General features: G+C 44.6%; 46 protein-coding genes and 1 pseudogene (1 of these 47 running past the window's edge). 25 read left to right on the top strand and 22 right to left on the bottom strand.

The features are described from left to right. Nucleotides 1–60, top strand: partial view of an iron-containing redox enzyme family protein gene (locus tag LEP1GSC050_RS05640; protein WP_010570273.1) — the 3' end only. It extends 621 nt beyond the left edge of the window; the window shows 60 of its 681 coding nt (coding positions 622–681); the start codon falls outside the window, past its left edge; it ends in the stop codon at nucleotides 58–60. A gap of 40 nt (nucleotides 61–100) precedes the next feature. On the opposite strand, the gene LEP1GSC050_RS05635 is transcribed toward LEP1GSC050_RS05640, so the two are convergent. The 5 genes from LEP1GSC050_RS05635 to bfr all read right to left on the bottom strand — a co-directional run bounded on the left by LEP1GSC050_RS05635 (nucleotide 101) and on the right by bfr (nucleotide 4657). Next, nucleotides 101–457 (bottom strand): DCC1-like thiol-disulfide oxidoreductase family protein, encoded by a 357-nt coding sequence (locus LEP1GSC050_RS05635; RefSeq protein ID WP_010570272.1) that lies wholly within the window; start codon nucleotides 455–457, stop codon nucleotides 101–103. Between the two features lie 10 nt (nucleotides 458–467). Continuing rightward, on the bottom strand, nucleotides 468–1652 hold the full coding sequence (locus tag LEP1GSC050_RS05630; protein WP_010570271.1) for a hypothetical protein: 1185 nt from the start codon (nucleotides 1650–1652) through the stop codon (nucleotides 468–470). Between the two features lie 17 nt (nucleotides 1653–1669). Further along, complete coding sequence (locus tag LEP1GSC050_RS05625; protein ID WP_040911436.1) at nucleotides 1670–2779, bottom strand: THUMP domain-containing class I SAM-dependent RNA methyltransferase; 1110 nt, start codon at nucleotides 2777–2779, stop codon at nucleotides 1670–1672. A 23-nt stretch (nucleotides 2780–2802) separates the two neighbouring features. Further along, entirely contained in the window at nucleotides 2803–3972 is a 1170-nt protein-coding gene (locus tag LEP1GSC050_RS05620; protein WP_020987489.1) for a hypothetical protein, read from the bottom strand. Nucleotides 3973–4189: 217 nt separating this feature from the next. After that, complete coding sequence (gene bfr, locus LEP1GSC050_RS05615) at nucleotides 4190–4657, bottom strand: bacterioferritin (RefSeq protein ID WP_010570268.1); 468 nt, start codon at nucleotides 4655–4657, stop codon at nucleotides 4190–4192. Between the two features lie 132 nt (nucleotides 4658–4789). Here bfr and LEP1GSC050_RS05610 point away from each other — a divergent pair, with 132 nt between their 5' ends. The 4 genes from LEP1GSC050_RS05610 to LEP1GSC050_RS05595 all read left to right on the top strand — a co-directional run bounded on the left by LEP1GSC050_RS05610 (nucleotide 4790) and on the right by LEP1GSC050_RS05595 (nucleotide 8986). Continuing rightward, a complete protein-coding gene (locus LEP1GSC050_RS05610; RefSeq protein ID WP_020987220.1) occupies nucleotides 4790–5914 on the top strand; it encodes a thiolase family protein in 1125 nt (374 codons plus the stop codon). 72 nt (nucleotides 5915–5986) lie between these two features. Then, complete coding sequence (gene waaF / locus LEP1GSC050_RS05605; protein ID WP_010570267.1) at nucleotides 5987–7009, top strand: lipopolysaccharide heptosyltransferase II; 1023 nt, start codon at nucleotides 5987–5989, stop codon at nucleotides 7007–7009. Between the two features lie 3 nt (nucleotides 7010–7012). Further along, entirely contained in the window at nucleotides 7013–8302 is a 1290-nt protein-coding gene (locus tag LEP1GSC050_RS05600; protein WP_010570266.1) for an aminopeptidase P N-terminal domain-containing protein, read from the top strand. Nucleotides 8303–8536: 234 nt separating this feature from the next. Then, nucleotides 8537–8986 carry a hypothetical protein gene (locus tag LEP1GSC050_RS05595; protein ID WP_010570265.1) on the top strand — a complete coding sequence of 150 codons (450 nt, stop codon included), beginning with the start codon at nucleotides 8537–8539 and terminating at the stop codon, nucleotides 8984–8986. Here LEP1GSC050_RS05595 and LEP1GSC050_RS05590 read toward each other — a convergent pair. Continuing rightward, the gene (locus LEP1GSC050_RS05590; RefSeq protein ID WP_040911433.1) at nucleotides 8983–10161 is read right to left on the bottom strand and encodes a M20 metallopeptidase family protein; all 1179 of its coding nucleotides are present in this window, start codon (nucleotides 10159–10161) and stop codon (nucleotides 8983–8985) included. The genes LEP1GSC050_RS05595 and LEP1GSC050_RS05590 overlap by 4 nt on opposite strands. A 103-nt stretch (nucleotides 10162–10264) precedes the next feature. On the opposite strand from LEP1GSC050_RS05590, the gene LEP1GSC050_RS05585 reads away from it, so the two are divergent. Then, nucleotides 10265–10489 carry a hypothetical protein gene (locus tag LEP1GSC050_RS05585; RefSeq protein ID WP_010570263.1) on the top strand — a complete coding sequence of 75 codons (225 nt, stop codon included), beginning with the start codon at nucleotides 10265–10267 and terminating at the stop codon, nucleotides 10487–10489. 26 nt (nucleotides 10490–10515) lie between these two features. Here LEP1GSC050_RS05585 and LEP1GSC050_RS05580 read toward each other — a convergent pair whose 3' ends face one another. From LEP1GSC050_RS05580 to LEP1GSC050_RS05560, 5 genes are all read right to left on the bottom strand, one after another. Beyond that, nucleotides 10516–12090, bottom strand: a complete 1575-nt coding sequence (locus tag LEP1GSC050_RS05580; protein WP_010570262.1) for an FAD-dependent thymidylate synthase — start codon at nucleotides 12088–12090, stop codon at nucleotides 10516–10518. A 176-nt stretch (nucleotides 12091–12266) separates the two neighbouring features. Then, a complete protein-coding gene (locus LEP1GSC050_RS05575; RefSeq protein ID WP_010570261.1) occupies nucleotides 12267–15554 on the bottom strand; it encodes an efflux RND transporter permease subunit in 3288 nt (1095 codons plus the stop codon). 97 nt (nucleotides 15555–15651) lie between these two features. Continuing rightward, a complete protein-coding gene (locus LEP1GSC050_RS05570; RefSeq protein WP_020987204.1) occupies nucleotides 15652–16380 on the bottom strand; it encodes a class I SAM-dependent methyltransferase in 729 nt (242 codons plus the stop codon). An 81-nt stretch (nucleotides 16381–16461) separates the two neighbouring features. After that, a complete protein-coding gene (locus tag LEP1GSC050_RS05565) occupies nucleotides 16462–17766 on the bottom strand; it encodes an adenylate/guanylate cyclase domain-containing protein (protein WP_010570259.1) in 1305 nt (434 codons plus the stop codon). Between the two features lie 38 nt (nucleotides 17767–17804). Then, a complete protein-coding gene (locus LEP1GSC050_RS05560) occupies nucleotides 17805–18965 on the bottom strand; it encodes a glycosyltransferase 87 family protein (protein WP_232225661.1) in 1161 nt (386 codons plus the stop codon). A gap of 321 nt (nucleotides 18966–19286) precedes the next feature. Here LEP1GSC050_RS05560 and LEP1GSC050_RS05555 point away from each other — a divergent pair, with 321 nt between their 5' ends. The 9 genes from LEP1GSC050_RS05555 to LEP1GSC050_RS05520 all read left to right on the top strand — a co-directional run bounded on the left by LEP1GSC050_RS05555 (nucleotide 19287) and on the right by LEP1GSC050_RS05520 (nucleotide 29923). Further along, the gene (locus LEP1GSC050_RS05555) at nucleotides 19287–19772 is read left to right on the top strand and encodes a DUF4395 domain-containing protein (protein ID WP_010570257.1); all 486 of its coding nucleotides are present in this window, start codon (nucleotides 19287–19289) and stop codon (nucleotides 19770–19772) included. Between the two features lie 178 nt (nucleotides 19773–19950). Next, entirely contained in the window at nucleotides 19951–20292 is a 342-nt protein-coding gene (locus tag LEP1GSC050_RS05550; protein ID WP_010570256.1) for an arsenosugar biosynthesis-associated peroxidase-like protein, read from the top strand. A gap of 6 nt (nucleotides 20293–20298) precedes the next feature. Next, entirely contained in the window at nucleotides 20299–21342 is a 1044-nt protein-coding gene (arsS, locus tag LEP1GSC050_RS05545; protein WP_010570255.1) for an arsenosugar biosynthesis radical SAM (seleno)protein ArsS, read from the top strand. Between the two features lie 741 nt (nucleotides 21343–22083). Beyond that, the gene (gene kdpF / locus LEP1GSC050_RS21295; RefSeq protein ID WP_020987725.1) at nucleotides 22084–22167 is read left to right on the top strand and encodes a K(+)-transporting ATPase subunit F; all 84 of its coding nucleotides are present in this window, start codon (nucleotides 22084–22086) and stop codon (nucleotides 22165–22167) included. A 9-nt stretch (nucleotides 22168–22176) separates the two neighbouring features. Beyond that, nucleotides 22177–23865, top strand: coding sequence for a potassium-transporting ATPase subunit KdpA (gene kdpA / locus LEP1GSC050_RS05540; RefSeq protein WP_010570254.1), 1689 nt, complete (start codon nucleotides 22177–22179; stop codon nucleotides 23863–23865). A gap of 3 nt (nucleotides 23866–23868) precedes the next feature. Further along, nucleotides 23869–25962, top strand: a complete 2094-nt coding sequence (gene kdpB / locus LEP1GSC050_RS05535; protein ID WP_010570253.1) for a potassium-transporting ATPase subunit KdpB — start codon at nucleotides 23869–23871, stop codon at nucleotides 25960–25962. Beyond that, on the top strand, nucleotides 25959–26552 hold the full coding sequence (kdpC, locus tag LEP1GSC050_RS05530; protein ID WP_010570252.1) for a potassium-transporting ATPase subunit KdpC: 594 nt from the start codon (nucleotides 25959–25961) through the stop codon (nucleotides 26550–26552). Before kdpB ends, kdpC begins: the two co-directional genes overlap by 4 nt. Nucleotides 26553–26562: 10 nt before the next feature. Further along, entirely contained in the window at nucleotides 26563–29226 is a 2664-nt protein-coding gene (locus LEP1GSC050_RS05525) for a sensor histidine kinase (protein ID WP_010570251.1), read from the top strand. Then, nucleotides 29219–29923, top strand: a complete 705-nt coding sequence (locus tag LEP1GSC050_RS05520; protein ID WP_010570250.1) for a response regulator — start codon at nucleotides 29219–29221, stop codon at nucleotides 29921–29923. The genes LEP1GSC050_RS05525 and LEP1GSC050_RS05520 overlap by 8 nt, the downstream gene beginning before the upstream one ends. Here LEP1GSC050_RS05520 and LEP1GSC050_RS05515 read toward each other — a convergent pair. From LEP1GSC050_RS05515 to LEP1GSC050_RS05505, 3 genes are all read right to left on the bottom strand, one after another. Next, entirely contained in the window at nucleotides 29920–32103 is a 2184-nt protein-coding gene (locus LEP1GSC050_RS05515; protein WP_010570249.1) for a cation:proton antiporter, read from the bottom strand. The two genes, LEP1GSC050_RS05520 and LEP1GSC050_RS05515, sit on opposite strands and share 4 nt — an antisense overlap. 148 nt (nucleotides 32104–32251) lie before the next feature. Then, complete coding sequence (locus LEP1GSC050_RS05510) at nucleotides 32252–33106, bottom strand: penicillin-binding transpeptidase domain-containing protein (RefSeq protein WP_010570248.1); 855 nt, start codon at nucleotides 33104–33106, stop codon at nucleotides 32252–32254. Continuing rightward, on the bottom strand, nucleotides 33103–33615 hold the full coding sequence (locus LEP1GSC050_RS05505; protein WP_040911430.1) for a hypothetical protein: 513 nt from the start codon (nucleotides 33613–33615) through the stop codon (nucleotides 33103–33105). Before LEP1GSC050_RS05505 ends, LEP1GSC050_RS05510 begins: the two co-directional genes overlap by 4 nt. Before the next feature lie 207 nt (nucleotides 33616–33822). Here LEP1GSC050_RS05505 and LEP1GSC050_RS05500 point away from each other — a divergent pair, with 207 nt between their 5' ends. From LEP1GSC050_RS05500 to LEP1GSC050_RS05475, 6 genes are all read left to right on the top strand, one after another. Beyond that, nucleotides 33823–34974, top strand: a complete 1152-nt coding sequence (locus tag LEP1GSC050_RS05500) for a DNA methyltransferase (protein WP_010570246.1) — start codon at nucleotides 33823–33825, stop codon at nucleotides 34972–34974. Nucleotides 34975–35812: 838 nt separating this feature from the next. Next, nucleotides 35813–36610 carry a flagellar basal-body rod protein FlgG gene (gene flgG, locus LEP1GSC050_RS05495; RefSeq protein ID WP_010570244.1) on the top strand — a complete coding sequence of 266 codons (798 nt, stop codon included), beginning with the start codon at nucleotides 35813–35815 and terminating at the stop codon, nucleotides 36608–36610. Between the two features lie 5 nt (nucleotides 36611–36615). Next, the gene (gene flgA / locus LEP1GSC050_RS05490; RefSeq protein WP_010570243.1) at nucleotides 36616–37524 is read left to right on the top strand and encodes a flagellar basal body P-ring formation chaperone FlgA; all 909 of its coding nucleotides are present in this window, start codon (nucleotides 36616–36618) and stop codon (nucleotides 37522–37524) included. A gap of 1 nt (nucleotide 37525) precedes the next feature. Continuing rightward, the gene (locus tag LEP1GSC050_RS05485) at nucleotides 37526–38197 is read left to right on the top strand and encodes a flagellar basal body L-ring protein FlgH (protein WP_010570242.1); all 672 of its coding nucleotides are present in this window, start codon (nucleotides 37526–37528) and stop codon (nucleotides 38195–38197) included. After that, nucleotides 38194–39267 (top strand): flagellar basal body P-ring protein FlgI, encoded by a 1074-nt coding sequence (locus LEP1GSC050_RS05480; protein WP_010570241.1) that lies wholly within the window; start codon nucleotides 38194–38196, stop codon nucleotides 39265–39267. The genes LEP1GSC050_RS05485 and LEP1GSC050_RS05480 overlap by 4 nt, the downstream gene beginning before the upstream one ends. Nucleotides 39268–39270: 3 nt before the next feature. Next, on the top strand, nucleotides 39271–39741 hold the full coding sequence (locus tag LEP1GSC050_RS05475) for a rod-binding protein (RefSeq protein ID WP_010570240.1): 471 nt from the start codon (nucleotides 39271–39273) through the stop codon (nucleotides 39739–39741). Between the two features lie 24 nt (nucleotides 39742–39765). Here the strand turns inward: LEP1GSC050_RS05475 and LEP1GSC050_RS05470 are convergent, their stop codons facing one another. Genes LEP1GSC050_RS05470 through LEP1GSC050_RS05455 form a run of 4 tightly spaced genes read right to left on the bottom strand, consistent with a single transcriptional unit; the run spans nucleotide 39766 to nucleotide 44804 of the window. After that, entirely contained in the window at nucleotides 39766–42018 is a 2253-nt protein-coding gene (locus LEP1GSC050_RS05470; protein WP_010570239.1) for a YhjD/YihY/BrkB family envelope integrity protein, read from the bottom strand. Continuing rightward, nucleotides 42015–42902 (bottom strand): class I SAM-dependent methyltransferase, encoded by an 888-nt coding sequence (locus tag LEP1GSC050_RS05465; protein WP_010570238.1) that lies wholly within the window; start codon nucleotides 42900–42902, stop codon nucleotides 42015–42017. Before LEP1GSC050_RS05465 ends, LEP1GSC050_RS05470 begins: the two co-directional genes overlap by 4 nt. After that, a complete protein-coding gene (locus LEP1GSC050_RS05460) occupies nucleotides 42878–43513 on the bottom strand; it encodes a class I SAM-dependent methyltransferase (RefSeq protein WP_040911170.1) in 636 nt (211 codons plus the stop codon). The genes LEP1GSC050_RS05465 and LEP1GSC050_RS05460 overlap by 25 nt, the downstream gene beginning before the upstream one ends. Then, entirely contained in the window at nucleotides 43500–44804 is a 1305-nt protein-coding gene (locus LEP1GSC050_RS05455) for an ATP-grasp domain-containing protein (RefSeq protein ID WP_010570236.1), read from the bottom strand. The genes LEP1GSC050_RS05460 and LEP1GSC050_RS05455 overlap by 14 nt, the downstream gene beginning before the upstream one ends. A gap of 96 nt (nucleotides 44805–44900) precedes the next feature. Here LEP1GSC050_RS05455 and LEP1GSC050_RS05450 point away from each other — a divergent pair, with 96 nt between their 5' ends. Beyond that, nucleotides 44901–45764: a flagellar hook-basal body protein gene (locus LEP1GSC050_RS05450; RefSeq protein ID WP_010570235.1), complete on the top strand. Its 864-nt coding sequence runs from the start codon at nucleotides 44901–44903 to the stop codon at nucleotides 45762–45764. A gap of 239 nt (nucleotides 45765–46003) precedes the next feature. Here the strand turns inward: LEP1GSC050_RS05450 and LEP1GSC050_RS05445 are convergent, their stop codons facing one another. The 3 genes and pseudogenes from LEP1GSC050_RS05445 to LEP1GSC050_RS05435 all read right to left on the bottom strand — a co-directional run bounded on the left by LEP1GSC050_RS05445 (nucleotide 46004) and on the right by LEP1GSC050_RS05435 (nucleotide 48544). Next, nucleotides 46004–47059, bottom strand: a complete 1056-nt coding sequence (locus tag LEP1GSC050_RS05445; RefSeq protein WP_232225660.1) for a transposase — start codon at nucleotides 47057–47059, stop codon at nucleotides 46004–46006. Between the two features lie 163 nt (nucleotides 47060–47222). Further along, nucleotides 47223–47503 (bottom strand): annotated as a pseudogene (locus LEP1GSC050_RS21245) (transposase); the annotation flags it as partial. A gap of 384 nt (nucleotides 47504–47887) precedes the next feature. After that, a complete protein-coding gene (locus tag LEP1GSC050_RS05435) occupies nucleotides 47888–48544 on the bottom strand; it encodes a hypothetical protein (protein ID WP_010570230.1) in 657 nt (218 codons plus the stop codon). 143 nt (nucleotides 48545–48687) lie between these two features. Between LEP1GSC050_RS05435 and LEP1GSC050_RS05430 the strand changes: the two genes are divergently transcribed. Beyond that, on the top strand, nucleotides 48688–49305 hold the full coding sequence (locus LEP1GSC050_RS05430; RefSeq protein WP_010570229.1) for a tetratricopeptide repeat protein: 618 nt from the start codon (nucleotides 48688–48690) through the stop codon (nucleotides 49303–49305). A gap of 79 nt (nucleotides 49306–49384) precedes the next feature. Here LEP1GSC050_RS05430 and LEP1GSC050_RS05425 read toward each other — a convergent pair whose 3' ends face one another. Then, nucleotides 49385–50890, bottom strand: a complete 1506-nt coding sequence (locus LEP1GSC050_RS05425; protein ID WP_020987273.1) for a membrane protein — start codon at nucleotides 50888–50890, stop codon at nucleotides 49385–49387. A gap of 461 nt (nucleotides 50891–51351) precedes the next feature. On the opposite strand from LEP1GSC050_RS05425, the gene LEP1GSC050_RS05420 reads away from it, so the two are divergent. Further along, the gene (locus LEP1GSC050_RS05420; protein WP_010570226.1) at nucleotides 51352–56703 is read left to right on the top strand and encodes a TIGR04388 family protein; all 5352 of its coding nucleotides are present in this window, start codon (nucleotides 51352–51354) and stop codon (nucleotides 56701–56703) included. Continuing rightward, complete coding sequence (locus LEP1GSC050_RS05410; RefSeq protein WP_010570225.1) at nucleotides 56681–57109, top strand: hypothetical protein; 429 nt, start codon at nucleotides 56681–56683, stop codon at nucleotides 57107–57109. The genes LEP1GSC050_RS05420 and LEP1GSC050_RS05410 overlap by 23 nt, the downstream gene beginning before the upstream one ends. Nucleotides 57110–57671: the final 562 nt, after the last annotated feature.

Below are 57671 nucleotides of genomic sequence, written 5' to 3'. Positions count from 1 at the left end.
GCACGCCTGGTCTTTTACGACGGCCTACAGCGAATCGCAGAGCCGATCTCGAAAAAATAATCGTTTCAATCTTACTTTGCCGGCCGGAAAGATATGCAAATTAGGAATTATTTCCTTTTTTTCTAAATGCCTTTAGCAGATTCATGAATAGAATTCCGAGGATCGGCACAAAGGGGAAGTATAGAAGCGGTGCAGCCCAGCGCCACCCAGACAAGGAATGGGAAAGTCTTCGAACCGCAAAAAATCCGGGATACCGAGTGTTTCCTTCTACGAACTGCACATTTCCGGCCGCCACATCGATTGTCAATGACGGATGAATTTTTTGTAATTCATCTTTCTTTAATGTTCGGAACGATTGAAAATGAACGCTACTATCCAAACATTTGTCTTTCAGGGACCCGGCTAAATCGGCACAAAACTCGCATTCGCCGTCATAAAGGAAAATTTTTTCGTTCATGCAATTTTAATTAAGGAAATGACTCCGATTTCTCCTTTGGTTCCAGGTCGACCGGCAGATTGCGTAAGAAGGAACAGACTTCAGGAATGGCTTTATCTTCCAGGCCGATCCAAAAATAAATCCAAACTCCTTCTTTTTGCATCCCGCTGCATTCCTTTGTATACCACTTTGAGATCGTATTTTCCAATCTAGCTCTCCAGAAAATTTTGGGATACTTGGAAAGCATCGCGTCCCAGATATCCCTACCGACTCCTTCGCCTCTTGCGATTTCGTTTACCGCGAATTTGGATAGGAATGTTCCCCAGGGAGTATTCTGTAGGATTGCACAACCTTTGTATGCGGATTCCAAAAGAATTCCCGCAAAATTCTTATTCCAAAAGCCTTCCTTTAACCTTTTGCCAAAGGCTTCCTCCACGAGACCGTTCAGCCTTTCCGGATCCAGAGTGGAGAGTGTTTCGTGGAATTCGATCCGATTTTTTTTCCGGATTAAAGTTCCACTTCCTTTAATGGTGAAAAGTTCTTTCAAAAGACTCGGCGCCGACGTGACAGCAATATGAAAGTTGGCGTCGCTTACTGCCGAAAAAACCTGATTGGCTTCCGACAAAAGATGTCGATGTTCTTCCGCGATCTCGTCCCTCGAATCAAAATCCAAGATGGAGATTTTTTTCCCGTCCGGCGCATACAGCCCGCCATGGGTTTTTAATAGAATCAGCTTTTTTGTTTTTAGCTCTTTGCAGAGATTTGATAGGTATGGAAATACGTCCGAACCGCCGAGATCCGTTACGAAAACCGGAATTTTTCTTTCCTTTAGAGAAGAGTGAACGGATTCGAGAGCATTGCTCGGATTACGAAACCATTTAGCCGGAAGATTATGAGAGCCGGGCAAACTAGTTTCGAAAGTTCCGTCTTTAAATTCGTCTAACGTTGTTTTTGGAAGGTTAGGGGCACGATAAAAGAGATTCGCATATGAAACTCCGTCCTTTTCCAAAACAACGACAGGGAAGAGTTCCAACTTTTGAAGAAGCTTTAAATTGTATAAAAGCGCTTCCGCCGATTCCGTCAATGCTTCGGAATCGGCATGAATTACGGCAAACTTCTCCGGCTCCAAGGAGCGGAAAAGTTTCAGGAACTGGAAGCTATCCTTGGAGTTCTCGGTAACTTCCAGAAGTTTAAGGAGGATTTCCTGGTGGTTCATCTCTCCTCGGATTCTCCTTAGTCGATGCGATAGGCAACCAATTTTCCCTTTAACTTAGCAATCGTAACCGATTGTTCTCTCGAAGCTTTTAACTTCAGATTGCCTAGTAGGGAAGGATCCCCCGCGACGAGGGCTACATCGGTTTCCTTAAATCTTTCCTTGAGTGTCGTTCCCCATTCCGCGTATAGCTCCGCAACGGTTTCTTTGTCGCCGATTCTTACGCCGTAAGGAGGATTCGTTACGATCTTTCCGTTTTTGAACGGGAAATCTTCGGGAGGGGATTGAGCGGGGAATACATCCCACCGAATTAAATCGGAAACTCCGGCTTCCTTCGCGTTTTCTTTAGCTAGCTCGATTGCTTCTTCCGATACGTCGGATCCGAATAAAATCGGACCGGCTTCTTTCGAAGTTTGCTCACTCGGTTTAAAGGAGCCGAATAGTCGGGAAAAGATGGAGGATCGGGAAAGGCTTCGGTAATTCACCCAGCCGCCGTTGCGAACTCTAAGAGCTGCTTCGATTAATAATGTTCCGGATCCGCAAAATGGATCGTATAACGGTTCATTAACTTTCCAACCTGAAAAACGGAGAAGAGCTTGCGCCAGTGTTTCCCTGATCGGAGCTTCCCCCCCTTGTCTTTCATGGCCCCTTCGTTGAAGAGGTTGCGCGTGAAGTGCTAAAAACAATTTCGCCTGATCCATTCTGGAACGTAGATAAAACAGGACTTCCGGTTCGTCACGATCCGCTTCGGGTAAGTCCAGACCCTTTGCTCTAAATCGGTCAAAGATGGCGTCCTTTAATCGATAGGTAGCATAACGTGAATCGGGTAGGGTATCCTTCGTGCTGGCGTCAATTCTGAAACGAGTTCCCGGTGAAAGTAATTTCTCGAACGGATACATCGCAGCGACTTCGTAAAGATCGTCCGGTTCTTGGATGTCTCCCCAAGAGGAAAGTTCAAAGCTGATACCTGATGCAATTCCGGAACCTAAGCAAAAATCTCTTACTTTCTTTGCCGGTCCTTTAAAGAAAACGCCGCCGCGATTTTCCGATAAGACTTCCAAACCCGCTTCCTCGACTTCTTCTTTTAAAAGAAATGAAAGTCCGTCTCCGCAAGATGCATGAAACGTCAGACTTTCCGGTCTATCAAATTCGCTTAACGATAATTTGGTGGAGTTCCAGCCGGAACGAACGTCTTCGTAACGCTCGTTTTCTTCGGAGGGAAAGCTTCGCTCGTTTCCATAGGAATCCGAATCACTTTGAGGACGAGACCCGAATGGTTTTCGCCCCCCTTGACGAGGAGGACGATCGCTGCCTTCACGAGATCCGAATGGTTTACGGTCGCCGCCTTCTGAAGAACGGTATGGTTTGCGATCTCCGCCTTCTGAAGAACGGTATGGTTTGCGGTCTCCGCCTTCGCGAGATACGAATGGTTTACGATCACTGCCTTCACGAGAGCCGAATGGTTTACGGTCGCCGCCCTCTGAAGAACGGTATGGTTTGCGGTCGCCGCCTTCACGAGAACCGAATGGTTTACGATCGCCGCCTTCGCGAGAGCCGAATGGTTTACGGTCGCCGCCTTCACGAGAGCCGAATGGTTTACGATTTCCGTCTTCTCGATTTCCACTCCCTTCGCGGGAACGATAAGGTTTGCGATCACCGCCTTCACGAGAACCGAATGGTTTGCGATCACCGCCTTCTGAAGAACGGTATGGTTTGCGATCGCCGCCCTCTGAAGAACGGTATGGTCTGCGGTCGCCGCCTTCACGAGAACCGAATGGCTTACGGTCGCCGCCTTCACGAGAGCCGAATGGTTTACTGTCGCCGCCTTCACGAGAGCCGAATGGTTTACGATTTCCACTCCCTTCGCGGGAACGATAAGGTTTGCGATCACCGCCTTCACGAGAACCGAATGGTTTGCGATCACCGCCTTCACGAGAACCGAATGGTTTACGATTTCCGTCTTCTCGATTTCCACTTCCTTCTCGGGAACGATAAGGTTTGCGATCACCGCCTTCACGAGAACCGAATGGTTTACGATCACCGCCTTCTGAAGAACGGTATGGTTTGCGATCGCCGCCTTCGCGAGATCCGAATGGTTTACGATTTCCGTCTTCTCGATTTCCACTTCCTTCTCGGGAACGGAATGGTTTGCGATCGCCGCCTTCTGAAGAACGGTATGGTTTACGGTCTTCCCCATCTCTGGAACGCGAGGGTTTTCTGTCTCCCCTAGGTGAGGAAGAATTTCCGTCCGAAGAGCGAAATGGTTTTCTATCTCGGCTCTGGGATCCACCGCCGCTAGAACGATACGGTTTACGTTCTCCATCCGAGCTTCCGCTTTCTTTGGCTCGATACGGTTTTCTTTCCGTATCGGGTTTGCTCTCCCTGGAACGGAATGGTTTGGATTCGCCGTCTTTATCTGGACGAGATTTACTGCCGGAGCGGAACGGCTTGCTGTTGGAAGGATCTGAAGATCCTGTGCCCCTGCCTGTCTGACGTGAGGAGGGGCCTTTTTTATTCGCGGATTTTTTTGGAAACAATGTTTAGGAGAGTTGTTGGGCTAAGTAATTCTGAACCCCGATGGTTTTGATGATTTCGAGCTGGGCCTCGAGCCAGTCGATATGCTCCTCCTCGGATACGAGGATCTTCTCGAGCAATTCGCGAGTGCCGTTGTCTTTATTACGGGTGGAAATTTCTATTCCCCGGTTCAGACGCTCTACGGCTGAATATTCTACGTCTAGGTCGTTCTTAAGGATGTTTTCTATGTCTTTGCCTACATTGATTTTCAAATATCTTTGTAGATCCGGGACGCCGTCCAAAAAGAGAATGCGCTCGATGACCTGATCGGCGTGGTGCATTTCTTCAATGGATTCCTTTTTCATATAATCAGCTAACTTGTCGTAGCCCCAATTCTTATTCATTTTTGCGTGAATGAAATACTGGTTGATCGCGGTGAGTTCGGCGGAGAGTACTTCCGCTAGGATTTCGAGGACTTCTTGGTTTCCTTTCACGTTGTTTCTCCTCCAATTTATCACTATAAACGATCCGGTGCTATTTTGGAAAGCCCTATTCCGAATCAGGACTTGAGGGACTCGCTTGTTTTTGACTTTGCGTGGGATTCGGCTTCGAATCCTGTGTAGGATATGCCCCAGGCCTATCTTCTGGATGCTCAGTTGAGCAAGTTTGGTAAGACGGATTCCGATTACCAATCGCTTTCCTATGAGACTGCGAATCACTTACTTAAGCGGAACCCGGAATTTCGACCGGAATTTCTAATCTTTTCCGCTATGGCCCCGGAGAAGTACACGGGAGAAATTTTTTTACCTGCAAAAATAAAAGAAGATCTTGGACTTCCTAGTCTTTACGCGATCAGGACGGAAACAGCCTCTTCCAGCGGAGCTTCGGCCGTTCATTTAGGTCGATACTTGATTCTTTCGGGCCGATTTCGTAGGGGGATCATCATTGCCACGGAGGTAATGAGTCGATTACCTCGAGAAGAAAACAATCTTTTACTTGGATCCGTTTTATCCGAAACGCAAAGAAAGTTTGCGATGTCCATGGCTCAAGGAGGCGCGATGACTACGACTCGCTATCTGCATGAATACGGATATTCCAGGAAGGACCTCTTTTTACTTTCAAAGAAACTGCATGATAACGGCCTGGAAAATCCGATCGCGCATATTAAAAAAAAATTAACTGAAGAGGAATATTTCGCGTCTCCGATTTTTTCCAGCCCACTTTGCCTATACGATATTTCTCCATTATCGGATGGGTCTTGCGCGATATTATTGGAATCCGATTCGGATCGAATCGCGTCGGACAAATCGAAAATTTCCGTTATAGGAACCGGGCATGGTCTCGGTCATGTAAACGGAACTCCGGGGGGCTTAAGTTTTCCATCTTCAGTGGAGGCGTTCGGTCAAGCTTACAAGGATGCCGACATAAAACCTTCCGATGTAAGGGTGGCGGAACTTCATGATGCGTTTACACCGTTTGAATTGATCGGAGCCGAGGATGCAAGTCTGTTTCCGAAAGGAAAGGCATTGAAGTTTGTGGAGAAAGGAACTAGCGATAAGAGAGGAAAGCTTCCGATCAATCCCTCAGGCGGATTAAAGACGAGAGGCCATCCGGTAGGAGTTTCCGGCTTAGCACAGATCTCCGAACTATTTTCTTTTATGAAAGAAGGAAACCATCCGATAGGATTGGCTCTTTCCATAGGCGGATTGGGTATAAATAATTTTGCGACAATCCTAAAGTTGGAGAATTAAGTTGCGCAAAAGTCGGTTAAAGAGATCGGTTTCCCGTTTTTTAGCAAAGGTGCTTAAGGATAGAAGGAAGAAATGACGGAGAATATTCTTTTAATACAAACTGCTTTCTTAGGCGATCTGATTCTGACTACCCCTTTGTTTCGAGAAGTAAAGAGGAAGTATCCGAGATCGAAGTTAACGGTAATCGTAAACAAAGGAACGGAATCCGTTTTGGAAGCGAATCCTTGGATCGACGAGATCATTCCGTTGGACAAAAAAGTCATAAAATCTTCGATGTTCGGTTTTTGGAATTTCACTTTGGAAATTAGAAAACGTAAATTTACTCTATGCATTGTCCCTCATTTTTCGTTTCGATCCTCTCTTATTGCCTGGAGATCCAGAGCTCCCCGCAGAATCGGTTATAAAACCGCAGGCTTTTCCTTCTTATTAACGGAAAGAAAATCGCGTCCTATTAAAGGTCCTCACGAAGTGGATAAACTCCTATCTTTACTTTATTCCGAGGAAGAACTTAAATCCGTATCTCGCAGACCGGAACTCTTTTGGAAGGAAGAATCCGTAAAAGGAATTCAAGAAATTCTAAAAAAGAAAAATTTGGAAAAGGGTAAATACGTATTGATCGCACCATCTTCCGTTTGGGAAACTAAGCGTATGCCTGCGGAAAAATTTCGCGAAGTGGGGAAATCACTGAAGGACAAGACGGGCTTGCAGATCGTTCTTACCGGAGGAAAAGGAGATATTCCTTTATGCGAAGAAGTAGGAAGCGGGTTTGCGATCAATCTAGCTGGGCAAACGACTTTGCAGGAAATGTCTTATTTAATGAGCGGTGCGGCGCTACTCGTGACGAACGATTCTTCCCCGATTCATTTCGCCTCCGCATTTGACGTGCCTACTTTGGCCGTATTCGGTGCAACAGTGCCGGATTTCGGATATACTCCTTTGGCTACGAGAACGTTCATTTCGGAAATTCAAGGTTTACCATGTCGACCGTGCGGAATTCACGGAGGTAGAGTTTGCCCTGAAGGTCATTTCCGTTGCATGCTCGAACAGAATCCGAATCGAATTGTTCAGGAAGCTCTTCGTCTAATAGGAAGGTAAATTATGGATCATAGTATTTTCAAAAAACGAATCCGGACCGTTCAAAATACTTTAAAGTCCGGGGACGTCCTGCTTTTATTCGCAGCTTCCCTAAGGATTCGGAATCGGGACGTCGAATATAAATTTCGCCAAGACTCGGATTATTATTATCTTACTGGAATCGAGGAAGAGGACGGCATTCTCGCGTTGCGCCGAGATTATTCCGTGCACTTCGCTCTACCGAAAGACAAAGAGAGGGAAATCTGGACAGGAATTCGGCTGGGTAAGAAAGAGATCGGTTTAAGGTTGGAGCTTGACGAAAGTTATGATTTAGGAGATTGGGATTCTAAAATCGGAGAGATCTTAACCAATCAATATACTCTATATCATTTTTTTGGAAAGGAGAAGGAAAGGGATTCTCGATTACTCGATTTAGTGAGTTCGCTTAACCAAAGATTGCGGGAAGGAAAATTCGGTCCCCAAAGATTGGAGATTCCCAACTTTCTGCATGAGATGAGAATGATCAAATCCCCCGAAGAAATCGATAAATTAAAGGAATCTTCGAGGATCACCGCGTTCGGTCACGAAAGATTGATGCGTGAAACTAGGCCCGGAATGTACGAATTCGAACTCGAAGCGATTTTGGAATCCGAATACCTGAAACACGGGGCATGGGGAGGCGGATACGGCCATATCGTTGCTGCCGGTAAAAATGCCACGATCTTACATTATACTACGAACCGGGCAAGGATCGGCGAGAACGAGGCCATTCTGGTAGATAGCGGTGCGGAGAAAGATTATTACACTGCGGACGTTACTCGAGTCTTTCCTTCGGGAAAGAAATTCACAGCGGAACAGAAGGCAGTGTACGAGCTTGTGCTGTATGCTCAGAAAGAAGCGATTTCAAACACTTTGGAAGGAGTCGAGTTTAACGCAGTTCATGAGTCTACGATTCGGACGCTTACTTCCGGATTGAAAGACATGGGATTTTTGAAAGGGGATGTTTCCGGTCTGATCGAGAAGGGAGAATTTAGAAGATTCTACATGCATAGAACCGGGCACTATCTCGGCATGGACGTGCACGACGTAGGCCGGTATTTTGAAAATGGAAAGAGTAAACCTATGCGAAACGGTTTGGTCGTTACCGTAGAACCGGGATTGTACTTCGATCCTTCGGATGAAAATATTCCCGATGCATTTCGCGGCATCGGTGTCAGGATCGAAGATGACGTTTTGGTAAACGGTAAGAGTCCGATCGTCCTAACCGAGATGATTCCGAAAGAAATCGACGAAATCGAATCCTTACGAACTTAATCCCGCTTTTATTAGAAGGCCGGAATTGAAAGAGGCGGGCTTACGCCTAAAAATTAAAATTGTCAAAATAGAAATTATTTCCGTATTATTATGTCATTTTATTTTACGCGTTATCCTCCTTTTTCGCGTTAACGCATAGTTTTAATAATTATATATTACATTTTATAGAAATTCTATTGAGCTTTTTTCCCGTTATTTGCATATGCCTTCAGTTATGGAGGATGTATATAGAATATGGAAGAACGTTTTATGGATTTTTTAATCTCGTCGAGCGGATTTACTAGGATAGATCTACGTATCCCGATCGATTTGGAATCTATTTGGAGAGAGGGCGTCAAGAAATACGAAGGCCCCGCAGGATATCTAAGGTATTTACTTTCTTCTTATAAATTGAGGAGATTTCAAGGTTCATTACCAAAATGGAAGTTTCGTAAAATCAGATCCTTCGATTCTAGAAAACGGATAAAGGTACGAATTAAGGATTATTGTGAGGCTGTGTGTTTCGCGACTCAGTACAAAGTGTCGTTGAGCAGCTTTATTTCCGCTTTACTTGAAATGGATACGGATGCGATTTCGAAATCGCCAATAAGCGTTTCAGGTTCTACTTTGGAACCCCAAGCGAGAACCGGCATAATTATACCGTTTCCACTACGGAAAGGCGGATCGATTGCGAGAGGAGCTTAGTTTTCCGCTAGATAAATGCGAACGGCTTCTTTCAAAACGGAAAGTCCGATTGGCAGCGCGGATTCATCGAAATCGAATTTGGAACTATGATGGGGGTGAATGAATCCTTTGCTTGGGTTCATGGAGCCTACGAAGAAATAGCAACCGGGCACTCGCATTAAAAATGCGGAGAAATCTTCTCCTCCCATGGTTTTGGCGCCTTCTTCCGTTATATTACCCTGACCTAAGACGGTATCAGCCGCCCGTCTTACGATAGATGTAATATACGGGTGATTGATTGTGGGAGCATTCGTTCGATCATACTGTATAGTTACCGTTGCGCCGAAAGAGGCTGCGATATTTTCCACGGTTCGTCGGAACAAATCGGGCGCTTTGTCGAACATTTCTTTCGTAAAGGTGCGGATCGTTCCTTTCAAATCCGCCGTTTCCGGGATTACGTTGAATGCATTGCCGGAGTGAAACGCCCCCACAGTTACGACGCAGGAATCGAGAGGATCCGTATTTCTAGATACGATACTCTGTAAAGCGGTTACGATCTGGGATCCGACAAGAATCGGGTCTACCGTGTGCTGAGGCATTGCCCCGTGGCCGCTGATTCCTGTAATCGTAACGGAGAATTCATCGACTGCTGCCATCATCGGGCCGTCGACCACACCAATCTTGCCGACAGGAATGTGATTCCAAACATGAAGTGCGACAGCTGCGGAAACATCATATTTCTCGAGGATTCCCTCTTCGATCATTCGATCTGCACCTTGTCCACCTTCTTCCGCAGGTTGGAAAACCAGTAGAACTCTACCTTTCGGAACGATAGCGGCCAAATCTTCTTTCAGGTCGGAAGCGAGTCCCATCAGCACGGAAGTATGAGCGTCGTGACCGCAAGCGTGCATCACCCCTTTGTGGACAGACGCATAATCGACCTTATTTTCCTCAAAAATCGGTAGAGCATCCATGTCCGCTCGGACGAGGAGGGTTTTACCTGGCTTACCGGAATCTATTAAGCAGGCAATTCCGGTGGTTGCGATTCCATCTTGGAAAGAATACCCAAGAGAGGTAAGATGTTTAGCTACATAAGCGGAAGTACCCTTTTCATCGTATTTTAATTCGGGATGTTTATGGAGGAAGCGACGATAGGTTACGAGTTCTTCGGCTCGCAGAGAGGATACGGATTTCATAGAAGCACCTAACTTCCAAGGAACAGGAGAGGCATTGAGAAAGTCTTCCTTTTTTTCTCCCAAAAAAGTCGCAGCAATGTGACCGGATTCGGTATCTCAAATTATGGAAGAAACGAGAAGAAGACCTCTGTCAGTAATTTCTGGCACTGATTTGTTGGATAAAATCCCCACCCTTCTTGGGCGGGGGCCGGAGCGAAGCGGTGGAATTGCCTTATTTCAGAAAAATCGAGGAGACGCAAATATTTTTCATTCTGAAATTCTTGTAGGAACTCCAACAGAGTTCGTATCCTATCGGATCGAGAGTGTATATAAAAAAGTAGGACTATAAAATCTATATCCTGGCTGGGCAGTGAATCATAGGGTTCTATCGTAGTCGCTTAATTCCTTTTTCCAAACTTGAGTGCCGCAGTAATGGTCGCCTTCGGGGCAATATGGTTTCACGTCCCCTTGAAGTCGGATCCAGCAGGGGGCTTTAATCCATTTTGCGATCTGAGGGTGAACTTGTCCGATATCGGTAAGTTCATTAATGGACGCTTGGAAAATCTCTTCTTGGGCATTATAGCATGTTCGGGCTCGCCATTTATGATGAAGATTTAAAAGGTCCCCACTCTCATAAAAACGGATCGGGAATGCGTTCGGAAGCAGGTAAGTCGCATATTCCGGTTTTCCACCGGCCTCCAAGAAGCGGTTTAGATTTTTGAAAATACCGTCCATCTTGGTTCGATAAGTCTCTTCCAACTGGGAATACTTTAAGACGACTTTAGGAAGAATGTAATCCGGCATTCCTGCATACTGAGACATCAATACAGGGCGAGAACCCGGAACCATTCTGTGTCTTTGGTCTTGACTGTCAGCAGTATGAGAAATTCTTTTTTTGAAAGTATAATGAACGTTAAACATAGCTCTAGAAAGTGAACTCATTGTTGTTTCGTTCAGAGTGGAAGTTAGATGTCGATTTTTGCTCGGATCGAGTACCAAACGAATTGCGTCTTCGTCGTTTAGGGCGGTTTTCGCAATACCGAGCGCCGATCGGACGGAGGAGGCCAGGATCTCCTGTCCATTCGAAGCATACGATGCTAAGCGCGAATAACGTGCATCCAGATCTACGTCGAATTCCCTCACAAAATTTTTAGCATCGACAGGCCTGTACTCTTGAGCGCTATCTCTGTAGAACTCGGTAAAAAAACGATACTCCGAAGTTTCTTCCAACGGAATCGGATCGTCCATTTCTTCCACGTAGAGCGGATCCGCATCTCGAACCTTTTCTATCATCGCTTCCACGACGAATTTCTGTTCTTCAGGAACATTAAACGAATTCATCAAACGGTAATATCGATGAAGCGTGAGACCGTTTACCGAATGATAAAGATAGGTAAATGTTCCGAGAGGCAATAAATATCTAGCGACCTCTAAACATTTTTTCTTTATTGCGGCTTGCCATTTTTCAGGATAGCTGGCCCTGGCTTTGTAAACTAGGAAATATTCGTCCTGTATAAAGGGGTGTAAAAGTTCGACAAATTCAAAATAAGCGTTGGATGCGTATTCGATCGCTTCGGTATACAGTTCCAATTGTTTCCCTTCGAGATTAGGAGGAATATAATAATTTTCCCGTTTTACTTCGACGTATCTCTGGCTGACTTGTTCGGAGTTATAGTACGGATGGGAATGTAAGAAAGACCATACGAACTGACGGGAGACTTTATCTAGAGTAAAAATAAAATGCGGATGTTGACGAGTGGTGAGATGCCCCGCCTTCTTCGTGGATTTTGCCACCTTATCTCGAATTTCCAAAGATTTTTCGGAACTTACCATATCTTCCGGAAGCAAAATCCCTTTTGAAGAATAGCAGGTCCTTGCCGATGCGATTGCTAGGTTAAATGGTTCTTTGGTGGAATCTAAAAGTTGGATAATGGGTTTCTGACTTTGCATAGCATTCGATGGGGGGAGAATTCCCGGAAACGCTAGGATGAAAAATCATCCAATTGGGGAAAGGATTTTCCGACATAATTCTATTCTTATGTCGCTTTAGAATTTGAAAATCGTAGGACCCAAAACTCAATTTTTGCGGTTTTTACCCGAATGCTGTCAATTTTACAGGTTTATACTCATTTATTCTTTGTTTTGGAAGATTTCTTCGTCTTTTTGGGCGACTGTTCCTCATCGTCGGAATCGTCTATTTCAGAATGATTTCCCCAAGAATCGGGTTCGACCGGAATTGAAACGTGATTTTTATTATGAGTCTTTTGAAACTCTGCTTCCAATCTCTTTTTATCCAAGGCTTTCCGCTCTTCTTGGTGTTGATAAATATTTAACAGATACTCCATTACGATAGGAAGCAATACTCGAGAAAGTACCGTAGCGACGATAATTCCGAAAATTACTACCGTCGCTAAAGGCCTTTGGACTTCGGCTCCTGCCATAGTGGATATAGCCATCGGTAGAAAACCGACGGCAGCGATTATTTCAGTAGTCATTACGGGTCTGAGCGAGTTGACTCCTGCTGTGATTACAGCGACCGAAATGCGTAGTCCTTTTGCCAATTCTTCGCGTAACGTTGAAGCATATACGACTCCATTTAACACTGCGATACCGCTCACTGCTATAAAACCGACACCGGCTGGAATACTAAATGGGAGCCCTCTTACTACCAAGCCGATGATTCCCCCGGAAATCGCCAAAGGAACCACGATAAAGACACCTAACGCATAGTAGACGTTACCGAAAGCGGCCATGAGCATGAAAAAAATAATTGCGAGCGCTACCGGAACGACGAATAAAAGCCGATATTTGGCTCGAGTAAAGTTTTCAAACTGCCCGCCCCAATCCGTTCTATACCCGTCCGGTAAAGTTTGCTCGAGTTCTGTCGTCGCTTTCTGGGCTTCGTTTACGAAACCCACTAAATCCCTTCCGCGAACGTTAGCTTCCACCATGATACGACGTTTCAACGCTTCTCTATAAATGGCGGCAGGCCCTTCTTCGAATTGTATGGTCGCTACTTGCCCGAGAGGGATCGTGATTCCTCCGGAGGTCATGACAGGGATATTTTCCACTTCGCTTAAATCGGATACGTCAAGTTGGAGGCGAACGACCAGGTCAAAACGTTTGAAGCCTTCAAAAACCCTTCCTGCAGTTCGTCCTATTCTTAAGGCCTCCACAGTGGTAAGTATTTCTTCCGCTTCGACCCCGTACCTCGCCATTTTTTGCCGATCCGCTTTGATTTCGATTAACGGAAGTCCTAAAACCCGTTGAACTCTGAGATCCGCGGCGCCCGGAACTTTTTTAATTTTCTCGGCAAATTTGGTCGCGGTATCTTTTAGCACCTGCAAATCGTCACCGTAAATTTTAACGACGACGTCCGCTTTGGATCCGGACAACAACGCATTTACCCTATTTTCGATAGGCTGGGAAAGTGCGATCGTACTGGAAGGAACGGAGTCTAGGATCGCGTCTTTCATTTTATCCATCAACTCCTCGCGAGAAGATGCGCTAGTCCATTCGCTAGCGGGACGAAGTTTTACCATCGCTTCTCCCTCTTCGGTTCCGACGGGTTCCGCCGCGGATTCACCTCTTCCCATTCTTGAGACTACGCCTAATACTTCCGGAAACTTTCCGATCACTTTCTCGAGTTCCGTGTTTGTTTCCCGGGAGTAGTTCAACGATGTGGAAGGAAGTCGTTTAATATCGATCGCGAATTCGCCTTCGTCGATTCTAGGTAAGAATTCCGAGCCAAGGGTAGAGCCCAAAATTAAGGAAAGGACAAATATTCCCACGCCTGCACGAAGAAATAAACTTTTGTTTTTCATTCCGAAATCCAAAAGTTCGAGATATTGACCGGTGATTTTGTCCCAATATTTGCTATGATGAAACACGGGTTTCCGAAAGATAATGCTCGCTGCAGCCGGAAATGTAGTTAATGTGAATACAAGAGCAGTGGCTAAGGAGATCGCGACAGTGATCGCCATCGGCTGAAACATTCTTCCTTCCACACCTTCCAAGGTCATTAGAGGGAGATATACGAGTAGAATAATCGCCACCGAGAATGTGGCAGCTCTTGCTACCCTTACGCAGGCTTCCGTTATAATTTCCTCGGCAGCGAGATCCTGATCTGCCTGAGTGTTTTGTAATTCATAAAACGCTTTTCGGAAAATGAATCCATGGAGTATGGATTCGAGCATTACGATCGCACCGTCTACGAGAAGACCGAAATCCAAGGCGCCCAAGGACATCAAGTTTCCTACGATTCCGAACATTCTCATAAAGATCGTAGCAGCTAACATCGGGATCGGAATAGCCAAGCTGACCAGTAGAGCACCTTTAACGGTTCCCATCGCTACGATCAATATGAGGATAACCAAGACTCCGGCTTCGGCTAGGTTGGTGAAAATCGTTCCGAGGGTTCTACCGATAAATTCGGATCGATCGTAAAAGGTGACTATTTGCATCCCGGACGGAAGCCTGGTTTTTAGCTGTTCGATTCTTTCTTTGACTCTCTTTACGACCTCCAGAGAGTTTTGGCCCATGAGCATCATTGCCGTTGCACCGACAACTTCTCCTTTACCGTCCTTCGTAATCAAACCGAAGCGCAAGGCACGTCCGGTTTCCACATCTGCGATTTGACCTAGTAGGAGGGGAACTCCATCTCTCTCGGTCTTTACGGCGACATTGCGGATTTCCTCTACGGTTTTAAACTGGCTTTCACCTCGGATAACAATCTGTTCAGCCCCTTTGGATATATACCCGCCTCCGGTATTCTGATTGGCTGATTCTAATTTTTCACAAAGCTGAGAGAGGGTGATATTATGAACTGCAAGTCTATGAGGATCAATTTTGATTTGGTACTGCTTCGCATTCCCGCCGATGATATTTACGTCGATAATTCCTTCGACTGACTTAATTTCCCGGGCAAGTTCCCAGTCCATATAAGTTCTGAGTTCTTCCGGAGTATGACGATCGCTCGTTAAAACGAACTCGTAAATGTCGCCTAATCCAGTGGCGATGGGAGAGAGTTCGGGGGATCCATATCCTTTCGGGATGACATTTTCCACGGCTCGGAGTCGTTCATTAATGAGTTGTCTCGCTAGATAAATATCCGTTCCATCTTTAAAGATTGCGGTAACGCTGCTGACTCCGGTTCGAGAAATAGAACGAATTTCCGTTACGTTCGGGACTCCTGTCAGTTCCATTTCAATCGGATAGGTGATGAACTGTTCTACTTCTATGGGTGATAAGCCCGGAGATTGAGTTACAACCGAAACTTGGACGTTAGTGATATCCGGGATCGCATCTATCGAGAGGTGATAGGCATTAAATAAGCCGATTGCCGTAATAATTCCGGTTAAGACTATAATTAGAATTCGGTTCTTGATGGAAAATCGTATTAATTTTTCGATCATAATCGGTTCCGGGAAAGAATACGAACAGCTTCAAATTTTGTGAATCACTGTCGATAGGTTTTTCATAAAAAGAACCCAAGAGCGAATGAACGGTTCATTAGTTTTTGAATAAAAGGAGGATCTTCATCCCTTTCTCATCATATCGCTTTCGAAGAGAAAAGCCCGACCGAGTCAACATACGCGATAATTGATCCAAGGGCAGGATCAATTTATAGTAAGAGCTATTGCTGAAATTCCATTGTTGTCCGTCCCATTGATGAAAAAGATCGGTCACCAGCACTTTCTTTTCCTCAAAGGAAAGCATGCAGGAGAAAATTCGATCTTTTTCGGCACGAACAGGAAAACCCGTTTTTTCTCCCGGTTTTCCGTAGCTAAGATCTCTATAGCCTAAGATAACCTGTGCTCCCGATTTTAAAAAATAAGACCAAAGAGAAATAACCATTTGTACCTGTTCCAAGGATTCGAGATGAGTCAGAGTGTCTCCCATACAAAGTAGAAGTTCCGGACTCTCCCCGACATACAGGCTTGGGCTCGTAAAGTCGGCAGGTTTCGTTTTTATGGGGAGTCCGAGATTTCTCTGTTCGAGCTGCAAAAGTAGATCCGAACTAAAATCAATCGCAATTACGTTGAATCCGAGTTTGGCAAGAGGGAAGGATTGAATTCCATTTCCGGCGCCTAGATCCCATGCCAACCCGTTAGTTTTCGGCGATATCCCCCAATTGCGAAATCGTTCCTCTTCTTCTCTTTCTCTTTGTTCAAGATCTCCGAGCATCCAGGAGTATTTCTCCGCTAAAAATGTGTCGTAATGTATTTTAGGGGTTTGCATTAGAAACTCTAAATTCTGCGTTTGTTAGCCGGGCTCGGAGTCATTCTGGAAAACGGAAGAGCAGGTTTTGCCCGATATCGGTTACGTTAGCCGATAGATCAGCACCTCTTCGTCCCGTCCTTTTACTTTGACGGGGGGCAAACTTTCCGCCTGCATATAATGTTTTATTTGCTCGTACACGGAATCGGTTAGTAGAAGTTCAGTTCCATAATCTTTATTCAGTTGTTCTACTCGGGAGGCGAGATTCACCGTATCTCCGATTATTGTGTATTCTTTCCGTTGGGAGGAGCCGACATTTCCGGTCATTGCTTCGCCGGAATGCAGACCGATTCCGATTTTCGTTTCAGGAATTCTTTGAGCGAGATTCAACTCGGATACCTTTTCGATAATTTCCAAAGAAGCTTTCACCGCGTTTTGAACATCCTTACCCGGGTCGGATAAGGGAGCTCCAAAAACAGCCATGAAGCCGTCACCTAAAAACTTATTAATGATTCCATTATTCTTATTCACGATATCGATCATATCCTCGAAGAGGGTATTTAAATACGTAATCACTTCTGTGGGGCTTTTTTTCTCGGAAAATTTCGTAAAGTTTCTGATATCCAGAAACATTACGCAGACTTCGCGACTTTCGGAGATCCCTTCCGCTTTTTGGCTCATCAATCGATCCACCACCGACGGTGAAACGTATTGCCCGAACATTCCTACGATCTGATTTCTTTCTTCCAAAAGTTTATAAGAATTCCGTAATGTGTTTCGTAGTCGAATTCCGACCAGGCCCGCTATAATTCCGGATACGATGAAGATTATGGAACGCATTATGATCGGAATTTTAGAATAGAAGAAAGCGTAATCGAAATCGTTTTCAAACGGTGCAGTCGGATTATAAATCCAGCCTATAACGAGAAATTCTATTCCCGCGACGAGTCCGGTGAACAACGATAATCCGAATTCCATTCGGAGGACGGAGAGAAGGATAAACGTGAAAAACAGATTGGAAAGAGGCGAATTCAGAACTATGATCGGCGATTCGGAACCGTTCACTAATATGAATAGGATCGCCGCCGGAAGAGAAGTTTCAACAAATGCGTTTCCGAAGCGGGGAAAGAGCGGGAGGGGTTTACCTCGCTTTGCCCAGTAATTCAACAGCTTTAATACTACGAGCTCGTAAATATTTCCGAAAAAAAGAATCCCTATCACGACCTCGAACGGGAAGGATAGGCCGATGCTCTCGTTGAATTTCTCCCGAACGAAAATCGCAAGGGATATCCAAATCGTCATCGTCGTAAGAAAAACCAGTAATAAGATTTTACTTCTGATTCTTTCGCTCTGTAGGATTTCCGATTCTAGAGTATCCGAGAAGGTATCGAAAATTTTGGGTGCCATCGATCATATTTCCTTTTAGCTGCGGAGCGAATTTGTATTTATATCCTAACCTTTTTAAGGTCAATGAGTTTCCGTTTTTCCCAGAAGAATACGATAAGGACCGGAGCATATTCTAAAATCATAAAAATAGGGTCGTCAGCATACGGAGTTTGTCTATAGGTCGAATAGGACAGAATCCAAACTGCCGAGGCGACCTGGGGCCAAATTTCCTTTGTAAAAACAGCGCCCGCTAGCAAAGGAAGGATGTACCAAGGGTGAACCGTAGTGGAAAACAGATAATAAATTCCAAGAAGAGAAACCCATGTCTTCGCAATAAATTCCGGATCGGCAGACTGCCTAGATCGGTGAAAGGAATATGCAAGGATTGCAGCCGAACCAAGAACTGCAAGATGTAGGCCGGCGGCGTACGGATACCAGGAAAAACTTAAGATATATTTCCAAAGATAATATAAACCTCCATGATATTCAAAGAGTTTAAAATAGACTCCGATTCCGTTCTTCCATTGTTTTTGGATTGTTTCAGTCAGACTTATCGAATGCATTCCCCAGGCGGATATAAGTAAAACGGGAATCAGTAAGATTAATACGAAAATCATTCGTTCCGAATGTTTCTCATCCTTCCGGATTCGTAGTAGAATCAACGGTAACAAAAGTAAGGGAATCACTTTGGTAAAGACTGCGGCAATGTAAGCTAGGCCGGCTTCGATCCCCTTATTTCTTTTCCAGGCCAATATTGCAAAAAGGAGGAAGAATATCAGTATAGGTTCCGGATGACCGCTGCCAGCGCCTTCCAATACCACTAAAGGGTGCAGCCAATATTTTAGAAAATTCGTATTTTCTCCCTCCTTTCGGAGGATGAAAAAGAGGCGAAGCGCCCCCAACTCAAAACAAAACAGTATTCCCTTCCAGACGACGACTCCGACCCATATCGATTGGAACTCCTTCATACTCCAAGCGGAAGCCGAAAAGAATAGCTGAAGGATAGGAGGATAAACCGAATAAAATCGGGAGGAATTCATTCGTTCTACTAGTTCCGCCCCGAGTGCCGATTCGGCGGAGGATAAATGCGAAACTTTCAATTCCTGCGGCAAGCTTGCGTAGGGAGACAGTAGATGGATATCTAAAAATCCATCCCATAAAAAACGGTATACGTCTTCGGATAGGATCGGCGGAAGAAATACCAAAAATAATCTGAGCAAAATTCCGGCAGTAATACCGAGAGATTCCCCGATGGCCGTAATTCTTGAATATACAATAAAAATATAATATGACAAAATGCTAAGGACAAAAAGGAAAATTAAGTGCCAAAAGTCGCTTCGGGAGTGATAGAGAGTAAAGTAGGATAGAGGAAGCGCCCAAACAAATAGGAGGAAAGAAAGCAGCAAGCGTCGCATTCCCGGCCTAAAAAATTGCGCATTTGTTAAATTGGTCATTTTGTTCAATATAGCGAATTTTTTCTTGAGTCAAGAAAGCCAATACTAAAATCTTGAAAAAGGGCTTTTTGTGGGAGGATTCGTATCATGATTCAAATCGGAAATTTTCCGGATACAGTCAATGAGGTAGCCGCTAGGACGGTTGCCTGCTTAGTCGTGCTGCTTGCCACAGCAACGATTTGGACTGAGTCCGTTTGGTTGGCGGTTGCATTAACCTACGGATTTTTGGCTCGCGTTCTGTATGGACCGAGGTTTTCATTCTTTGCTAGATTGGCGATTCACGTTTTCGTACCTCTTATGGGTTTTGCCGCCAAGAACGTTCCGGGACCTCCGAAACGCTTTGCTCAATTTGTGGGCGTAATCTTTAGCGGGACTGCTTTAGTTCTTTTACTTTTCGGGCAAATCCAAGCCTTTCAGATTGTGCTCGGAATTCTCGTCCTTTTTGCAAGTTTAGAGAGCTTCGTCGGATTCTGCGCAGGTTGTTTCGTTTTCGGCTATTTGATGAAGTGGGGAGTAATTCCACAAGAAGTTTGCGAAAAATGTAACAATCTGACGTTTGCTTCGAAAAATTAACCATCGGGAATATTTTCACGAAGCAGGGAATTTTTCTTTTCGAAACGGGAGGTTTCCCGATAAAAGCAGTCCAACTTTTAACGGTATTCTTTTTTTCGTATCCATTCCCGTTCCTTCGGTTAAGCTCTATTACTAAATATTTTATCTTTCCTCGAAATACAAGAACAAGGAGCCGGCAATGGCGCAAGAGAATACCTACTATAAACCTGAAGACTTAAAGAAATTCGGAAACATCGGAGAATTTGAACCCGACCTAGCTAAGAAGTTCTTCGATTATTACGGAGCGGTGTTCGCCGACGGAGCGTTAAGCGCTAAGGAAAAATCCCTGATAGCTCTTGCAGTAGCGCATGTCGTTCAATGTCCATATTGTATTGACGCATACACTACCGATACGCTTGAAAAAGGAGTTACGGAAGAGCAAATTTGGGAAGCGATTCATGTCGGCGCAGCGATTCGAGGCGGAGCTACTTTGGTTCATAGCGTTCAAGCATTAAATAAAGTGAAAGAACTTAGCATCTGATTTTTTATGAAATCCTTACTAGCAAGAGGAAGCGATCTCGCTTCCTCGCAGGAACAACTCAAAATTCTTTCGGAAATATCAGAACGACGATCTTTTCCCTTATTTCATCAGAAACTTTCCGAGAGCGGTTTATTCCCCTTAAAACCGATCGGAACCGATATTTTACAAATTAACGTCGGAAAACTCTGCAATCAAACTTGTAAGCATTGTCATGTCGACGCGGGGCCTGATCGAAAGGAAGTCATGTCCAAAGAGACTATGCGGGAATGCTTGGATGTACTTGCATCGTCGGATATTTCTGTTTTGGATATCACCGGAGGAGCCCCCGAGATGAATCCGAATTTTCGGTGGTTGGTAGAGGAGGCCGTAAAACTCGGAAAAAAAACGATGGTTCGCTCCAATCTAACCATCCTGCTTGCGGGAGACAAGTATAAGGATCTTCCGGATTTTTTTGCAAAGCACTCCGTAGAAGTTGTTTCGAGTCTTCCTTATTTTCAGAAACGAAGGACGGATGCACAAAGAGGGGAAGGAGTCTTCGACAAATCCATAGAGGCGCTGCAACGACTGAATGCGGTCGGATATGGACGACCAAATTCAGGTTTGATTTTAAATTTGGTGTACAATCCGGCAGGTGCTTTTTTGCCGGGAGGTCAATCCACTCTCGAGGGAGACTTTAAGAAAGAATTAAGTACCCAATTCGGAATCGAATTCAATTTTTTATTTACGATCACCAATATGCCGATCAGTCGATATTTGGAGTATTTATTGGAAAGCGGGAATCTCGAGGACTATCTGGAAAAACTTATCACTTCGTACAATCCAGTTGCCGCCTCCGGAGTAATGTGTAGAAATACTTTGAGCGTAGGCTGGGACGGAAGTCTTTACGATTGCGATTTTAATCAAATGTTGGATCTGAAAGTGGAAGGCCCCGTTCAAAAGATTTCCGACTTCAACCAAGAAACTTTAATTGATCGTTGCATTCGACTCGACCAGCATTGTTTCGGTTGTACTGCGGGTAGCGGTTCTTCCTGCGGCGGTTCCATTACGTGAATGAGGTTAGCCCCGCCCTTCCTGGGCGGGGGCCGGAGCGAAGCGGCGGAGTTCCTTATTTCACAAAAATTGAGAATGGGCAAACATTTTTCATTGGGGAATTCATGTAGGAGCTCCAACGGATTTCTTATCCTAATCGATCGAGGACGATTTGTCCGAAGCTTCTCGCTCTGAATTTTCGGTAAAGCCCCGCCCTTCCTGGGCGGGGGCCGGAGCGAAGCGGCGGAGTTCCTTATTTCACAAAAATTGAGAATGGGCAAACATTTTTCATTGGGGAATTCATGTAGGAGTTCCAACAGATTTCTTATCCTAATCAATCGAGGACGATCTGTCCGAAGCTTCTCGCTCTGAATTTTCGGTAAAGCCCCGCCCTTCCTGGGCGGGGGCCGGTCGGTGGCTTCCCGCCTCATTAGCAAATTTCTTTACATTTTGCAAGGATTTTTATCTCGCGGTTTTCAGTGTGAGCTCCTGCAGTTTTAGTTTGCGTAAGAAAAGTTTTCTTTCTTCCAATTTGGTAAAGCGCTCCGTTAAAAAGGTGCTTTTTATCAATTTTTCTTGAAGTGTCCGCCTGCCCTTACTCGTCGTTTCCGAATTGCGAACACAAAATCTTAACGAGAAATTAACGCTTTCTTCAATCTTTTACACTTTACTCCTCATTGACGAGACGATAAAAAACAGCTACGTTCTTGGCACATGCATTGATCCTCCAATATTCGGATGATGCGTGATTAGGAGGCTTCCTTGTCCTATCCGTTTTTAATTGTAGTCGTATTCAGTTTAGTCATCTATCTGACATACGCAATCGTTAGGCCAGAAAGGTTTTAGGTAAGTATTATGAATGGAAATGATTCGGTTTTTTACTTTCTTTACTTTGCGGTCCTTTTTTTGGTTTCACCGTGGTTAGGTTTATTCATCGCCAAAGTCTTGGATGGAGAATTTCCTAAATTCCTGAAACCGGTTGTCGCTTTCGAGAATCTTATATATAAAGTGACCGGCGTCGATCCTGGCAAATCCACTTCTCCCAAAGTTTATGCTTTGGAAATATTGGGCCTTAGTATCTTGGCTCTTGTGTTAGTGACATTAGGATTAAGATTTCAGGAATTCCTTCCTTGGAATCCCGAGGGGAAGCCCGGCTTGAATTGGGATCTCGCCTGGAATACGAGTGTAAGCTTTGTTACGAATACAAATTGGCAGGCTTATTCCGGTGAAGCGAGCCTTTCTTACGGAAGCCAAATGCTCTTATTAGGAGTTCAAAACTTCGTGAGCGCTGCTGTTGGAATTGCCGTTCTAGCTGCGATGGCAAGGGGTATTTTAGGAGCTTCTCCGGTTGGTATCGGTAATTTCTTCGTAGATTTGACGAGATCCACTCTGTATATTCTTCTTCCTCTTTCGATTCTGTTCGCGATCGCATTCGTTGCACAAGGTGTTGTGATGGATTTCTCGGCGTATGTAGGATCGACTTCGTTAGAAGGAGTTGATTCGCGAATCCCTCTCGGACCCGCCGCATCTCAGATCGCGATCAAGCAATTGGGAACGAACGGAGGTGGTTTTTTCGGAGTGAATTCTGCGCATCCATTCGAGAACCCCACACCGTTTTCCAATTGGTTAGAATCTTTATTGATCCTTTTAATTCCGGCCTCTCTTCCTTTCGCTTTCGGAAAATGGGCTAAATCTTGGAAAGCAGGTGTCTCTCTATTTATAGCGATGCTATTGCTGTTTGCAGGAAGTATGATTGTTTCTTTCTGGTCGGAAATCTTTCATTCATCCCAAGGCTTTTGGCCTAATTGGGAAGGAAAGGAAATCCGTTTCGGGATTGCACAAAGTGTACTTTGGGAAATGGCAACGACTGCTGCTTCCAACGGTTCGGTCAACTCGATGCACGATAGTTTCTCTCCGTTAAGCGGAGGCTCCGCCGTATGGAATATTCTATTAGGAGAAATCGTCTTCGGAGGCGTTGGAGTCGGGCTGGCAGGGATGTTGTTCTACGTGATTTTGACCGTCTTTCTTGCCGGATTGATGGTAGGTAGAACTCCGGAATATTTCGGAAAGAAAATAGAATCGCGAGAGGTAAAATATGCTCTTTTTGGGGCCTTAGCTCCGGGAGTCAGCATCTTGCTATTTACGGCACTTGCTTCCTCGTATGAGTTCGGACTTTCTTCCCGAGCAAACCAAGGGCCGCACGGTTTAACGGAAATATTATATGCTTTCGCTTCCGCCGCAGGTAATAACGGTTCTGCATTCGCGGGATTGAATGCTAATACGCAATTCTATAATTTTGCGTTATCCTTTTGCATGCTTCTCGGAAGATTCGCCGTGATATGGCCGGCAATCGGACTAGCTGGCGCGTTAATGAGTAAGAAAAAAGCTCCGGCAGGAGAAGGCACCTTCTCGACCGACGGTGCGTTATTCGTGCTTTTGCTGGTATCAGTAATTGCTTTAGTGGGAGCCTTAACGTTCCTACCAGTGTTAGTTCTCGGTCCTGGAGTGGAATTTCTGCTGCAAGGAACGGGGAGGACTTTTTAATCTATGACTACTAAAAAGAATACTTCTTTTTTCGGTGACTCGGCCCTACTTTTCAGGGCAATCGGCGATTCGTTTATCAAATTGGATCCAAGAACCCAGTGGAAAAACCCGGTTATGTTCATGGTTTATCTTGGAGCGATCCTAACCACGAGCGAACTTTTCATTTCCTCGAATGAAAGAGGTTTTGCGATTCAAATTTCAATTTGGCTTTGGGCTACCGTTCTATTCGCTAACTTTGCAGAGGCGTTGGCCGAAGGTAGAGGGAAAGCGAGAGCCGAATCTTTACGTAAAACTAGAAGGGAAACGCAGGCTAGACGACTTGTTGGAAACGTTGAGTCTCGTGTCCCCGCCTCGACTCTTAGGACAGGCGATCGAGTTATCTGCGAGGCCGGTGAAACCATTCCGGGTGACGGAGAAGTCGTGGAAGGAATCGCATCGGTTGACGAATCTGCGATCACCGGAGAATCCGCCCCAGTAATACGGGAATCCGGAGGAGATCGATCCGCAGTCACCGCCGGAACTAAGGTACTTAGCGACAGGATCGTCATTGAAATTACGACTGACCCAGGAAAGACGTTCATCGATAAAATGATCGCACTTGTAGAAGGTGCCGCTCGTCAAAAGACTCCGAACGAAATTGCGCTTTCGATTTTGCTCGCTGCTCTTTCTCTGGTATTCTTATTGGCCGTGGCGACCATAGTTCCAATCGTTCAATACAGCGTAAGAGAAGGAGGTGGAGAGGCAGGTTTATCCAACTCTTTACCTGCGTTAGTCGGCTTTCTTGTCTGCTTAATTCCCACTACGATCGGCGGACTTTTATCCGCGATCGGAATCAGCGGTATGGATCGCCTGATTCGAAGAAACGTTATCGCGAAATCGGGTCGAGCTATAGAAGCGGCAGGTGATATCGACGTCCTTCTTCTAGACAAAACCGGAACGATAACCTTCGGAAATAGAATGGCGACTCGATTTCTTCCCGGTCCTGGGGTAGGTGAGGAACGTTTAGCTAATGCGGCGCAGTTGGCTTCTCTTTCGGATGAAACGCCGGAAGGTAGATCTATCGTCGTCTTAGCCAAGGAGAAGTTTGCAATTCGAGGAAGAAACCTCGCCGAGCTGGGAGGGGATTTTGTTCCCTTTACCGCCAAAACAAAGATGAGCGGTGTCGACTTTAAGAATAGTACGGATGGAAAGGTTCGACCCAATATTAGAAAAGGATCCGCCGATGCGATCCGCAATTATGTAATCGGTCTTGGAGGCGAATTCCCGGATGAAATCGTCCGTATCGTAGAAGATATCGCAAAAGAGGGCGCGACTCCTCTCGTCGTATCGGAAGGACGCGAAATTCTAGGGGTAGTTCATTTAAAGGACGTTGTTAAAGGCGGAATTCGAGAACGCTTTGCCCGACTGAGAACCATGGGAATCAGAACGGTCATGATTACTGGAGACAATCCTCTGACTGCCGCCGCAATCGCTGCAGAAGCTGGAGTGGACGATTTTATCGCGGAAGCGACTCCTGAAAGTAAACTGAAACGAATTCGCGAGGAGCAGGCTTCCGGAAAACTAGTCGCGATGATCGGAGACGGAACGAACGACGCTCCTGCGCTGGCTCAGGCGGACGTCGGCGTCGCGATGAATACCGGAACACAAACCGCTAGAGAAGCCGGAAACATGATCGACCTGGACAGTAATCCGACGAAATTGATCGAGATCGTCGAAATCGGGAAGCAACTCCTGATGACGCGAGGATCTCTCACCACTTTCAGCGTCGCAAACGACGTATCCAAATACTTCGTAATCCTGCCGGCCATCTTTGCGAGTCTGTATCCTGTTGCAGGAAAAGGAGGACTTGGCGTTTTGAACTTCTTAGGTTTGGGAAGTCCGATGTCCGCCGTTTTGAGCGCGGTGATCTTCAACGCACTCATACTTGTGTTTTTGGTTCCGCTCGCTTTGCGAGGCGTGGAATATCGTCCGTTAGGTGCCGATACGGTTCTTGCTCGAAACGTTTTCATTTACGGTTTCGGTGGAATTATACTTCCGTTCTTCGGAATTAAACTCATCGACGTAGTGTTGAATTATGTTCAAGGTTGGTTTGTATGAGAAGAGTCTTCTCTCAGTTTATATTTTGGACGATCCTTTGCGGATTGATTTATCCTTTCTTAATTTACGGAATCGGAAAGCTTTCTTTCTCGAAAGAAAGTCAAGGATCGCTGATCATGAGAAAAGGAAAAGTAGTCGGCTCGGAATTACTTTCTCAAAAATTCGAATCCCCGAAATTTTTCCAGGCGAGACCCTCTGCAGGAGGCTATAACCCTGAATCCGGATCCGCCAGTAACCTAGGTTTTACGAGCGAAGCGCTTCGTAAACAAGTGGAAGAACGAAAAAACTATTGGCTGTCGAGGGGAGGCGACGCCAAAGTTCCTTCCGAGTTGGTTTTTGCTTCGGGTAGCGGCTTAGATCCGCATTTAAGTCCTGCTGCAGTCGAATATCAACTCCCTCTTGTCGTAAAAGCGAGAGGATTCAACGAAGAGCAAACCCAGCATGTGAAGCTGTTGATTAAAAACTCGACGGAATATCCGCAATGGGGAATTTTCGGTGAAGAAAAAATCAACGTCTTGAAACTGAATTTGTCTTTGGAGAATTATGTCGAAGGTTCCGCGTTATCGAAAGCGAAACCCTCGACGGATTAATCATTACTGAATGGCATATCCTGAGGAAAAAAGACCGGATCCGGACGAGCTTCTCTCTAGAATAGAAGGTAAAACTTCATCTAGAGGGAAGCTTAAAATTTTTTTCGGAATGGCTGCGGGCGTCGGTAAAACGTTCGAGATGCTTCGCGATGCTCAAAAGGCAAAGTCCGAAGGTCGCGACATAGTCATCGGATATTTGGAAACTCATAAGCGAGCAGAAACGGAAGCCCAATCTACCGATCTGGAAACTATTCCGAGGAAAAAATCCAAGTATAAAAACGTCGAATTGGAAGAAATGGATCTAGATGCTGTCTTAGAACGAAAGCCGGATTTAGTGTTAGTCGATGAATTAGCTCATACGAATGTTCCTGGTTCGCGACATCCGAAGCGATACCAAGACGTTCTAGAAATCCTGGATAACGGTATCGATGTGTATTCCACTTTGAATGTCCAACATTTGGAAAGCAGGGCCAATATTGTCGAGGAACTTTCCGGAGCGCCCGTCGCGGAACGGGTTCCCGATTCGATTCTAGAGGTCGCGGACGAGGTGGAACTTGTGGATCTAGTTCCGGAAGACCTAGTCAAGCGATTGAAAGAGGGAAAAATTTATCCGTCCGAAAAAGTTCCGGGCGCTTTACTTTCTTTTTTTAGAATTCCTAATTTGACCGCGTTACGCGAGCTTTCTTTAAGCTATACTTCCAAGCTTGTCGATCGAGAGTTGGCCCGTCTAGAGCCGACCCGGGATTCTAAGCTATCGGAAAAAATTCTGGTCGCAATCAGTTCGTCGCCCGCTTCGGGAGAATTGATTCGACACGCAAAAAGAATGGCATTTCTTTTGAAATGTACTTGGGTTACGGTTTACATCGAAGATGACAGAAGTTTAACGCCCGAAGACAGAAAGCAGCTTCATTCTCATTTGCAATTGGCTCGCGAGCTTGGTGCGGAAATTTTAAGTCTTCCTGAAAAAGATTTGGTTCAAGGAATTTTAAGAGCCGTAGACCGAACGAAGGCCACGCACGTCATAATCGGAAGGACTACCAGAAATCGATTCTGGCGATTTTTAGAAGGGGGAACTTTACTAGAACGACTTACATCCGAGTCGGCGAATTTTCAATTAGTGGTCGTTCCTGGCGGGGAAGGAAATTATAAAAATTTCAGGCCCCTTTGGTGGATAGGAAAGTCGGGTCCGATACAATACTTCTTATCATTTCTTTCGCTTTTGGGTGTTACATCCGTCAATCTTTTGATGTTGCATATAATAGGTTACTGGTCGATAGGATTGGTTTATCTGTTTTTTGTAATGCTGATCTCTTTGTTTGCCGGTAGGGGCCCGGTGCTGATTACGGCAGCTCTCTCAGCATTACTATGGAATTTTCTGTTCATTCCTCCTCGATTCACTTTCTTTATAGGAAAGCTTGAAGACTGGATGATGTTTGTGATGTATTTCGTTCTCGCTATGGTCTTAGGCGTGTTTACGACTCGTTTGAGATCGCGGGAGGATGCGTTAAAGCACGGGGAAGAAGCGATTTCGTCTCTCTACGAGTTATCAATCGCTCTTTCACGGACGCATACTGCGGATGGAATTGTGAACGCATCCGTAGAGCTACTGTCTAAGACGTTCAATTGCCCTATCTTTATTGTAATTACCGATAAGGACGGACGCTTGGAAAGAACCGCTCATCCGAAAAGTACTTTCGTCCCCGAAGCAAGGGAATTCGCGTTAGCTTCCTGGTCTTATCAAAATAGGAAACCTTCGGGCAATTCAACCGACACCGTTCCCCTTTCTCGAGGATTATATCTTCCGCTACTTTCTCCGGGAGGATGTTTCGGAGTGCTCGGATTGGATCGCGAAGGTAGAGAGCCCTTAGAGCCGGGAGTGGATGCATTGCTGCACTCTATGCTAAACCAAATCGCCTTGGCCGTGGAAAGGATTCAGCTTCTTGGTCTACGCGAAAACGCGAGAATGGTAGAAGAATCCGAAAGACTTCACTCGGCGTTATTTAATTCGGTTAGCCATGAATTTAGAACTCCTTTAACTATTATTCGCGCTTCTCTAGATCTTCTGGATGGGACCGTAGATCGGTCGGCGGAAAAGGAGATTTCCCTGTTAGCCGAAGTGCGTAGCGCTTATCGGAAATTGGAAAGACTGGTAAATAATCTATTAGATATGACTCGTTTGGAATCGGGTAGGTTGAAACTAGATCTGCAATGGGAGGATCCCGCCGATCTGGTATTAGGCGCCGTAGCAGAAGAAGAATCGGAAAGAGGATCTCATCGTTTAACGTCGGAAGTGGATCAAAACATGCCTTTGGTTCGATTAGACAATCGAATCATGCAACAGGTATTAATTCATCTCATTCAGAACGCGTTTCTGCACACGCCTGAAGGAACTCCGGTAACCGTGCGCGCTAGCGTTCCGAGGGACCATCTTCTCTTAGTCGTAGAGGATAAAGGACCTGGCATTCCAAAAGGCGAGGAAGAACGGATTTTCGATAAATTCACTAAAGTTTCTTCGTATGCTCACGGAACGGGACTAGGTCTTTCCATTTGTAAGGGTTTGGTCGAGGCGCAAGGCGGTCGTATTTGGGCGGAGAATCGAGCGGAAGGCGGGGCTCGATTCCTGATCCGGATTCCAGTTATGACTTTCCCGCCCTTGGAGGAAGACATTGGGTAGTCCGGTCATTTTAGTCATCGATGACGAAGTTCAAATTCGCAGATTATTAAGAATGGCCTGCGAACCGGAAGGATATAAATTAGAGGAAGCCGTTTCTGTAGAAGATGCATTAGCTAAATTTTATATGGTCCGACCCGACGTAGTCGTTTTAGATTTAGGTTTGCCGGAGAGAGGCGGCGAGGAATTTCTCATTCAAATACGGGAATCCGGCGCCAAGGTTCCCGTTCTAGTACTAAGCGTTAAAGATTCCGAAAAAGATAAGATTCATTTGTTAGATGCCGGGGCCGACGATTATCTGACCAAGCCTTTCGGAGTGGGCGAATTTTTAGCTAGGATTCGCGTGCTTCTTCGTCATTCTTCACCCGAAAAAACGGACGTTAAAGTGAAGATAGGAAATCTAGAATTGGATTTTGGAACGAGACGAGTAACGAAATCCGGAAAGGATGTTCGCTTGACTCCGACGGAGTATTCTTTCCTCAAATTGCTCGCTACGTATCCGGGTAAAATTATCACTCAGACGCAAATTCTTAAGGAACTCTGGGGTCCGAATCAAATCTCGGAGGCCGGTTATTTGCGCGTCTATGTGAATCAGATTCGGAAAAAAATCGAAACAGATCCGAGTAAACCGGAAATATTAATTACCGAACCGGGAGTAGGGTATTATTTAAAAGCGGAAGATCAGCCTGCAAATTTCTAAAGAAATTCGATTTCTTTGGAAAAACGGATCAGGAATAAACCTGAACCTTCGGAAAGTTCCCAATTGCGAAGTTCGGGTTCTTCTTCCCATGTCTCCAAATTACAAAGAATCAAATCTGCTTCTCCCAAAACGACCGGATCGGATTCCCTCAAAATCGGAATCATTTCCTTCTTAATTAGATTTCTGTCTTTTTGGGTTAATCTTTGAACTGCTCCTCTGGGATCCCAAACGGAAACCTTGGACCCGAGGTTCTTCGCCAATCTGCATGCAAAAGTCAATAGCTTTGAATCGGCTTCGGAATACATCGCCACTGTTATACGATCGAGATTTCCTAGTTTTTCGGCCACTAAAATTCCCGCATTACCGTTGGATTCGGAAAGTAACGTGCGAATTTTCCCTCCTAAGACGTCGTCGCTGAATAAAGATCTAGCTCCGCCAGTTAGAAATATATTATAATTTCCTGATTGAATTGTCTTCAGAATGTCTTTCGTGACGTTATCGGAGGGCTTGTACAAAGTTTTAAGTTTCAGGCCTAATTCTTTCGAAAGTTTATGCAGGGGCTCAAAGCTGGTTTTTTCGTATCGTTGCGCTACCTTTCGGGAAATGGACGAGTCAGGACTCATGTGTAAGGCCGTGACTTCCTTAGCTTTGTTACCGGCCGGAAATAACCCATTGGCTAATCGAAGCAGGTCGATTCCTCGCGAATGGAGAGCGAATGCGACTAGAATTCCTCCTCCTTTCGGATCCTTTCGCGGGGATGCGAATATTCTTTCAATCAGGTTTAAGGAAGGGCCGGTCATAAAGGTGGTTACGAGGGCCATGAGAACCATCATCGAAAACACTTGAGAAGAGAGGATGCCAAGATCGTATCCGATGTTCAGAACTATGAGTTCCATTAGTCCTCGAGTGTTCATCAGCGCGCCCAGGGATAGCGAATCCTTCCAAGTTTTACCGGATAATCTTGCGGCGATCGCACTGCCTGCGAATTTCCCAAGAATCGCAACGGCTAATACCCATGCAAAGTCCCACCATAGGTTTCCTTCGTTTAATAATCCGATCTGAGTGCGTATGCCGGTTAATGCGAAAAATAGGGGAAGGAAAATCGCAGTACTGACGTCCTCGACTTTTTCGGCTAAGAGTGTTCTCAGTTTCGGTCGATCAGGCATGACTACTCCGGCGAGAAACGCGCCGAATAACGCATGGATACCGATCGATTCGGTTATCCAAGCGGATCCGATCGGAAATAGTAGGAAAAAAGCAACCGCAGTCTTGGTAAAAGCCTCTCTATTTGTAAATATATTGCCCGCTCTCCGCATCCAAGGAAGAACCAACTTCCACATAAAAAGAATGTAAATCAGCGCCAAAAGAATAGTCATTAAGCCGGGTAAGAGTCCGCCAGCTTGAACGAGAGCGATTACGCAAGCGAGTAGGCACCAGGCTGTCAGATCGTCGGAGGCGGCGCAGGTTAACGCTAGTCCTCCTAATTTTGTTTTAGTAAGTCCCTTTTCCTGTACGATTCTCGCCAGAACAGGAAAGGCGGTGATACTCATCCCGATTCCCATAAAAAGCGAAAAGGAAAGGAAGCTAATTCCTTCCGGCGCTAATCTTCCGTAAAAGGAAAGCGCTAACATTCCGCCTAATAAGAAGGGTAGTAGTATGCTTGCGTGTGAAATTAAGATCGCCGAGTCGGCCTGGTTCCTTAGAATCTTTAAATCCAACTCCATGCCTACAATAAACATAAAGAAAACCAAACCGATTTGGCTTAGTAATTGCAAAATACCTAATGAAGCTTTCGGGAATACGAACGAGTAAGCGTCCGGAAATAGGGCTCCGAATAAGGAAGGACCTAATAAAATACCGGCCAGAATTTCTCCGATCACCGAGGGTTGTCCGATCGAGACGGCAAGTTTTCCGAATATTCTTGTCGCGACCAATACGAGACCGATTTGAAACAGAAGAATCGCGAGAGGCTCTTTCAAACCTTTGGTCAACTTGTCGACCGTATTCGAGATTGCGATCGTCGACCGATCGAGCAATACGACGGATCCGCCGGTCGAATTTCGGGAAACGATCGGAGCGGGAATTTCCGCTTCTAACTTTTCACCGAAATTTAATATGACTAGAAAAACTAAGAAGAAGAGAATTATAAGAAGAATATAGTAAAATGCGTTACGTTTCATTAAGAATCGGCGATCCGTTAGCCTAGAAAAATTTTCTTCGAACGAAATAGATCGGTTCCATTTTCAAACCGAGCGTTTTCGAAGAAAAGTAGAATCTTTTCGAGGAGATAGGATTTTGAAAAAGAAAGCGAATGTCTAGAAGGCGGTGCTAACGAGAAAGAAATTTTTCCCAAATGCCGTTCGCTCTTAAAAATTCGGTTCCATACCGAGCCGCTTCCAATGGCGATAAGGTCTCGGATTCGCTCTCGATTCGGGAAAGAAATAAAACCGATTTATCCGGAAACTTCCAATAGAACCAAAATAGGGAGATACTTCGTCCCCCGCTATATGCGGATCCGGAATCCGAGTAAAATTTATCCGCATTCCCCCAATTTCCCGCCAATCTATGGATTCCGGTAGAATTACTGACTTCTCCAGGCGTTCTTTCTAATCCGGAAAGGACGATGGACGAGTTCTTTTCCCTTACGGATAATTTTCGGGTAACAAGTTTCTTTAGAAAAAAGAATAACTCTTCTCCGTTTAAAGTGTAGTCCCCATCCATCCAGAATGCTCGGCCATTTTCGAGATTTGATGGTCTAGGTAGATCCGCGCCTACCAACCAGTTTTGCGCCTTGATTCCGGTAGTTTCGGTTAACAATTTTTGAAAATACCAAACCGTAGAAGAAGCGAGCGCCGTTCTTAAATTTTGATCCTTTTGCCAACGAATGTACGGATATTTCGTTTTGTCCCATTTATAAGGCGCATCGGGCTCCTTGAGCGAGCCGGATTCCAGCGCAGCCAGTGCGATCATGGGATGGAAGAGGTGCAGAGGTGGAACGCTCCCTTTGCAATAGCTAGGATTGACTAGAAGCGTTTCTTCAGTTTCCAACTCCGAAAAAATTAGGCAGGTTTTTCTTCCGGGGACTTCCGCCAGTTTTTCTTCGGGAAGAGGTATTTCCTTTCTATTTCCGCAAGACAGCAGGAGGAAGAAGGCCGTAAGGATAAAAAAAACGACTCCTTTCATTCAAGCCACGCTATATACGTGAGGTATAATGTGAAAAGAAGAGAGGGAAAATAAAGTAGTAGAAAGTTTCTACCTATCTTTCTCCAGTCCGTCGAAGTCTTTTCCTTTACGAATCTAGAAAGTGCGTCCCTATCCATTTCGAATAAATCGCTTGGATCATTCCAACCATAAACATTACGAGCCAATCTTCCGACGATTTCATCCTTATAATTCAGGATCGTTAGCCACGCAAGATCGCTTTCCTCTTTTTCGAGGGAGAGCAATCGAAGAAAAACTTTCGGCACCAAAAAAACTTGGCCGATCATTAAGCTTGCAAATCGAGTGAACAAGCCGAAGAAAAACAAGCTAGAGAATAACGGATTTTCCCTCTTTAAGCCGAAGACGATCCAAAAACAAACGAGGTAGGATCCGTAGCCGATATAATATCCAGCTAGTTCCCACCAACGATTCGTTTTTTTCTCGGAAAGAAATTCCTCGTAATAGGCTTTTACTTCGGTCGCTGGAATCATGTTACGTTCTCTGAAAAATTTTTCCGAGTTTCCGTGTAGGAAACGTTTACGTATCTTATTTGCAGAATTTTTCCTGTAGTCGACGTAGACAAGCAGTAAAGGGAACTTCCTACCTTTCAATTTTATGTCCCGGAATCTTTCGAGGAAAAGCTCCGAGGAAAACCTTCTTACATTCCGAATAGAGAAAGTAAAAGAAGGCGGACAGGAATGAGCATAGCGTTACGAAAGAAAGAACGGAAAATTCTGAGCGGAGAATTTTGGACGGCTAAGCAAAGGCAGGCCCATCCGATTCATTACGTAGTCAGCTATCGTGCCTCTTTTAAACCCGAATTACCGTCCTTCTTTATCGGAAAATATTTAGGTTCTAAAAAAGGAGTGGTATTCGATCCGTTCGGCGGGAGAGGAACGACGGCCCTTCAGGCAAATTTAGAAGGTCATTCCGCAATACATAACGATATCAGTCCGATGTCCTTGGTTCTGGCAAAATCCAGGCAGACGATTCCTTCCGTCTTCGACTTGGAGCGAAGACTTTCCCAGTTGGATTTAAGCGCTAAAGTTCCCGAAGAGGAATGCGATTCCAATCTATTACATTTTTATCATAAAGATACCCTACGAGAATTGAAAAATCTTCGTAAAATTCTTCTGGCCGATGATTCTCCCGAAATTAAATACTTGGGATTGACGGCCTTATCGAGGTTGCACGGACATAGCACCGGATTTTTTTCGGTCTATAGCTTTCCTCAAATCTCGATTCCGCCTCTTGCTCAAAAGAGAAACAACGAAAAAAAAGGAATTCGACCGGAATACCGGGAAGTGAAACCTAGAATTCTGCAAAAATTAAGGAGAGATCTAAAAGAGAATCTTCCTCCGTTTTTCCACGAATTTTCTTCCAGAAATCTTTATACGAATCATTCATCACTGGACCTTTCTAGTCTTCCTGATTCGGGGACCGATTTAGTCGTAACCTCTCCTCCTTTTCTAGACAAGGTGAACTACGAAGAGGATAATTGGCTTCGGTATTGGTTCCTCGATATCATATTGGAAAAGGCGCAGAAGCCGAGTATTTTCGGAACTCTTGCAGGTTGGTGCGAATTCATTCAAGAAACCCTTAAGGAATTATCTAGAGTACTAAAGCCCGGAGGAGTTTTAGTACTGGAAGTAGGTGAAGTTCGAAAAGGTAAGACGGTCTTCAATTTGGATGAATATGTTATCCGTTGCTCCGAAGGTACTGGCTTAGTTTGGGAAAACACGTACATTAATGATCAGAAGTTCACGAAGCTTGCGAACTGCTGGAATGTTTCCAATAACGAAAAGGGAACTAACTCGAATCGTTGCGTGGTTTTTCGGAATTTTAAGTAAAGTAGATTCAGAGGACTGAAGACAGAAGTTAGATGTTAGATATAGGTGGAAAAAGAACTGAGACCTGCAAATTTAGGGGATAACAGAAACTAGGTTCAAAGGTTCCTGCTTTAGGCTAAATTGGTTCGATGTATAAAATATTGGTCCGCTTTTAGACTTGTGTGTCCGGTTTCGGTCTTCCGTCTTCTGCGTGGGAGCTCCAACAGATTTCATTTAGAAAAACTTCTTGTCAGGAGAATTATTTTGTGGTACAGGAATTTTTCCACCGCTCCGCTCCGGCCCCCACCCAAAGGGCGGGGTTTTTTAAGTAAATTCCACTCTTCATGCTCATGACCTTTGGAGCTCCGAAAGAATTCATTGCATCTAATACCGAAACTCTAACCACTTTTAATCGACATGTCGGCTGTTCCGCGATAAAGAAACTGCTTCACGGGAAGTTGCCATTTTTTCCAACGTCGCGCAGCTTCAATCCTCTGCTAGCGGCAACGATGTGTAGGGTGCGAAGCAGTCGCAGCGTTTGCGGATAACGGTTTATAAGTTGAGAAAAAAGTCGCTGAGACCGGAGCGAAAGCGGAGCCCGGAGCAGCGTGACCCGGAACGAAGTGGAGGGGGCCGCCCGTGCAGAAGACAGAAGTTGCACGATCGGGATGGCAGCTGGGTTAGAGGAAACACTGATATCCCCGATGTAGAGGAAAATACACTAATAGCATGAGAATCTTTCACTATAACGTGGAAACTCCGCTCATCAACGTTCTGTCCTTGGTCTTCCGATTAAAAAAAGGAGGAATTCCTAGGGAAATTCCGAATTTAGCCGATAAAAAAACAGAGGTACACACCTATGATGCGATCCCTTTGGACCGCGGCGACCGGAATGATCGCCCAGCAATTCCATATTGATACTATTTCCAATAACCTCGCTAACGTAAATACGACGGGTTTTAAAAAGAACCGAGCGGACTTCGAAGACTTAGTTTACCAGCATATGGTTCTGGCTGGAACTCCAGCGACTTCGGTTAGCGAAATTCCTACCGGTGTGAACGTGGGACACGGAGTTCGAGCCGCGGCCTCTCAGAAGCTATTCGAAATAGGTTCATTTCAGGCTACCGGCAATAAGCTAGATTTGGCTATCACGAGCGAGATGGGTTTCTTTAAAATACAAATGCCGGACGGAAGCTTCGCTTTCACAAGAGACGGTTCTTACAAGATCGATTCGAACCAGCAGGTAGTGACCTCCAACGGGTACCTTTTGGAACCTCCGATCATACTTCCCGAAGGCGCTATCTTAAACACTTTGATGATTTCGGAGCAGGGGGAAGTCACCGTCAAAATAGGTTCGGATGTTCGTCCGACGGTAATCGGTCAGATTGAATTATATCGATTCGTAAACCCAGCCGGCCTTCAAGCAATCGGTAAAAACCTCTTCCAAGAAACGGTTGCCTCCGGTCCCGAGATTCCGGGAACACCGGGGATGGAAGGTTTCGGTAACGTCCTTCAAGGATTTTTGGAAATGTCCAACGTTAAGATCGTGGAAGAAATGGTGAATATGATAGTCGCACAAAGGGCTTATGAATCCAATTCGAAGGCGATCCAGACTTCGGATAACATGCTTTCGACTGCGATAGGTCTGAAGCGTTAAATAATATGAGTTTTCGTTTTCCCGGCATTTTGCTCTTTGCGTTCGGAATCGTATGGATTGGAGCCGGGGACGTATTTGCCATGGATGCGGTTTATCTGCGCGGGAAATTACTCACCGAAAAAAAAGAAGTCCTACTTTCGGAAATCGCAAAAATCCCGGATCGGATGCAGGACAAAATAGTATTACGAAATCTTGAATCTCCCGTTCTAATCAGACCGGAAGATATTCAGAAACTTTTTCCGAATGTTTCGGTTTCCGGAAAAGAAACTTTGATTTTACCCCTGAATTCCGAACTGGATTCCAAGGATTTGGAGGATAGCGTCTCTAAGGAGATCGCTAAACTCACCCAGGAAAAGGGGACAGAATATCGCATAACGTATTTAGACGGAGAACGATCGGTTCCTGCTTCCGGAGTCGATCTGCGGTGGGCCGGACTACCGCAGGTAATTCACGCGGGACAGATCGTCGCCTCCCTGGATTTTTATTTTCAGCAAAGAAAAGTTCATACTCAAAGAATCAAATTCAAAATCGAGAAGAGGGCCTCCGTATTCTTTGCGAAGAAGACCGTATTGAAAGGCCAAAAATTGGATGCGGATTCCCTGGAAGAACGCAGCGTTTTTCTTGAAGAAGCGTTTACCGACGGGATCGGAATTGAAAGCGTGGGATCGACTGCTCTAAAAGATCTACAGGTGGGGGAACTTCTGCGTCGGAAGCATGTTCGTTTTTTGTACGACGTCCAGCGAGGCGGAGATATACAGTTGGTTTATACGCGCGGCAACTTGGTAGTAAAAGCGAAAACGAAAGCGCTGACGTCCGGGAACGTCGGAGAATTGGTGGAAGTTTCCTCTCATGCTAAGGAAGGGAAATTAACGGCTCGCGTAGTGGAAAAGAATACGGTATTATTAGAAAATTAAGATGTTTCGTATCGGAATTAAAAGACTTGCCGTTCTGTTATTTTCTTTAGGGGCCTTCTTTGCCGTTGCCGCTCAAGAACTATCTCAATGGCAGGATAAGAATCCGTATTCAAGATCGCAAAATATTAAGGTCGGAACCGCAGTATTCGTCCGACTGAAAGAAGGTTTTAACGCCGAATTCGAAATAGAATCTACGGCGGACGAAAACATCACGATCAAAGCGGTGCCGGATAAGAAAATCATTCCGGACAACCCTTCGTATAACAACGATAGAAGCATTGTCAGAAAGAATAAAGGAAAGATAAAGTCTTTAGGAAAATTGAAAGGTAATTTAACCGCGACAGTTACCGCGATCGATCCTGCGACCGGATTACTCACTTTGCAAGGGCAAAGATCCTCGACCTATAACGGGGAGCCTTCCGGAGTCGTTTTGACTGGGCGTCTATCTCCGGAATTTCTGTCCAAAGATAATTCGGTCGATGCCGATCGGATTGCGGATTTGCAGATCCAGTTTACGGGGAGAATCCAGCCTAAGGATCTACAGCCTCCGATCGCTCTTAAAACGATTACGAATCCGGACGGTTCCGTTACGGTTAAAGCCGAATTATCCGACGAAGAAAAGCAGCGTTTCATTTTGGAACAGCTCAATCGTCTTTTGGGAGAATCCCGATGATCAGAGTTCTTTTCGTTTTTCTCTTAGTAACGGCCTCGGCTCAAGCTGCGGAAGTGCGACTCAAGGACTTTGCTAAAATCGAAGGAATTCGGGACAATCAAATCACGGGTTACGGAATTGTGATAGGCCTACCGGGAACCGGAGATAGCAAGACTCCGATGACAAGCGAAAGCATGAAGAACTACTTAAAGAATCTTGGCGTCGAGGCGAATCTCAAGCCGGACCAAACTAAAAATATAGCCTCGGTTTTAATTACGGCCAATATTCCATCTTACGCTCGTAAAGGGGATCGATTGGATGTTACCGTTTCTTCGATCGGTGATGCTAAATCGCTGGAAGGCGGAGTCCTTCTACAATCTCCGTTAAAAACAGCCAATGACAAGGTCTACGCCGTGGCAAGCGGAGTGATTTCCTTCGGCGGAAAGACTGATAATGAACGTTCTAGCTCGGGCCGCAGTTCCAAGAAGACCGTGGGCATCGTCCACCAAGGCGCCATCGTAGAATCGGAATTGAAGGAAGAATTTTTCGCGAATCAGAGAGTCGTAATTCGATTAAACGAAGCGGATTTTTCGATGTTGAATAATCTCATCAATAAAATACGTGAAGCGATACCCGAAAAATTCGGCTTAAAAGCGGATTCGATCCAGGCTTTATCTCCGTCGGAAATCGTACTGGAAGTAGGCGCGGGGTTTTCCAATAAATCCCCAGGGCTTTTAGCTCTTCTTTCCGATCTGGAAAATTTGACCGTGGAAACCTCGCCAAAGGCGAAGGTAGTGATCAACGAGCGCTCCGGGGTCATCGTAATGGGCGGAAACATAGTCATAGACGAAGTGGCAGTCTCACGTTCCGGCTTAAGTCTTTCGGTTGCCGATAAAAACCGTCGCAGTCCGCGTCTCGGAAGGGATAATCAGCAGCCTCCCAAGGAATCTTTCTTGATCGAAGAAGCAACCCAAGTCTCGGATGTGGTGGACGCCTTGAATAAGGTTGGCGCATCCACAAAGGACATCATTGCTATTTTAGAAGCGCTGAAAACCGCAGGCGCGTTGCATGCGGAACTCGAGGTTCAGTAGAATATGATAGATCAAATTAATAATTATTCCAATCGTTTAAACTTAACGGAGCGGCCGGAAGTACAGCGACTTCTTCGGGAAGAAAAGGAACTTCGCAAAGGGCAAACGTTTCCCGAACTACTACGCGAGGAATTCAACGATAAACTTTCCGGAAAAGTCTCCTCTTCGGAAGTTCGTATGCCTCATAATATTAAGGAAGAGGTTACTGCCGATCCTTATCGCAAAAGATTATACGACGCTTCGGTCGAATTCGAATCGATTTTTGTGAAGATGGTACTTAAAGAAATGAAAGCGACCATACATAAATCCGGATTGATAGACGGCGGATACGCTGAAGAGATTTTCGAAGATATGCTTTACGACGAATACTCTAAGAATCTCTCCGCCAACTCGTCTCTCGGACTTGCGGAGCAGATTTACCAATCTTTGTCTTCGAATCTTCCTCCGATCAAGAAGCTAGACTCGAAGATCTGAGACGCGACCAGCGAAATCCTTTAATTACCCGTCTATCAAGTCCCTAAACGTAACTGCATCCAAATCTTTTTGGAGATTTAATTCCGCCTTTTCCATTTTCTCCCGTATTTTATCCGGATAGATTCGTTGAGAGGGGTCCTCTTTTAAGAGCGGCTCGGGAATTTTTCGATAGAAGTCGCCGAGAGTTAAATCTAGCCCGGAAGCGACCGGTAGCCATGTCCCCTCCGATGTTTCGCTCAAGAGGCCGACTTCGGATAAATTTTTCGTTAATCTAGGAATCTCTTCGGAATTCAATCCGGACTGAATCGCCAAAGTTTCGGTCGAAGCCGAGAGTTTACTTTGCTTTTGAATCGAATAGGCGGCTTTTAATATCGCTAATAATTTTCTAAATTCGTCGCTAAAAGAGGTGTGACGTTCTTCGACTAACTGAAACGGAACCAAATATCGTTCCGGAAACTGGACGCAGGCGGTTATTTCGGCACCGTAGAGAACGATCATGGAGAGAGAATAAACTCCGATCAAAAATATAGGAATCGCCGCCAAGGCCTTGTAGACGATCATCGTCGTTTCCGAAAACGACGTAACATATACTTTAAAGCCGTAGAGAAAGAATAGGAAGATCAAGCTTGTAAATGCCGCCCCGATCGAAGACGCTCTGATAGGAACTTTCGTATTCGGAATTAAAGTGAATAGGGCCAGAAAAAACCACCAAATTGCTGTTAGCGGAAAAGCTAATCGCAGAATATTGTACGGGGAGAAAACGGAATCTCCGCCGCGGAGAACCGTAGTCATATACTGTACTTCTCTATACTCGGAAAGACTGATCTTTTCGTATTCTCCTATATTCAATAATCTAAAACGACCGTTTTCGCTTCTGTCGAATAAAACCGACGCGAATACTTTCCCGCGAACCGGAACATAGAAGGAATTCCAATGCTCTCCTCCGTCTATCGAAACTAATATATTTCCGAGAGAGTCAAGAAGGAAGATGTCCGTCGATTCTTGGTTTTCGACCGACCATACTTTTTGGAACGTATAACGCTTATGACTGAGATTTTTCCAACTTTGACCCGAATCGGTCGTCTTGTAAATGGATCCTCTTTCTCCGGCTACAATGAGTTCATCCTGGCGAATCCTATGAATGTCCTTCAAGCCCTGTCCTGCGATTTTATTTGCAGTCCAAGTGACTCCTCCGTCCTCGCTCTTCCAGACATTACCGTCCTCGTCCGCCAAATATCCTTCTCCAAACTCGGGAAAGTAAATTCGATTCGCTTGGATTTTTAGAGTATTGGGGAAGATGGGCTTGTAACTTCTTCCTTGATTGAAAAAATGAAGAACTTCACCGTTTCCGAATATAAAATAGAAATTCCCGTCGCTTACGAACTCGAAATCGGAAAATTGGGTATTCTCGAAATAAATCGCATTCCATACGGAACCTTCCAAGGGTCGGTTTAAAAAGAGCCCTTTTCGAGATATTGCATAAACTTTATCCTCGCGGACGAGCACCCGGATGAAATCTTCCTGTTTCAGTTCCGTTTTTTTACAAAAATCTAATCTAGTTCCGAAAGAATCGACACAACGAATATTTTCCAAATCGATATCGGCTTCCGAGATAACATAATCGTTCTTTAAATTCTTATCCAGCCGGAAAAGATTTCCGCTTTCTCCCGCGATCCAAATTTTACCGTCCGGTTCCTTGTCCATACTGAGATAGTGAGGGGGGCGGAAAAAATCAGTCATCTTCTCCACCAATCCTTGGCCGATTACGATTAAAAGAGGACCTATCGATAGGATAAAAAAGTAAAAGACGAATTTTTGTAAGAAGGAACGGTTAACGTCTATACGCCAAATTCCGTTAAAGGAATTTTCGAGGGACCGGAGCACTGCTGTCGCGGAGAATACCAAAATAACAAAGCCGATCGCGCCGATCTGTCTGGCCGCGTCTATCAAATCACCGATCGTTTCCAAATATGGATTGATATCTAAATTGATATTACTAGCGAGAAAAAACGCGTTAATGCGGTCAAATATCTCTTCTTTTCGATTTTCTAATCCCGAAGTGATAGTAAGCAAGGAAAGAGCTACGGTAAACATCGGGATCAGAGAAACGATAGTAGTGTAGGAAATTCCGGAAGCTTTCATAAGACAGTCGTCTTTGACGAAGCGATATGCGGAAGAAGCCAATACTCTGGCGGAGAAATTTAATTTTCTTAATATTCCCGAATCGGGTATATAATCGAATAATCTACTATATTTATGATTTGGGTGAGAACTCATAATTTTATCGCGTAATGCACCATTGAGGAAGTCAGTGGCAGCCCGCCTCGTTTAAGTTTGCTGCGAAAATGGTAAAACGATATCGTAATCCATTTCCGATAGTCTTTCCAAGACTTGAAACTCCCTCTCGATTTTAAAAGTTTTGCGTAAAGAGGGAAGTCCACGCCGAGGTAGGTAACTTGCCGCTCGAATCCTCGTTTGGCAAGAATTTTCCGGAGGTTAGATTCGGAATAATAATATACGTGACCGGGGAGGTAATAGTGATATTTCGGTCCTGCTTCCTTGGCTTGCCGACCCTCGAAATTTGCCGTTTGAAGGAGAAGCAATCCTCCGGGCTTTAAAATTTTTGCAAGTTTATCGAAGACAGCTTTCGGATTTTCCAGATGCTCGATTACTTCGATCAATGTGATTACGTCGAAAAATTTTTCGGGTAAATCCGCGTCTAAAAACTGCCCCTGCCAAATTTTAATTCCCCGCAGAGCGGCTTGTTTTGCGGAATAAGGGGAGATCTCGACTCCGAACGGAACATAGCCCCTTTCTCTCGCACAATTCAGAAATCCTCCAAAGGAGCATCCTATATCTAGAAAGTTTCCTTCCGATCGGAATTTTGCGATATTCGTAAGTCGAGCGAACCAAACATATCGATCGAATTTTTCTGTTATACGTTCGTCTCTATACGTAAACCCTTGGTTCCCGGTATAGTAATCCTCATTATACAGTTCTTCCGGGAGAGGGCGGGGGAATTGGGCTTGTAAGCCGCAGGTTTTACAAATGCGGATCGGTAATTTGAAATCCGAATATTCCGAAGTGTAAAGGTATTCCCAGCAACACGTTTCGTCTAATGGACATTCTTCGTAAATTACTTCCGAGCGAGAAAGATCCAATGGCAAATCCTCTCATCCAGTTTTCCTAATGGAGTCCGTTCAGTATAACCGAGTTCGAAAGAAGAAAAACCCGATCCTAAATCCCTAATTTCAGACTCGGAATAGAACCAGGTGGACCCTCCCTGTAAATCGGGAGTTCCTATTCTTCCGTCCTTAGCTTGCAAGTGAGTGTCTCCTAAAGCTCTAATAGACGCCGCAAGATAAGCCCCGGATTTCATAATTCTCTTTAGGTCGTTTAACATTGCTTTAGCCATATCAGGGCGGTTATAATGCAGTACGCCCCAACTTACGATTAGATCAAATTGCTCGTTTTTAAAGGGGTACGGTGGACGGTCCAAGAGAAACGTTTTTGCCCAGGGGTAGGATTCTCGTATCGACGAAATGGAATTTTCACTATAATCCGCCGCACTGACTTCGTATCCGTATTCGTTTAATAAAATACAATGCCGTCCGGATCCGGCACCGAAGTCGAGAGCTTGACGAGATGCTATCGAGGTCGGAATCCTAGAAAGAATTCGAACTAGATTCTCGTCCGGATAATTTAACTTAGATTTGGATCGAGTATAATGAGTTTCCCAGGCTTGCTTAGAGGGATGATCAGCGGACATCATATTCAGCCTTAAATCTAGTCTTAATGCTTTCGTTCCAAACTTCTTCAGGTTGAGAGGAATCGGTTTTGATTCCGAGAACTAGAGGGCGGACTTCGTTGCCTACGGAAGTATCTAGTTTTGTTCCGACTTCGTGGAGAGTTCTTTCAAACAGGACTTTCTCCCGAGACTTTACTCGAAATTCTGGCACCTGCTTTAAGATCGAAATTCCCCGCGGAGGAATTTCAAAGCGGATCTGCGCTTTTTTGTTCGGACTCGATTGTAGCGTGGAAGGAGGAAGTTCGAACGGTTCACCAATTAATAATTTTATAAAATTCGAAAAATAATCATATTGCATATAGCCTGGGACAAGAACGTCGGCTAGATATTCTCCTCCTACCTCGGGTGCGGCTTCGATTAACACCGGCTCTCCGTCGGCGTTTAGTTTGAATTCGGCAACAAAGGGACAATTTTTCAATCCTGTTGCCTTGACGATGGAGCGACAGAGCATAATGATTTCCCCCGTTATCTCGGATTTAGGAAAGGGAAGTCTATGAGCCGCTTCTAAGAAAGGGGGAAATTCGGACGTCTCTTTAAGAGTCAGACTTACCAAATGAAATTCATCGGAGGAGACAAGACCTAATACCGTGCATTCCAAACCCGGAATGAATTCCTCTAAGATCCATTTTTCTTCCGGCGGATTTTTAATTGCTGTGCTTTTTTTCGATTTTGCGGAGCCTTTTTTTGCGGGAGGATTAATCGCCGAAAGAAAGTGGGAAACGACCGCGTCGGAAGTTAGAAGACGGATTCCATGTTTTCCGCTGCCTTGACTCGGTTTTGCGATCCAAGGATAGGGGATCGATTTCTCTTTGGCTCGCAATTCGGAAAAAGGAATGTCCCTCGGCACTCGAATTCCTTTTTCACTTGCAATGGATTTTAAAAGATGTTTATCGGAAAAAAGTAAAACAGAATCGGTGCTGGCATACCGTAACTTTAGTTTTTCTGCAAGATAGGCCGTAGTGTAAGTCGCCTTCCCGTAAGAACGGGTGCCTACACCTAGTATGGGAATCGGGAGAGGATTTTCCGAAACAGCCCGGTGAATTCGACGATATTCATGAACCGATTCGATAATTCTAAGATTAGAAAAGGAGAATCCGGGAGCTTTATCGTTCCGGTCTACTGAAATCACATCCAGACCTAGACTCTTGCAGGCTTGAATCAAGGGTAACTGGTTTTTGCCCGCCCCGACTGAAAGAAAGTACCCTTTCTTCTTCATTTCCCGGATAGATATCCCCGCCTCGCGAAGGGATGTCAAAGGTTTTTTCCTAATGGGACAAAATCTCCCTTCTGGAAATCTAAAAAATCCCGATCTTAATAATGGAGCTGCATCTGCTTTTTGGGAGGACACCTCATGCTAAGAGGACTTTATACGGGATCGAATGGAATGACGATCCAACAAACTCGCATGGACGTTATTTCAAATAACTTGGCGAACGTGGATAAAACGGCATATAAAAGAGACACCACTGTATTTAAAACCTTTCCCGAGTTATTATTGCATAGATACAATGAAGACGGAGTCGGAAAAGTTCCGATGGGATCTTTTGATACGGCTCCGGTTATCGGCAAGCTGGGATTAGGCGGGGAAGTAAACGAAGTTTATACTCGTTTCGAGCAGGGCGCCGTAAAAAAGACGGATAATCCTTTCGATATGATGCTTCAGGATCGACCGGGATCGGAGCACCCTGCGTTTTTTAGCGTATTGACCAATCGAGGAGAAAGACTTTCGCGATCCGGAGCCTTCGTTTTGGATACGAACGGGTATTTGGTTACGCCTCAAGGATTTCCACTAATGGGAGAAAACGGTCCGATCAAAGTGGCAAGAGGCAATTTTCTAATTCGAGAAAACGGAGAAGTTTGGATCAACGGAGAAATCGGAAACGATCCTAGGAATTCCACATCTATCGACAAGAATCGGTTCGAAACTCCCGTGCTACTCGACCGTATCAAAATTCGCACAGTTGAAAATCCGAGACACCTTGATAAGGAAGGTGATTCATTCTATGCGGATACGCCGGAATCTGGAGAGCCGCAACCTTTCGCTTTGAACGAAGAACCGAATCTATTACAGGGTTTTTTAGAAGCGTCTAACGTAAGCGTGGTAACCGAAATGGTGGAAATGATCGAAGTCAATCGCTCCTATGAAGCGAATCAGAAGACCGTACAAACTCAGGATCAAATGTTAGGTCGTTTATTAAACGACGTATTGAGATAGGCATTTCTTGTTGACAATCCGCACTTGCGTGGGTACAATTGCTTTCAGCTTAGGTAAAGCAAATGGAGCCTGCGAAGCAGGTTTCGCGTCCCGCCTCCATTTGCTTAGTTCGGCAGGTCGGTTTTTATCTTCGATTGCCGTGGGTATTTCTTCGACCTCGACTCCGATCCTCTCCCTCCAGTTCTGCACGATCGCATCCAACCCGAACACCTTTAGATTTCTGAAGAAACAAAACTCATTCAAGTAGAGCTGTGAATATTCGGGCGAAGATAGCCGTAGGAAGAGAATGCTTGCTTGATTACCCTGTGATTTCCCTCCGCGTATTGTATGTGAACTCCTTCCTTTGTTACCCATCTATTCCTAGCCCAGCGATATCTCTTGTCTTTTGAGTGAGCTGAGTGGTTTACCATCTTATGGTTTTTATATTGGGCGTTTAACCAGGGATACCCTGAATCAGTGTGTATAGGAGATTTTAGAGGTATGTTTTTCTTTATTATCGGCCCGAGTGTATTCATCTTCTGATCCGGGACAGAATCTAATATTAACGCGCCGTTACTGGTCGCAATTGTATGTACAAGGGTTCCAATTTGCTTTCCGCCCAGTTTATCGCTCATATAGATAGAAGCCGTAGAACCCCCGTGTTTATGCCTTTTACGGCCCTTATTTGCCCTCTGAGAGGCAGAATATAGTACTAGTGTATCCGCGTTGGTTAGAGTGGTATTATTCTTCTCTGAGACCGCTTTCTTTGCTTTGGGTCCTTGGCTTTTTCGCACAGGTTTTTCGGCTATTAACCGAGCGGTATTTTCCGGGTTAGAGAAGTCTTGGTTTTCCTTTTGAAGCTTAGAATATACGAGATCCCGGACGTTATCCTTCTGCTCGCTTGCGAAGAGTTGGATTCTCCGTTTTAGAAGAAGTGCGGTTTTGTAGGAGATCCCCGTTTTCTTTTGTATAGCGGTTGCAGTCAGAACTTTCGGGCTTTGTAGATAGGATTCTTCCAACACGTATCCGAATACCCATAAAGGTAGTTTAAAATGGTGAAGGGGAGTATAGGAAAGCCGTGAGGTCATGTAGTGGCATTCTTCGCAACGAATGAGGTAATCTCTCGTCTTGATTTTCTTCGTTAATTGGTTCTTACAGTCCGGGCAGAACTTAGGATAGAAGGTATCTAAAAAGAATTCCGTTATATTATGATAGTATTCGGTTTTAACCGGAAGAACGTTCTCTTTTAGAGCATCTTGATTTCTTAATTTGTATGGATTGTATTGGGGAAATAGATAGGCATTTCTTGTTGACAATCCGCACTTGCGTGGGTACAATCGCTTTCAGCTTAGGTAAAGCAAATGGAGCCTGCGAAGCAGGTTTCGCGTCCCGCCTCCATTTGCTTAGTTCGGCAGGTCGGTTTTTATCTTCGATTGCCGTGGGTATTTCTTCGACCTCGACTCCGATCCTCTCCCTCCAGTTCTGCACGATCGCATCCAACCCGAACACCTTTAGATTTCTGAAGAAACAAAACTCATTCAAGTAGAGCTGTGAATATTCGGGCGAAGATAGCCGTAGGAAGAGAATGCTTGCTTGATTACCCTGTGATTTCCCTCCGCGTATTGTATGTGAACTCCTTCCTTTGTTACCCATCTATTCCTAGCCCAGCGATATCTCTTGTCTTTTGAGTGAGCTGAGTGGTTTACCATCTTATGGTTTTTGTATTGGGCGTTTAACCAGGGATACCCGGAGTGTGTATAGGAGATTTTAGAGGTATGTTTTTTTGATGAGTGGAATACGTTCGGGTTATAGCGTTAGACGCGAGTTTTCTTCCAAACCCGCAGATTTGGAGTTTGCAGTATCGAAGAATCGAAGCATTTCAATCGAATAGCCTCTGTTAGTAACGGCTCTTTCTGCCAGTAAATGTTTTTCTTATACGGTTCTTCGGGACCCCGGAATCCTGTCCGGATTTAGCTTCGAGGCTCGACTTGTTCAAATTTTTCTGCAGAAAAGAGAAAGACGCCGATTGAATTCCTTCACTTTTAAATTTTAAACTGTTCTCCGCAAGTTTTTTTACCGGGATCCCGACAAAGGGAACGTTCAAGTTTTCCATCGAGAATATAGATAAATACCGTTTTAACTCTCTAAAGAAAAAGATATAAAAGAAAGAATAGTAAGAGTAAAGGGGACAGAGTTTGTGCGACGGCCCGTCCGATCGGTTGATCGTACTGTTTTTGAAATCCTAGGATAAAATAGACGAAACTGGAAATGTATCCCACACAGATGGCAAGAGCTTGGAATATCGTGAGCAAGTTCATCAAAAAACCGCCGAACGGTAAAAAGGATTTTAGAATTTCCAAGAATCCGCTTAGGGAAATTCCCGCCATAGTCAAATAAAATCCGTTGAACGTGAGTAAGGACAATGTAAGTTTATTAGGCGAGCTTTTAGTACCGTTAAGCGACAAGAGGGCTAAGTACCAAATTAGAGCGAATAAAACCGGCAGGAATAGCCAGAGCAAAAAGATAGAAATCAGATTTTGCGGAAAATGAGCCGCATAGTAGATCAGCGAACCGATTTTACCGCTTACGTATAAGTTATTTATGTAATTATTCCCTTGAGAATTTCTGAGATAAATTCCGATGATATGCGTTAATCCGATTAGGATAACCGAAATTAACGATAAAGACAGATATCGAAAAAAGGCTCGTCGCAGCGCCGATTCGGTTCGATCTTCGAGTTCTATCTTTTTTTGAAATAGAGGATAGAAATCTTCGAATACGGATTCCAATTTGTTTAGCATTTTTTGCGATTCCTGTTTTATTAGCCTAAACGGTTTCAGATCGGTCGGTCAAGAAATTAACAACGGAAAGGCGTGATTTTAATTTGACCGGAACGTTTGTTATACGAATTGATCGATTTATCCATTAGGCGGTTTTGAAATTCATGCACGAAATAAGAACGTTTTTCCTAAAGTTCGCAATTATAATTCTCGTATATTGTAATTCATTTTCTTGCGGTGGGTTAGGCGAAACGGAAAAGGAGAAACTTTATTTAGAGGCATATAAATATTACGAATTGAATAATAGAGCCGAGGCGGAGAGAACCTTCCGAAGAATTTATGAGAACGATCCTTCGTACCAGGACACAACTCTTTTTATCGGAAAAATTCATTACTTTAACAGGGACTTCAAGGCAGCCGAGAAATACTTTACGGAGGCGCGGGAACTTTTTCCCGAAAATTTAAGCCCTTTGCTTTGGTTGATAAAATGCCAATTCGCTCAGCAAAAGGACAAGGCCGCATTGAAAAATAACATTCAGAATTACTTAAAGCGGGATTCCGAAAACTTGGACGTACTCTACATTAAGGGCAGACTTTCCGAAGAAGCCGGGGATCTTCCGACGGCTATATTAGCCTATACTCAGTTAAAAGCTTCGTCGACAAAGGTGGCGTTGGCATATATTAGACTTTCCGATATTTATAAAGGAGATTCGTTCAAAACGAGGCGGGAGATCTATAGAAAAAAAATCGAGGCTCTCTCGCGTCCCGACGGCGATTTTTGATTCGAATCGATTTCGACAAAAGGGCACATCGTAGTTCGGAATCGGACTCGACGTTGATCGCTTACGAAAACCGTCCTCGTTAAGGATTCTTTCCTAAATACAATCCCCAGGTGGAAGACCAGCGCGAAGAGGTTTGCCCGATCAATTCATATTTATCCTTTTCGGGTGGGTTCCCTAAAATTATGAGCGGGTATTTTTCCAACATCGGGTATTCTTCCTGAATTCTCTCTATATTATAGAACATTCCTCGAATGAATAGGGAAACGATCGGATTCGCAGTTTCATTCTTTAGCTGGAGAAATCTGTACAATTTCAAAAATTCCGTTCGATCCGTGAACTCGTTCAAAAAAATTCCGTTCTTGGAAAAGTAAGCGATAGTTCCTATCTCACAATATAAACGTATATAGGTTTTGGCAGTTAGTTTCCGATCGATCTCATTTGCGAGCTTCTTATAGTTATTTTTGCTGGACCAATTGGTATGGATCGGCATTTCGGAAAAATCATTTGTCCTCGTTGCAATCCAGTTGAATCCGGCCAATTGAAGTGAAAATAAAAGCAATACGTAAACGTATTTTATTTTTTTACTCGGATTGTTCCCGAAAAAAAGGAAGGTCGGAGCAGTAATCAAGCAAAATAGGGAAGGAGCATAATACCAGTGATATGGAGGGACTCTTAATTTAGAGTACGCAAAGTAATGGATGGCACCGGAAGCACCGATAAGAATCGCGATTTTAAAAGTTTTATTAAACGGTTTTTTTAGGGAAAACAGAAACGGCGCTGAGAGAAGCAGGGGGGATAGGGAGAAGGCAAATTCGACCGGGAATTTTGCATAATATAACACCCATCCATTTCTAAAATTGAAGTCTCCCCATGATTTTTCTATTTTTTTGATGAAAAGCGTATCGGGAAAGAAAGAGCCCATATACTTCCAACTGAAATAAAGCCAGGGGGACACGATCGCGAAAGCTATGATCGGGGGCAGAAACCTCCCTTTGATTCCTCGGCGCATAATGCAAAACGGAAGCGCAAGTAAGACCGCATCCGGCCTGGTTAAATATAATAGTCCGATACAAATTCCCAAATTATAAACGGAATCCTTTAAGTAAAAGAGAATCGTAAGAAAAAAGATTAGAATCAGAAGCATACTCTCTAACCCCATTGTGGAGATGATCAAAGGGTTACATAAAAATATAAAACTGATGGAGAACGGGAATAGTTTGGATAAGCTTAATTTCTCCCCTATTTTGCAGGATACGATGAAGAATAGGAATTGGATTAAGATCGCGAGCACTAAAACTACGATTTCCGGATTTTCCACTAGGCGATTTATTGCCGCTAATAGGATTACGTTTAACGGAGAAGATGCAGAATTACCGGGTATACCATGATAGGCGCCCCACTCGAAATGCTCGGAAAGATTTCGTGCATATAGCAACGTTATATATGTATCATCAATGAATGCATTCCCAAATAACCGAATAAAAAAAACAATGAACGCAAAATAACCGAATATTGAGATTGTCCATATATTTAAATATTTTTGAATATTATCTTTGCTTTTGAAATTTTTCCATTTGTCGATCATATGAATCTCATTCCGTTTGCAATACTCCCGAGAAGAGGTTTGTTTTCAGTAAAATATTATGAGAGATTTAGCTAGGGAAGTATTGAGCTAATACATTTAGCAGAATTTTTGCTTATGAATGAGATCTGAAAATATTCCCTGCAAATTTCCAGACTTTTTATAATTAAAAGAATCTGTACTGCCTTCCCTATATGCTTGCTTAATGAAAAGTATAGAATGTATTCTTACGGTCTTCAGAATTATATCGCAAACTTTACATTAAAAACAAATCGGCTCATTCAAGGTTTTATGTCAAAAAGAAGGCCAAAAAGTATTTGATTTTGATTTTGAAGAAAGGCACCTTTGGCGTAATTATCAATTTGAAAAATCTTTTTGCAAATTTCGACATTTTTCTGATATTTTCCTAAAAAAGCAGGTATTTTGTCGCTTATCAGTACTTACTAGAGTGGGGAAGTTCTTGTATGGTTTCCGGTAAATCCCTGAATTACTTTTATGCGATTGGCATTGCCACCCTGGGAATCTGCGTAATATCGGATCGAATTTACCCTCAACCGGTTACGCCTTCCCAATTGAACGCCCCGGCTTTTAATCCGAACAATCTGCAAACAATGTATTCTACTGCGGGTCAGTTACAGGACGAGGCTGCTTGGTCGAATTTTGTATTAAATAATCTGCAATATTATAAGACAAACTGGGAAAATACGGTAGACCAGGCGATTCTGTCTTATGTTTCCTCAGTTACTACTTCCGACGGTTTTACCACCGTTCAGGATTACCAAGATTACCTGTACAAAGCGCTTCAATCCCAGGAACAGACTTCCCTAAATACCTGGGTCGCTGCCGCGGATGTCCAGATCTATGCGGAGAGAGATGCTTTTTTACAATCCTTATTGGGCGCGAACTATCAAGTTACGGCGCAGGACCAGGCAAATTTTCAGAACCAACTCAATCAAACTTTAAACTCAAAGACAACCACACCGACGCAAGCGAGTCAGGTGATGGGCTATGTACAGAGCGAATGGCAGAAAACGTACGATACGAATTTACAAGATGGGATCTCCCAGTACACAAAATCCTTACAGGACATGCAGAATAATTACCAAGCCCTGGTGAGCCGGTTGAATCAAACGGACGCGCAGTTTCAGGCAAATTTACAGCAGATTAATTCCTATAAGCAGCTAGTGGTCAACGGAATCCAGACCGAGGTGAATAGCGTCCAGTCGTATTTAAACTCAGAAGATCTATTTTGGAACCATGATCCGACGGACCCGACCAAGAAAACGACTCTAACCACGGATGGCCAGACTTTACAGACGTTCCTCAATCAAATTCAAACCGATATCAATCAAAATCTGCCTCTGAGTACGATTGCAGGGGACCTGAGTAGTTTCTTGAAATCCGAACAACAGTTAGCGACGAATAACGTTACCTATTATACGAACTTGGAATATTCGACTACACCGATTCGGTATAACGTCGGAGGGCCGTTTTTGCTAGTAAACGATTATAATGCAGGAAATCCGGGAGGATATAATCTTACCAGTGTTGCCTATGAAATTAACGCGTACAACGATGGGGTCATATCTCAGGCTCAATTTGTGAGCTGGCTGAATGCAGCGAAGGCGAATGGCTTGGCTTTGATGGGACTGAACGGAGACATTCAAGTGAGTAGCATTGTAACAGCAGATAATTATGCTCTTTGGCATACGGGGCCTCAAAGTTTATACGATCGGGAAAGTTATTGTTGGGATGCTTGGGGTTTGAAAGCTGGTTGCGAAGCTGGAACGTATGGTGATCCTGTATATTCACAAATGAGTTCCGGCTTTACTACTTACGCGGACGACACCGTTGATAGCAATGGTAATCCAATAACGAATTATTATTATGCCGATCAAATCAGCGTAATTCTTTTTTATAATACTTACGATCCGAATGCTGCGATCAGCGCTAATAACTGGAATTCCTTAAAGACTCAGCTTACCGGATTCTCCGCAAATTTCACGAATACGATCCTTCCGGCTATCTCCAATTGGGAGATTCAAACCTCTCAGTACCAATCCCAATATGCGGCTTTCCAGGCACAGAAAGCGCAGGAATTAGCGACCGCACAGGCGAATTATCAATCCGGAGTCGCCAAACTCCAGTCCGACCAAGCCACTTGGATGATGCAAATGGAGGATTTACAGAAGCAAGCCGTCAGCCAATTCGCCCAGGCGAGCATCACCCTGTCCAAGTCGGAAGCGAATGGGGACAGCACAGGATTTAACTCTTCTCTGGCGAATTTATTCAATACGATTCCGGTCGTGGCTCCCAACACGAATGCAAGCAATGTGGCTCAGAATTTTAACGCACAAATTGCGAGCCTTGCTTCTCAAACGACTGCGAGCGCGCAAACGAATCTTCCGGATACGTCTAGCCTTCAAAGCATTTATAATAATATCAATCAGGGGCTTACCGCAACTCAGAACTTTTCCCTTTTAAGTGCGGTCAATAATTCTCTTTTGAATGCAAGGTCGGGTTTTATCCAGAACTTTGCCGATTCCTTATCTAAGCAAATGACGTTTACCGATAAGGGAGAAGGAGAACTACTCCAAGCATACGGAGATTCTACCGTAACGGGTAAAAACGGGATCGTCTATATCACGGATTCGAACGGGAACATTCGGACGGACTCTAAAGGAAATAATCTCACGCTTCAAAGTTTTATCGCGTCCACCTGTGGCGCGGATTTATCGAATGCAGCCTGTACCTCCTATACGACTCATGAGTATTCGGACGTGACCGTTCAGTCCAACGGTTCCGTACTTGTGACGAGAAATGTGCATACCGGTAATGCAACGTATTCGGGTAAAGGAGATGCCACCGATGCGAATAATTATACTTACGATACCAAGGCGGAAACGTTTACGATTCAAGCCCCTGGGATGATCGCCTTTGGAGCGACTTCTACGAAAGTTTCTCCTCCGGCTGCAAATAACTCGGATCAAACCGTTACCGATGGTCACACCGGAGTTCCCCGGCAAAATTCGCTACTTGCTGCGTCCTTGAACGGGAGCGGCACATTACAACCTGTAGTGAATCTGTTTGATTCCAACGCAGTGAATCAGTTCGCAAAAACCGCATTAACAAATCTGAATCATTTCGAAAGCCAAGATAATTTGAATAATCTTGTGAACGGAATGATGGAAGGTATGGCTGCGGTAAATAAAAAAGATTCCGAGGAATTAACGGCCGCACAGCAAAATGCGCAGAGCAGAGCTTCTACCGTTTCTTTAATGGAGGATTTTGCCAAGAATGTTTTGCTTGGAGGAATGAGCACCAGCGGTTGGGTCAAAAGCCAATTACAGAGTATGGTCAATCAGGCTGAATCCCAGGTTTTGGCTTCGATGACCGGATTGTCTCCGGATGTGGCGAGTCAATTGCTGCAATGGTATAAAGGAAAGCAGGCTGCCAAAAAAGCGAAATCGCAGGCTCTACAAAAAGAATTCGTAATGGGTGCGACGATCATCGGTGGAATTGTAGCGACTCTATTTACGGGTCCAGTCGGGGCGGCGGCAACCGAAGGAGCGTTAGCAGCGGAAGCAGCCGGAACTGCGGCTGAAATCGGAGCGGAAACGTTGGCCGAGGGAGCTGCGACATCGGGGGCAGAAGCGGCCTCTTCCAGCATGTTTGAGACCGCCGGTAATGCGATCTCGAATTTTACGAGAAATGCAATGAGCAGTATCGGAAATTTTGCGAATAGCACGATGACGACGGTGAGTAATCTAGCGGACAGCTCCCTTTCGGATTTAGCGAGTAGCGCGTATAACTCGGCTTCGGAATTTGTATCTGACGTGGGTAGTTCGATTGCAAACGGTGCCAGGGGGATCGCGAATGGCGCTCGGGCCTTGGTCAGCGATTCTGCTACTACGACTGCAAGCGATGGGGCCCAAACTGCGGCAGGTACTGCAGAGTCGGGAGCCAATGCGAGTACGCAGATAATGAATAAAAGCCAAGTAGCATTAACCAAAGCGATCTTGCAAGGAGCGCAGGGTTACGAGAACGGAGGACTGAAGGGAGCACTGACCGGAGCGATCAGCGGAGTGGGTAGCGCGTATATGAACCCCTACGGGTTGAATGTAAACGTATCGTATAGCGATGAGGGTGGATTCGGAGGCGGAGTGAGTGTGGGTCCATCGACCTTGAACGTGGGCGCCAATTTTTCAGAGCACGGCACTACTTCGTTTAACATAGGCACGAAAGCTGGTAATTTAAAGTATGATCCGGCAAGCGGGTTCAGTGGCAGCATCAACATGACGGGAGGAAATCCGAACGGAGTGATGGTGAATGTGGGGCAACACCAGGGTCCGAGCTTGACATATCAGAGAACGGAAGAGGAGACTCAACTGGGAGGTTCGGTGACGATCTCGGGGAATGGGGATACGACAATCAGTGCGACGGATTATAATGCGACAGCGGTGTCGGTGACCGGGAATCTGAATGATCCTGGTAGTTTCGGTAATGCTACGTTTAACAATAACTTTTATGCGGATGTGAACCAAAACCAGGCGATGGCTGGGGGAGATCAGTATATTCCTGAGACGAGGCAGACGGAGCGGACGAGCGGTACTTCGAATGAGAGACCAGTAGGTGACCCCGCTCAAGATCAGAGGAACGATTCGCAACGAAGGATTGTGGATAATGTTGCGGCTGCTGGGTATAAGAATGAAGAAGAAAATACGCAGGCAAATACAGATAGCAGTGCCTCAATCTCACAAGATCCTGCTGGAAATCCAACGGAATCCCCTCAAGTATTAAGGATGTTTACAACTCCGATTAAAGGTGGTGGAATGGCGACTTCAAATGAAACGTCATTTTCATCGGGAGGATCGCTTGACGGAGCAGGTGAGAAGTTACCGCAATTGACTGAACCCACAAGCTTTTGGTCAAGCCTAGGCGAAAGAACAAGCAATTTATTTACGGATGGTAGCTTCTCGACAGACACGCAGTTATATAATAATGAGCGAAACAATCACGGAATTTTAGAATCAATTCGATTTAAGCAGGAAAACGGATATGCATTGAGCCACGATGAACAGTCCATTTCAGATGGCCTAAGTCAGGCGAGAGTCCGCATAGCTGCGTTAAACACAAAGGCAGCAGAACGTCCATTGACGCTAAAGGAAACGGAAGAGCTTCGAAATTTGAAACGGCTACCGTTGGATATAGAATATCAAAATAGTAAAAATTTATATGACAGTTGGAAGGCTGCTGGCATTCCGGAAAGACCTTTAACTCCTTACGAAAAGATATTCTTAAAAGATCAATTTCCAAATCTAAATTTAGATACTATTACACTAAATAATGATAGGGCCGGGTTCATGAGGAACATTTTAATGAAGTTTAATAGTTCCGGTGCAATGGCGGGCTACAATACTATCTATAAATTGTCGACAGTAAAAACGATTATTGACCCGACTGTAAACCCTGGCGGATTCAATCCGTTTAACCACGAACCTCTAGCTAGTCAGCGAGATCTTGCATTTTTGTCTCATGAAGTTACGCATATTGCTCAGCATAGAAGCGGATTAGTACCTTATTTAAGTTTTTTAATAAGGTATACCTCGGAGAGGGTCGGGTTTAGTAAAGAAAGAAATTATGGAACTGATCCGTTTAACGATGTCCAAAATTCTCAAGCAGGCAATGAAAGTGATATGTTTTATAACGGAAATTATACCACCTACGATAACCGCGCCGATATGAATCAAAGGATCGCGTGGTATAGGTATAACTATTTATATGGCTTGAAAAATGAATATAGAGAAGGTTATTAAAACGGCGAAGTTAAGATGTTATTTGAAAGCAATCTTGCTATTTATTTTTCTATTTTACTTCGTACTGTGTGGGATTAGAGATCCTAATTATAAACCGTTTGGTTTGGAGGTTTTGCATGATGAAAGGGGAGAGCTTATTTTTATAGTTCAAAAAAAAGGTAAAATCATGCTAACTCGGATGGGTGTCTTTGATATGGACGCTGAGAATCATACACAGGAAATGTGGACTGTGTATTCAAACTCCTTAGAATGGAAAACTCGGTTTAAATACGGAGAGAAAGAAATATCTGCAACTTCTTCGGAAGGAAATCATGCTCGAAAGTTAATTAAAGGTCATAAATACTACTTCTATGCTATCGGTAATTTGGTCAGGGGCGAAGAGGAAGAGATTGAATTTGTCTATTAATGATTTTGAAACTTCCGAAATTCGGGTTTTCATTACGGTCATTCTTTTCGAAATCCTAAAAGGGGATATAATTCTTGACACTACCCTTCGAACGCTAAATATCTCAGTCTAAATTTTCTGTCCTCCCCCGCGGCAACGATGTGTCGGGTGCGAAGCAGTCGCAGCGTTTGCGGGTAACGGTTAATATTAAAAGCAAAGAGCCGCTGAGACCGTAGCGAACGCGAAGCCCGGAGCAGCGTGACCCGGAACGAAGTGAAGGGGGCTGCCCAAAATGAAGAAAAAAGGCAAAAGCCAAGTGGCGCTAACAAGGGCAATCTTTCCACCTTCTCCTAAATGCGCGCTTAAGATTGGCAATATAGAATATCGGACGGAGGTCCTCCGAAATCGAAAAGAAAGCCTTGATCGGATTCATTTGAAATATTGGCGCGAATGTCCGCTTTGTAGTCAAATCGTGCATCACTATATCGAATAGAATCGAGTTGGAATTAGTAAGGACCAGGAAAAACTTCTTTGAGGAATCAAACAGAATGCGGATTTCGGTTTTGAAGATGAAAAACCGTTC

Origin of the sequence: Leptospira broomii serovar Hurstbridge str. 5399, assembly GCF_000243715.2 — a bacterium.
GTDB classification, from domain to species: Bacteria; Spirochaetota; Leptospiria; order Leptospirales; family Leptospiraceae; genus Leptospira_B; species Leptospira_B broomii.
Note: the sequence above shows the minus strand (reverse complement) of the source record. Positions and strands in the feature narration are given on the sequence as shown.

Excerpts from the sequence above, each read along its gene's own strand:
- LEP1GSC050_RS05620 (WP_020987489.1), bottom strand. The coding sequence starts at position 3,972 with ATGGAGAACGTAAACCGTATCGTTCTAGCGGCGGTGGATCCCAGAGCC.
- LEP1GSC050_RS05470 (WP_010570239.1), bottom strand. The coding sequence starts at position 42,018 with ATGAGTTCTCACCCAAATCATAAATATAGTAGATTATTCGATTATATA.
- LEP1GSC050_RS05630 (WP_010570271.1), bottom strand. The coding sequence starts at position 1,652 with ATGAACCACCAGGAAATCCTCCTTAAACTTCTGGAAGTTACCGAGAAC.
- LEP1GSC050_RS05550 (WP_010570256.1), top strand. The coding sequence starts at position 19,951 with ATGGCGCAAGAGAATACCTACTATAAACCTGAAGACTTAAAGAAATTC.
- LEP1GSC050_RS05475 (WP_010570240.1), top strand. The coding sequence starts at position 39,271 with ATGATAGATCAAATTAATAATTATTCCAATCGTTTAAACTTAACGGAG.
- LEP1GSC050_RS05635 (WP_010570272.1), bottom strand. The coding sequence starts at position 457 with ATGAACGAAAAAATTTTCCTTTATGACGGCGAATGCGAGTTTTGTGCC.
- LEP1GSC050_RS05460 (WP_040911170.1), bottom strand. The coding sequence starts at position 43,513 with ATGATGTCCGCTGATCATCCCTCTAAGCAAGCCTGGGAAACTCATTAT.
- kdpA (WP_010570254.1), top strand. The coding sequence starts at position 22,177 with ATGAATGGAAATGATTCGGTTTTTTACTTTCTTTACTTTGCGGTCCTT.
- LEP1GSC050_RS05525 (WP_010570251.1), top strand. The coding sequence starts at position 26,563 with ATGGCATATCCTGAGGAAAAAAGACCGGATCCGGACGAGCTTCTCTCT.
- LEP1GSC050_RS05485 (WP_010570242.1), top strand. The coding sequence starts at position 37,526 with ATGTTTCGTATCGGAATTAAAAGACTTGCCGTTCTGTTATTTTCTTTA.
- LEP1GSC050_RS05425 (WP_020987273.1), bottom strand. The coding sequence starts at position 50,890 with ATGATCGACAAATGGAAAAATTTCAAAAGCAAAGATAATATTCAAAAA.
- LEP1GSC050_RS05585 (WP_010570263.1), top strand. The coding sequence starts at position 10,265 with ATGGAAGAAACGAGAAGAAGACCTCTGTCAGTAATTTCTGGCACTGAT.
- LEP1GSC050_RS05510 (WP_010570248.1), bottom strand. The coding sequence starts at position 33,106 with ATGAAAGGAGTCGTTTTTTTTATCCTTACGGCCTTCTTCCTCCTGCTG.
- LEP1GSC050_RS05570 (WP_020987204.1), bottom strand. The coding sequence starts at position 16,380 with ATGCAAACCCCTAAAATACATTACGACACATTTTTAGCGGAGAAATAC.
- LEP1GSC050_RS05595 (WP_010570265.1), top strand. The coding sequence starts at position 8,537 with ATGGAAGAACGTTTTATGGATTTTTTAATCTCGTCGAGCGGATTTACT.
- LEP1GSC050_RS05565 (WP_010570259.1), bottom strand. The coding sequence starts at position 17,766 with ATGGCACCCAAAATTTTCGATACCTTCTCGGATACTCTAGAATCGGAA.
- LEP1GSC050_RS05600 (WP_010570266.1), top strand. The coding sequence starts at position 7,013 with ATGGATCATAGTATTTTCAAAAAACGAATCCGGACCGTTCAAAATACT.
- LEP1GSC050_RS05515 (WP_010570249.1), bottom strand. The coding sequence starts at position 32,103 with ATGAAACGTAACGCATTTTACTATATTCTTCTTATAATTCTCTTCTTC.
- LEP1GSC050_RS05430 (WP_010570229.1), top strand. The coding sequence starts at position 48,688 with ATGCACGAAATAAGAACGTTTTTCCTAAAGTTCGCAATTATAATTCTC.
- LEP1GSC050_RS05410 (WP_010570225.1), top strand. The coding sequence starts at position 56,681 with ATGAATATAGAGAAGGTTATTAAAACGGCGAAGTTAAGATGTTATTTG.
- LEP1GSC050_RS05435 (WP_010570230.1), bottom strand. The coding sequence starts at position 48,544 with ATGCTAAACAAATTGGAATCCGTATTCGAAGATTTCTATCCTCTATTT.
- flgG (WP_010570244.1), top strand. The coding sequence starts at position 35,813 with ATGATGCGATCCCTTTGGACCGCGGCGACCGGAATGATCGCCCAGCAA.
- kdpB (WP_010570253.1), top strand. The coding sequence starts at position 23,869 with ATGACTACTAAAAAGAATACTTCTTTTTTCGGTGACTCGGCCCTACTT.
- LEP1GSC050_RS05420 (WP_010570226.1), top strand. The coding sequence starts at position 51,352 with ATGGTTTCCGGTAAATCCCTGAATTACTTTTATGCGATTGGCATTGCC.
- LEP1GSC050_RS05505 (WP_040911430.1), bottom strand. The coding sequence starts at position 33,615 with ATGATTCCAGCGACCGAAGTAAAAGCCTATTACGAGGAATTTCTTTCC.
- arsS (WP_010570255.1), top strand. The coding sequence starts at position 20,299 with ATGAAATCCTTACTAGCAAGAGGAAGCGATCTCGCTTCCTCGCAGGAA.
- LEP1GSC050_RS05450 (WP_010570235.1), top strand. The coding sequence starts at position 44,901 with ATGCTAAGAGGACTTTATACGGGATCGAATGGAATGACGATCCAACAA.
- LEP1GSC050_RS05500 (WP_010570246.1), top strand. The coding sequence starts at position 33,823 with ATGAGCATAGCGTTACGAAAGAAAGAACGGAAAATTCTGAGCGGAGAA.
- waaF (WP_010570267.1), top strand. The coding sequence starts at position 5,987 with ATGACGGAGAATATTCTTTTAATACAAACTGCTTTCTTAGGCGATCTG.
- LEP1GSC050_RS05575 (WP_010570261.1), bottom strand. The coding sequence starts at position 15,554 with ATGATCGAAAAATTAATACGATTTTCCATCAAGAACCGAATTCTAATT.
- LEP1GSC050_RS05580 (WP_010570262.1), bottom strand. The coding sequence starts at position 12,090 with ATGCAAAGTCAGAAACCCATTATCCAACTTTTAGATTCCACCAAAGAA.
- LEP1GSC050_RS05555 (WP_010570257.1), top strand. The coding sequence starts at position 19,287 with ATGATTCAAATCGGAAATTTTCCGGATACAGTCAATGAGGTAGCCGCT.
- flgA (WP_010570243.1), top strand. The coding sequence starts at position 36,616 with ATGAGTTTTCGTTTTCCCGGCATTTTGCTCTTTGCGTTCGGAATCGTA.
- kdpC (WP_010570252.1), top strand. The coding sequence starts at position 25,959 with ATGAGAAGAGTCTTCTCTCAGTTTATATTTTGGACGATCCTTTGCGGA.
- LEP1GSC050_RS05610 (WP_020987220.1), top strand. The coding sequence starts at position 4,790 with ATGCCCCAGGCCTATCTTCTGGATGCTCAGTTGAGCAAGTTTGGTAAG.
- LEP1GSC050_RS05480 (WP_010570241.1), top strand. The coding sequence starts at position 38,194 with ATGATCAGAGTTCTTTTCGTTTTTCTCTTAGTAACGGCCTCGGCTCAA.
- LEP1GSC050_RS05590 (WP_040911433.1), bottom strand. The coding sequence starts at position 10,161 with ATGAAATCCGTATCCTCTCTGCGAGCCGAAGAACTCGTAACCTATCGT.